The following is a 57,671-nucleotide window of genomic DNA, read 5'->3' on the forward strand; positions in this document are numbered from 1 at the left end:
TCCTTAAACAGTATGGAGTAGTCGTTCCGGAAGGTAAAGTAGCCTTCTCTGTCGATGAAGCTGTTGAAGCGGCTAAAGCGCTCGGAACACCGGTTGTCGTCGTGAAGGCTCAAATTCACGCAGGCGGCCGCGGTAAAGCGGGCGGAGTTAAAGTAGCTAAAAATTTGGACGAGGTGCGCGCATACGCTGGAGAAATTCTCGGCAAAGTGTTGGTTACGCACCAAACAGGACCGGAAGGCAAAGAAGTAAAACGTCTTCTGATCGAGCAAGGCTGCGATATTAAGAAGGAATATTATATCGGCGTCGTTTTGGACCGCGATACGGGTCGTGTCGTTATGATGGCTTCGGAAGAGGGCGGCACAGAGATCGAAGAAGTAGCCGAGCACTCCCCGGAGAAAATTTTCAAAGAGATTATTGATCCGGCTGTCGGCCTGCAGGCTTTCCAAGCTCGCAAATTGGCTTATTCGATCAACATTCCGGGCGAGCTTGTGAACAAAGCGGTGAAGTTTATGATCTCTCTTTATACGGCCTTCGTTGAGAAAGATGCTTCGATTGCAGAGATCAACCCGCTTGTCGTAACCGGCGACGGACAAGTTATCGCACTCGATGCGAAGCTGAACTTTGATTCGAATGCGTTATATCGTCAAAAGGATATCGTTGAGCTTCGCGACCTTGAGGAAGAAGATGCGAAGGAAATCGAAGCATCCAAATTCGACCTAAGCTACATCGCGCTTGACGGCAATATCGGTTGTTTGGTTAACGGCGCCGGTCTTGCTATGGCAACGATGGATATTATCAAATATTACGGCGGCGACCCTGCCAACTTCCTTGACGTAGGGGGCGGTGCTACGGCGGAGAAGGTTACGGAAGCGTTCAAAATCATTTTGTCCGACGAGAAGGTTAAAGGTATTTTCGTTAACATCTTCGGCGGCATTATGCGTTGCGACGTTATTGCTAACGGTGTTGTCGAAGCGGCTAAGCAAGTTGGACTTGACCGTCCGCTCGTGGTTCGGCTTGAAGGTACGAACGTAGACCTCGGCAAAAATATTTTGAAAGAATCGGGATTGAACATCGTGGCTGCGGATTCCATGGCGGACGGCGCGCAGAAGATTGTCGCTCTCGTGAAATAAGATAACTTGCTGTGCGGCTCGTCCGTACACGAATTCATTCAGGGGATGTGAGTTAAGAGTGAGCATTTTGGTCAATAAAGATACAAAAGTCATTACGCAAGGTATTACCGGCGCTACGGGCTTGTTCCATACAAAAGGCGCTTTGGAATACGGTACGCAAATGGTTGGCGGCGTAACACCGGGCAAAGGCGGCACGAACGTCGATGTTACTCTTGATAACGGATCGCTTGTTTCTCTTCCTGTATTCAATACAGTAGCTCAAGCTGTTGCGGCTACTGGCGCTAACGCTTCGGTTATCTATGTACCGCCTGCATTCGCAGCCGATGCGATCATGGAAGCGGTAGACGCTGAGCTTGATCTTGTTATTTGCATTACAGAAGGCATTCCAGTGCTTGATATGGTAAAAGTAAAACGTTACATGGACGGCAGCAAGACAACGTTGATCGGCCCTAACTGTCCGGGCGTTATTACGCCAGACGAATGCAAAATCGGCATCATGCCTGGTTATATTCACACCGCTGGTCACGTTGGCGTTATTTCCCGCTCAGGTACTTTGACTTATGAAGCGGTTCACCAGCTTACTACCCGCGGTATTGGACAATCCTCCGCGGTAGGCATCGGCGGCGACCCTGTTAAAGGCTCCGAGTTCATTGACATTCTAAGCAAATTCAATGACGATCCCGATACTTATGCCGTAATCATGATCGGCGAAATTGGCGGTACGGCAGAGGAAGAAGCTGCTGAATGGATTAAAGCGAACATGAAGAAGCCGGTTGTCGGCTTCATCGGCGGCGCAACGGCGCCTCCAGGAAAACGCATGGGACATGCAGGCGCCATTATTTCCGGAGGCAAAGGTACAGCTGCTGAAAAAATCGCTACGCTTGAAGCTTGCGGCATCAAAGTAGCTCCTACTCCGTCCGAAATGGGCTCGACGCTTGTTAGTGTGCTAAAAGAGCAAGGCTTGCTCGAAAAATGTATTACGCGCAAATAATCAAATAGCTCAATTTAAGGTAAGCAACCTTTCAATGACCCGAAAATGGGAGTTGGAAGGTTGCTTTTTTGTTTATTGGATTTCATTATTTTAACGGTTGACTTGCATTCTTTAGCTGTGTAACGCACAATAGATAAGAATGCAAGCCAATCCTATTAAAAAAAGGGGTTGGGCGAATTGAATAATTTTAATGACATTTGCAGAAAAATGATTATTGCTTTTCATGAAATACCCGGTATCGGTTGGCATACGATTCAAAAAGCTGTAAAGCACCAATTTTGGCAAAAGCGCTCTTGGAGCATAGAAGATTTACTTGAGATAGGTTTGCATCGCGGTCAAGCTCAGTCAGCTGCTGAGCGGTACGCCGAGCGACCATGGATATTAACTGAAGATCTCTCCGAAGCCGTTGCAAGAGCTAATGCGGTCGCAATAACGCCATTTGATGCGGATTATCCACAGAACTTGAGAGAAATCGCACAGCCGCCGTGGGTTTTGTATGCAAGAGGGAGATTGGAATTGCTGCAGCGTCCAGCAATCGCGGTAGTAGGAACCAGAGTGCCAACCGCTTATGGCAGACATTCAGCCACATCGCTTGCGCAGGAGCTGTCGGCCACGGGCATTACAGTCGTTAGCGGGTTAGCGCGAGGTATAGACAGCAAGGCGCATGAAGCCGCTTTGTTTGAAGCGGGAGGTACGATTGCCGTACTGCCTACACCTATTGACACCTGTTATCCGCCGGAGAACCTTTCTTTATTTCACAAGATTGCTCAGCACGGCTTGCTCGTATCGGAGACGCCAATTGGCACTCCGCTCCATCCCGGGCAATTTCCTCAACGGAACCGGGTTATAGCGGGCTTGTCCGTCGGCACTGTCGTGGTTGAGGGCGCAACGCGCAGCGGATCGCTGATAACGGCTCAGCATGCTTCAGACATGTCTAGAGAGATATACGCGATTCCCGGACCTATCTCATCGCCGAAGAGCGAAGGGCCGAACGAGCTTATAAAGCGAGGAGAAGCGAAGCTGATCAGCGGCGTGAAGGACATCATTGATGAGCTGAATTGGCTGCCTGCTGCCCTAGATGCCTATAAGAATACGGATAGAACCAGCGGTTATAAGCAGTCTTCTGAAAATATTGTGTTAACCGACGATGAGAACAAACTGATTGCTTTTTTACACGATCAGCCGCTATCTATTAACGAATTACACGAGCTGTCAGCGATTCCGTTTGGACATTTGAATGCACTTCTGCTAAATTTATGTATAAAACGGAAAATCGAACTGCAGCCAGGATCCATATATATGGCTTTATAGCAAGCAGTGGAGAGAGGAGGCGCCTCAAATGGCAGATTCTTTAGTTATCGTCGAATCACCAGCTAAAGCCAAAACGATCGGTAAATATTTAGGCAGCAAGTACATCGTTAAGGCATCTATGGGACATATTCGCGATTTGCCGAAAAGCCAGATCGGCGTCGAAGTTGAAAATGATTTTAATCCTAAATACATAACCATTCGCGGTAAAGGCAGCGTCCTGAAGGAATTGAAGGATGCCAGCAAAAAAGTGAAACATGTCTTTCTCGCAGCCGATCCGGATCGCGAAGGCGAGGCGATTGCTTGGCATTTGGCACATTACTTGGAGCTGGATGAAACAGACACCTGCCGCGTTGTATTTAATGAGATTACGAAGCAAGCGGTTAAGGATGCGTTCAAAACGCCGCGAAAAATAAACATGGATCTCGTAAACGCTCAGCAGGCCAGACGAATTCTGGATCGGCTAGTCGGTTATAAAATTAGTCCTTTGCTATGGAAAAAAGTGAAGAAGGGCTTGTCCGCCGGCCGCGTACAATCGGTGGCTGTAAAGCTCATAATTGACCGGGATAATGAGATTGACGCTTTCGAGCCGGAGGAATATTGGTCAATTACGGCTAAGCTTAGTCATTCCGGAATTACCTTTGATGCGAAGTATTATTCGATTAACGGGGAAAAGCGCGAATTGGGCAAGGAAGCGGAAGTGCAGGAAGTGCTCAGTGCGATGAAGGGCAGTCCATTCACCGTATCCGAGGTTAGGGAGAAGGAGCGTCTCCGTAATCCGGCGCCGCCGTTCATTACAAGCTCACTGCAGCAGGAGGCCGCTCGAAAAATAGGCTTCCGGGCCTCAAAGACGATGTCAGTCGCGCAGCAGCTGTATGAAGGCGTTGAGCTGGGCAAGGAGGGAACGGTCGGTTTAATAACCTATATGAGAACAGACTCTACCCGAATCTCGCCTGTAGCCCAGGAGGAAGCGAAGGAGTACATTACGGACAAATACGGCGCTGAATTTGTGCCGGAACAGCCGCGCGTTTACACAAAGAAAAATAGCAACGCCCAGGATGCACATGAAGCTATCCGGCCGACGTCGATTCTTCGTGATCCTGAATCCATGAAGCCGTTTCTAAGCAGAGATCAGATGCGATTATATAAGCTTGTATGGGAAAGGTTCGTATCGAGTCAGATGCAATCGGCTGTGCTTGATACAATGACGGTAGATTTACAAGCGGGCGATACGATATTTAGAGCTAATGGCTCCAAGGTGAAGTTTGCCGGTTTCATGAAGGTGTATGTAGAAGGCAATGATGACGGAACGGTTGAGGAGCATAAGTTTTTGCCGCCACTCGCTGCGGGCGATGTCATCAAAGCTGAAACCATTGATCCCAAGCAGCACTTTACGCAGCCTCCGCCGCGTTATACAGAAGCAAGGTTAGTGAAGACGCTTGAGGAGCTGGGCATAGGACGTCCGAGTACATATGCCCCAACGCTGGAGACGATTCAGAAGCGCGGCTATGTGGCGATGGAAGAGAAAAAGTTTATGCCAACGGAGCTTGGCGATCTTGTTATTCAGTTGATGGAGGAGTTTTTCCCGGAAATCCTTAATGCGGAATTTACGGCCAATATGGAAGGTAATCTCGACCATGTGGAAGAAGGTACGGAGGATTGGGTAAAAGTACTTTCGAATTTTTACGAAACCTTTGAGAAGCGTTTAGAAGTAGCCGAGGATGAAATGAAGGAAATCGAGATACAGGACGAAGTATCCGATGAACTATGCGAGAAGTGCGGCCGCCATTTAGTGTACAAAATGGGCCGTTTCGGTAAGTTTCTCGCCTGCTCGGGCTTTCCGGATTGCCGCAATACGAAGCCGATCATCAAAGACATCGGCGTTACGTGCCCGAAATGCGCGGAAGGCAAAATTATCGAGCGACGCAGTAAGAAAGGCCGGATCTTCTACGGCTGCGATCAATATCCGGGCTGCGATTACGTATCATGGGACAAACCGACAAACAAGCCTTGTCCTCAATGTGATTCGAAGCTGGTAGAGAAGCGCAAACGAAGCGGTGTAAAGCTAAACTGTCCGTCTTGCGGTTACTCCGAAGAGGTGCCTGACGAAGAAGATCAAGATATCGAGAACAGCTAATAATTTGCTTCCCGTTTAAGGTTAACCAACTGCTAACATGAGCAACCAAGTACAACCACAATATTCATGTAAAGTCTTACACCGTCCTCCCTCTAAACAGGGAGGACACCGTTGTTATACGATCATACAAAGTAACGATTAGCATTCACGACCCTTCCGTAAATAAAGGAAGGGTTTAAACATCTAAATTAAGACCGTACTCCGTACCCAAACGTAAAGCGTGTCCCTAAGGGACGAAAGCGAGCACAAAGCCAACCAATCACCAGAGCGCCTCTGCTTCGCCAACGTTACTCAGGAACAGACGGCACAGGCGTTCTAAATGGAAGCGTGTCCCTTAGGGACGAGGGCGAGCACTACCCAAACGGATCACACAACCGCCTCTGCTTCTCATACGTTACTTAGGAACGGGCGGCACAGGCGCTTAAAAAAGGAAGCGTGTCCCGCAGGGATGAAAGCGAGCACAAAGCCAACCAAACACCAGAGCGCCTCTGTTTCACCAACGTTACTCAGGAACAGGCGGCACAGGCGAGTCAAAAAGGAAGCGTGTCCCCCAGGGATGAAAGCGAGCGTTACACAATAGAAACTCACAACCGTCTCTGCTTCTCCTACGTTATTCCAATTGCGGGTGTCCAGAGGGTGCAACCCTTGGGGCCCTCCCTTGGAAGGGAGGGTTTGGGAGGGTTCGAAAGCCTTTGAAGGTTTGGATAGAAGCCTTTGAAGGTTTGGTGGAAGCCTTTGAAGGTTTGGATAGAAGCCTTTGAAGGTTTGGTAGAAGCCCTCGAGGGTTTGGGTGAATTTATACTGAAGGGATTGACTTATTATGTCACAACCGCAAAAAGTAACAGTCATCGGAGCAGGTCTTGCAGGCAGTGAGGCTGCATGGCAAATCGCATCACAAGGAGTTCCTGTTGTCCTTTATGAAATGCGGCCCGTTACGAAAACGCCGGCCCATCATACTAATCAATTTGCCGAGCTAGTATGCAGCAATAGCTTGCGCGCAAACGGCTTGACTAACGCGGTAGGCGTATTGAAAGAGGAAATGCGACAGCTGGATTCGCTTATATTAAGCTGTGCCGATAAGCATGCCGTGCCTGCGGGCGGAGCGCTTGCTGTAGACCGCGACGGGTTTTCTGGCGAGGTAACGCTGAGGCTCCAAGAGCATCCGCTGGTAGAAGTGCGTAACGAGGAAGTGACTGAAATTGCTGCCGACGGCATCGTGGTTATAGCTACGGGTCCTTTGACGGCACCGGGACTCTCTTCTCAAATCCGCGAGCTGCTTGGCGAGGAATATTTTTATTTTTACGACGCCGCTGCGCCAATCGTGGAAAAGGATTCTATAGATATGAACAAGGTTTATTTGGCTTCCAGATATGATAAGGGGGAAGCTGCCTACTTAAACTGTCCGATGACGGAGGAAGAGTTCGACATTTTCCATGAAGCGCTCACGACAGCAGAAACGGCGGAAGTGAAGGATTTTGAGAAAGAAATTTACTTCGAAGGCTGTATGCCGATTGAGGTCATGGCGAGCAGGGGAAAGCAAACGGTGCTGTTTGGACCGATGAAACCGGTAGGGCTCATTAATCCACATACGGGTAAGCTGCCACACGCCGTCATTCAGCTGCGCCAGGATAATGCCGCGGGCACGCTCTACAACCTGGTTGGCTTCCAGACTCATTTGAAATGGGGGGAGCAGAAACGCGTATTCTCGCTAATTCCAGGATTGGAAAATGCCGAATTCGTTCGATTCGGAGTGATGCACCGGAATACGTTTATCAATTCTCCGAGATTGCTAAAGCCTACCTATCAGCTAAATAATCGTGATACTCTTTTTTTCGCCGGTCAAATGACTGGCGTAGAAGGCTATGTGGAATCGGCCGCATCAGGACTAATTGCTGGTATTAATGCTGCCAGATTAGCCCGCGGTCTGGAGCTGGTAGTGTTACCGGAGCAAACGACTTTAGGAAGTATGGCTAACTATATAACAACGGCGGATTTCAAACATTTCCAACCGATGAACGCGAATTTCGGATTGTTCCCGCCGCTTGAGAAAAAGATTCGAAACAAAAAGGAAAAGAACGAAATGATTGCAAGCCGTGCTCTTGAAGGCATTGAGCAATTTAAACGGGAACATTTGCAATAAATTGCCGTAAACATCTAATATGATATTTTTATTATACAATTTTGAGGAGGTAAAGCGATGGAGATGCAATTTCACGCGACGACGATATGCGCGGTTCGGCATGAGGGAAAGGGCGCAATTGCTGGAGACGGACAGGTAACCTTCGGAAATAGCATGGTGATGAAGCATCAGGCCAAAAAAGTAAGAAGGCTGTACCGGGGGCAGGTCGTTGCAGGTTTTGCCGGATCTGTTGCCGATGCCATTACTTTGTTTGAGAAATTCGAGGCGAAGCTTGAGGAGCATCATGGCAATTTGCAGCGCGCAGCGGTTGAGCTGGCAAAGGATTGGCGCTCTGACCGAGTGCTTCGCAGACTTGAAGCGATGATGCTGGTTATGGACAAAACGGGTCTCCTGCTTATATCAGGTAACGGTGAAATCATTGAACCTGATGACGGAGTATTGGCAATCGGCTCGGGAGGAAGCTTCGCATTATCGGCGGCTAGAGCTCTCAAACGTCATGCATCTGAAATGGAAGCTAAGGATATCGCTCGGTCTGCACTCGAAATTGCAGCAGAAATCTGTGTGTTTACTAATCATAATATAATCGTAGAAGAGATTGTATAGACTGTATAGTTTGTATTAAAAGATATTTGACGTATCAAGCTTCGGAAGTCCATATGAACAAATGATATCGGAGGGATTTTAAAATGGGAAATGATGCATTGACGCCTCGACAGATCGTAGCGGAGCTCGATAAATATATTGTCGGTCAAAAGCAAGCGAAACGTTCGGTTGCTATAGCGCTTCGTAATCGTTACCGGAGAAGCATGCTTGATGAAACGCTGCGCGATGAAATCGTTCCGAAAAATATTTTGATGATTGGTCCTACCGGTGTTGGTAAAACAGAAATTGCACGCCGTTTGGCTAAGCTTGTGAAAGCGCCATTCGTTAAGCTTGAGGCAACCAAGTTCACCGAGGTAGGCTATGTTGGACGCGACGTCGAGTCGATGGTTCGTGACCTCATCGAAACCGCGATTCGAATGGTCAAGTCGGAAAAGACGGAAAATGTGAAGGACAAAGCCGAGATGCTGGCAAATGAACGAATCGTATCCTTGCTTGCACCATCCGCTGCGAAAGCAAAGACGCAAAAAAATCCATTCGAAATGCTGTTCGGCAACCAGCAGCAAACAGAGGAAACGAATGAGAATTCAGACATCGATCAAGGATTAGCTCAAAAACGTTCCATAATTAAGGAACAGCTGGCGGCCGGCAAGCTCGAAAACGAAATCATCGAGATCGAGGTTGAGGATAATTCACCGAATATGATGGATATGCTCTCGGGGCAAGGGCCGGAAGGTATGGGCATGAATATGCAAGAGCTTTTTGGCCAACTGATGCCGAAGAAGCCGAAGAAGCGAAAGCTGCCTGTCAAAGAAGCGCGTAAGGCGCTGACCCAAGAGGAAGCGAACAAACTGATCGATATGGATGATGTTATATCCGAGTCGATTATCAGGGCGGAGCAATCGGGCATTATTTTCATAGATGAGATTGATAAAATCGCAAGTCCTTCCAGGGGAACGGGACCAGATGTGTCGAGAGAAGGGGTTCAACGCGATATTTTGCCGATCGTCGAAGGCTCAACGGTAATGACAAAATACGGACCGGTCAAAACGGACTATGTGCTGTTCATTGCAGCAGGCGCTTTTCACGTATCCAAGCCTTCCGATTTAATACCTGAGCTTCAAGGACGCTTTCCGATTCGCGTAGAGCTGACAAGTCTCAGTTTGGATGATTTCGTCAGTATATTAAAGGAACCGAAAAATGCGCTAACCAAGCAATATTCAGCACTTCTGGAAACGGAAGGTATCCAAATCGAATTTTCGGACGAAGCTATTCATGAATTAGCATCGATTGCTGCGGACGTAAATCGTAATACGGAAAATATTGGAGCGCGCAGGCTGCACACGATTTTGGAGAAGCTTCTAGAGGATTTATCGTTCGAGGCGCCGGAGCTGTCTCTTGACAAAATGACGATTACGCCTGAATATGTTAGGGAAAAGCTGGGAACCATTGCGCAAAATCGTGATTTGAGTCAATATATATTGTAGTTGTTAAGAGTTTTGGGAGGCATTAGAATGACTTTACTTACAAAGACAAGGACGCTTAACCGGCTGCTGCAGCGTGCGGCAGGCAAAGCGCTTAGCTTCAGAGAAATGGCGGAGGTGCTATGCACAACCATTCAAACGAATGTGTTCGTCGTTAGCCGCAAAGGTAAAATACTTGGCTGCGCAGCCGTCGATGCTTATGATCATGATTTTATTCGTTCGCTATCCGCTGACGAGCTTCGCTTTCCTCAAGAGAGCAATGTTCGGTTTCTGGATATGCAGGAATCCATGACTAATGTGAAGCCTGATCATGGCGTATATGAAACCTTTCCTAAGCTGGGGGATCAAGAAATTATGACGGTAGTCCCTATTATTGGCGGGGGTGACCGTTTAGGTACGTTAGTGCTGACGCGATTGAACGGCACTTTTGATGATGATGATCTCGTCCTTGCCGAATATGGCTCTACGATTGTCGGTATGGAAATATTGCGGGAACGGGCGGAAGAAATTGAGCATGAGGTACGCAGCCGTGCCGTTGTTGCGGTTGCAATCGGCTCTTTATCGTTTAGTGAATTAGAAGCTGTCGAGCATATTTTTGAAGAGTTGGACGGGAGAGAAGGCTTGCTCGTTGCTTCAAAAATTGCGGATCGAGTTGGAATTACCCGATCTGTCATAGTTAACGCCCTGCGCAAGCTGGAAAGTGCTGGTGTGATCGATACAAGATCATTAGGGATGAAAGGCACTTACATTAAAATTTTGAACAACCAGTTGCTTCAGGAATTGGATAAAATGAAAGCATAACTCGGGACGTTTATACCAGTAAAGCCCTATCTTGAAACAAAGATAGGGCTTTTTTCTTATTGTAATAATTTAGTGATTTGTTGAATATTATCATGTTGGCAAAAATCGACACAGAAATCTCATTTTTTTAATTTTAGTGTCGAACGAAGCAGGAATGAAGAGTAATCTGTTGAATACATAAGAAGAAGACGTTCTATGTGAAAGTGGTGAAACTACGTGAATTTGTTGAATGGCGCAACATTTGGAAGAATGGAAGCCGCAGTTCTTGCCGCAGAAATGCGACAGCGCGTCATTTCTAACAATGTGGCTAATGCTGATACGCCGCATTTCAAACGGTCTGAAGTTTTGTTTGAACAATTGTTGGAACAAGCGATGGGTAATCAGAAGGATGGACAATTGACTGGAATACGAACGAACTCGAAACATATTGCAATTGGTAACGGTTCTTCTTCATTGCCAATACCCAAAATCATTACCGATGAAACAACCTCGATGAATAACAATGAAAATAATGTTGATATCGACCGTGAAATGTCTCTATTGGCCAAAAATCAATTAAGCTACAATCTGTATATCCAGCAAATTAACCATGAAGTGAAAATGATGCGTACAGCAATCGAAGGGAGAGCCTGATAATGAGATTGTCAACAGGATTTGATATAAGCGCATCCGCTTTAACCGCTCAGCGTCTGCGGATGGATGTAATCTCATCCAATATAGCAAATGCTGAAACGACTCGAGGAAGTTTCATTAACGGACAATTCCAGCCTTACAAACGGAAAATGGTCGTCATGGAACCTTTGCAGCAGTCGTTTTCTAATGTGCTCTCGAAGCAGCTTGGCGAAGGCACGGCTGCACAGGGTGTGAAAGTGACGAGAATTAAAGAAGACAAGTCGCCAAACAAACTCGTTTATAATCCAACACATCCTGACGCTGACGCTAACGGCTATGTAAATATGCCGAATGTCGATGTAACGAAGGAAATGGTTGATATGATAGCTGCTTCACGTTCGTACGAAGCAAACGTAACTGCGCTCAATGCTACGAAGGCGATGTTTGTGAAAGCACTCGAAATTGGAAAATAAATACATATAAGCATCATGTGATTTCATGGAGGGGTATTGATGATACAATCGTTGTCTCCCGGTCAAATGGGGCCGACTAAATTAACGGAATCCAAATCGATTCAACAATCCACGCCGGCGGAAATGACGCAATCATTCGGTCAAATGTTAGAAACGGCAATCAATAATGTGAGCGTACAAGAACAAAATGTACATAAGATGAATGACAAATATTTATTGGGACAGGTAGATGTGACTAAGGTACTAATCGCCTCTGAACAAGCACAGCTAAGCTTGCAGCTTACTTCGCAAGTCCGTAATAAAGTAGTCGAGGCCTATCAAGAAATTATGCGGATGCAAGTGTAATCGCGCTTTAGACCTAGCATAGTAATTGGGTGAGGTGACAACGTGAACGAGAGAATCGCCCAATATCGAGGAAGGCTCACTCAGTTTTGGAGCCAAATGGGCAGAAAACAAAAAATATGGCTGGGGGCATCAATTTGTGGATTGTTGTTAACGATCATATTGTTAACAATCGTATTTACAAAAACGGAATATGAAATCGCATTTCAAAATTTGGATACGACCGATGCAGCGGCCATCATGAATCATTTGGACGGCAGCGGAATTCCTTATGAGCTCAGTAACAATGGAAAGAGTATTTCAGTACCAAGCACGGATGCTTCGAGGATAAAAGTGGATGTAGGTTCACAAGGACTTGTGCGGAATGGATCTATTGGATTTGAAACTTTCAATTCCAGTTCGTCCCAATTCGGGACGACGGAAAATGAATTCAACGTCAAATATTTAAATGCTTTAAACGGTGAGGTTCAGCAGCTGCTGAATGCGATGCAGGGTGTAGAAGGCTCAAAGGTGCTGATTAATTTACCGGAGGAAAGTGTATTTTTATCGCCGGAAGATGCCGAAACCGCTTCTGCTTCGATCATGATGCAGTTCATGTCAGGCTATCGTCCTAGTCAAAAGGAAATAGATGGTTATTATAATCTGGTTAAAACGGCCGTTCCGAAATTGGCGGTCCAGCATATTACGATTTCCAGCCCTCAAGGGGAGCTTACATATTCAGAAGCAGGCGGCGTATCAGCTGGGAACACAGACGCTGTGGAATCACAATTCCAAATTAAACGTAAGTATGAAGCAGAGCTAAAAAAAAATATTCAGCAATTTCTAGGTCCGATTGTAGGGCCTGACAACTTGGTTATTCAGGTTTCAAGCAGCATGAACTTTGATAAGAAGCAGACGGAGGAAATACTGGTTAGACCGATAGAAAACAATAACAACAATGGTATTGTTGTCAGCGAAGAAATTAATAACAGTACTTCGACGGGTACTGCGGGACAAGCAGGCGGCGTCGCTGGGACGGGTGAAACCGACGTTCCCGGTTATGAAGCATCATCCGCTGGCGAGAGTTCATCGGAAACAAGCTCCCAAATTCGAAATTACGAGGTTAACCGGATTAATAACAGCATTATTTCCGGCCCATTCGTTTTAAAAGACCTTAATATTAGTATCGGCATCGAGCAATCCGAAATGAATGATGAATCAAGCAGAACCGCAATAATGACTTATTTAACGGCTCTGGTTAGAGCGCAGCTTGCTGACTCAGGTCAAGATGTGAATGACGATATATTAATGGGCAAAAAAGTAGCGTTGATAGCACGGACATTCTCAGGAAGTGATTCAGCCAATCAAACAGCCGGTCTGTCTATGCCGTGGATTATTGGTTTAGGCGTTGCGGCCCTCGCGCTTATCGGCGGTCTTGTCTATATGCTTGTACGCAAACGCAAAAAAGCGGAGGAAGAAGAGATCGAATTGGAGACACCTGTAAAAACGGAGTATCCAACGCTTGATTTGGAGAGTATCAGCAACGATAGCCAAGCTCGTAAAAATCTTGAAACACTCGCTAAACGCAAACCGGATGAGTTTGTTAATCTTCTTCGCACATGGCTTGTTGACGAATAGAGGTGGTTCAATTGTCAAAATCAATGCAAGGATTGACTGGTCGGCAGAAAGCGGCAATACTGCTCATTACGCTAGGACCGGAAGTATCTGCACAAATATTTAAACATTTGCGCGACGAGGAAATAGAGCAATTGACTTTGGAAATTGCCAATGTCCGAAAGGTCGATAGTTTAGACCGGGAAACGATATTAAGTGAATTCCATCAAATATGTATGGCGCAGGAGTATATTACGCAAGGCGGTATCACTTACGCGAAGGACATATTGGAGAAAGCGCTTGGCGAACAGAAGGCTCTTGAAGTGATTAATAGATTGACGGCTACGCTGCAGGTTAGGCCTTTTGACTTTGCGAGAAAAGCAGAGCCTACTCAAATCTTGAACTTTATCCAGAATGAGAATTCCCAGACGATTGCACTCGTGCTTTCCTATTTGCAATCCGAACAATCGTCGCATATTTTGTCTTCCCTTCCTCAAGAGAAGCAAGCCGATGTTGCCAGAAGAATTGCACTGATGGACAGTACCTCGCCTGAAGTAATCTCGCAAGTCGAACGGGTGCTCGAACAGAAGCTGTCGGCAACGGTTACGCAGGATTACACAAATGCGGGCGGTATTGATTCGATCGTACAAATTTTGAACGGCGTCGACAGGGGAACGGAACGTACGATATTGGATGCGCTCGAGATTCAAGATCCGGAGCTTGCGGAGGAAATCAAGAAGCGGATGTTCGTCTTCGAGGATATTGTCAATATCGACAACCGTTCCATTCAGCGCATTATCCGCGATATCGAGAATGCCGATCTGCAGCTTGCGCTTAAAGTGGCAAGCGAAGAGGTTCGGGAAGCGATATTCCGAAATATGTCAAAGCGCATGGCAGAGACTTTCAAGGAAGAAATGGAATTCATGGGCCCTGTGCGGCTGCGGGATGTAGAAGAAGCGCAAACACGTATCGTTGCTACGATTCGCCGATTAGAAGAGTCTGGCGAAATCATCATAGCACGCGGCGGAGGAGACGATATCATTGTCTAATTTGATTAAATCCTCGAGTGTCGTTTCTCTTGAACAGCTTAAGCATCTGCATTGGCTGCATCAACGGAATTTAGTTGTCGAGGATGAAATTGATGAGCAGATTGAAGAAGAGTCTGTACCCGATGAAGAAACGCTCTCCTTGCGAGATCAAATTTTAGGTGACGCTCAACTATTTGCAGAGGAACAACTTCGTGAAGCTGCACAAGCTAGCGAACAGCTTCTTGCGGAGACGCAGCAGCAAATTGAGGTCTGGTGGCTGCAAAAGCGTGCAGAAGATGAAGCAGCCGCGGAAGCATCCAAACAAGCCGGCTTCAAGCTTGGTTATTCCGAAGGTGCCGCCCAATCGGAAAAGGAAATGCGCGAGCAATGGGATCAGAAGCTCTCTGAAGCGGCTGCCGTTCTGAAATCCTCCTATGAGATGCGAGAGCAAATTATTAGCGAGGCAGAACCTTTCTTAGTCGAATTAAGCTGCTCGATTGCCGAGAAAATTATTGGGCTGCAGCTTACGTTAGCTCCTGAAATTATGATCGATCTTATTCGCAAATCATTGTCGAGACGCAGAGAACAAGGCGTTATTACTTTATGCGTTGCACCTGGTCAGCTGGCATTCGTGCAAGCGGCGCGTGAAGAGCTGCTATTCGCTATCGACTCTCAGGCTGAGTTGCAAATCTTGCCTGATTCGACGGTGAAGGATAGCGGCTGCGTTATACGCTCTTCATTTGGCAGTATTGACGCACGTATAGATACTCAATTGACGGAAATCAAACGCGAATTAATTCATCTGGCCCATCATAGCGGCGATGAACGAGGTCATTTTGATGATAGTGAATAATCTTGATGTATTAAAGTATATCGAACATTTGCAGCCGTTTGATCCCGTAAGAGTGAATGGCAAGGTTACCCAGGTTATTGGATTGACGGTCGAATCGGAAGGCCCTGACTCAAGTATCGGAGATGTTTGCTTCATCTACCCGTCGAAGGGCGCCAAGCCGATTAAGGCAGAGGTTGTCGGTTTCCGGGATAACAAAGTCATTTTAATGCCTCTCGGCGATCTTCATGCGATTAGTCCTGGCTGCGACGTCGTCGGTACAGGCAAGCCGTTATCTGTACAGGTCGGATCTGAGCTGCTGGGAAAGGTGCTGGACGGATTGGGCAACCCTTTGGATGGATCCTTTTTGCCAAGGCGGATGCCTCATTATTCGACTCATAATGAACCGAGCAACCCTTTAATGCGCCCTCGCGTTGTCGAACCGCTCGGAATTGGCGTTCGAGCGATTGACGGATTGTTGACGGTTGGCCGTGGCCAACGTGTAGGGATTTTTGCCGGCTCAGGCGTTGGCAAGAGTACCTTGCTTGGCATGATTGCCCGCAATACATCGGCAGATGTCAATGTAATTGCGCTTATCGGCGAGCGCGGCAGAGAAGTGCTCGAATTTATGGAAAAGGATCTTGGTCCGGAAGGGCTTGCCCGTTCAGTCGTTATTGTTGCTACATCTGATCAGCCTGCATTAATTCGTATGAAGGGCGCGTTGATTGCAACCTCCATTGCTGAATATTTTCGCGACCGCGGTCTAAACGTCATGCTGATGATGGATTCGGTAACGCGTTATGCAATGGCTCTTCGAGAGGTTGGACTAGCCATTGGCGAACCGCCTGCAACCCGCGGCTATACGCCATCCGTATTTGCAGCGCTGCCTAAGCTTCTGGAACGGGCCGGGACAGGTCCTGCCGGTTCCATAACGGCTTTCTATACCGTACTCGTCGATGGCGATGACATGAATGAGCCGATTGCCGACGCCGTTCGCGGTATTTTGGACGGTCACATTGTGTTGAGCAGACATTTGGCGCATAAGGGACATTTTCCAGCGATTGACGTATTAGCCTCCGTTAGTCGAGTCATGAAGGAAATCGTAACGGAAGAGCAGCAAGATGCGGCCAATGAATTGAAAAAACTTCTAGCTATATATAAAGATTCGGAAGACTTGATCAATATCGGGGCGTACCAACGAGGTTCAAATGCAGAAATTGATATGGCGCTGCAATCTATAGACACTATCCATGCTTATACAAAGCAGAAGACTAGTGAAAAAGTTAATCTGGAGGAAGCACAGCATCAATTAATAACGAATTTCTACAGGAGTTGAACCGTTAGATGGCATCGTTTCGATATACATTTCAAAAGGTTATTGATCTCAAGTCAAGTGAGAAGACGCAAGCGGAATGGCTGCTATCCTCCGCGATTGGCGCGCTTGCTGCCGAGGAGCAAACGTTGGAACAGCTGCGTTCGGAGCAAGAAGCATGGGAACAAAAGCTGCATGACAGTGCGCTGTCGGCTGTCCCGCTTTCTGAACTTCAGCTAATTCAGCACTATTTGGATTATTTAGTCACTTGTATTTCGAGTAAATTGACTGATGTGTTACATGCACAGAAGGCGGTTGACCAAAGCAGAGTAAAGCTTTCCGACAAAATGAAGGACGAGAAGGTATGGCTTAAAGCAAAGGAGCATGCGCGCGAGCGGTTCCAGTATGCCATGCAAATAAAAGATCAGAATGAGCTGGATGAGCTGGCAAGTGTCCGTTTCATGTTATCAACCCCATAAAGTGATGAGTGACACCGGCTAGAGGGAGTGAATGAAATTGGCTGGACCGAATTTGGAAAAGCAAGGCTACAGCGCATTAGAACGGATCATGTTTATGATGACGCCGATTTTATTTGCGATTGTATTGCTTGGAGTAATGTATACCCTCTTTAATATTGATTTTCGCAACAGAATGCTCGAAGCAGGCCAATCTTTACCTATTTTAAAAGACGTGCTTCCTGAACCAAATGTTGCAGGCGGCAATCTTGACGATCATGAGCTGAAGACAGCTAACATGTCCGCTAAAATCGCGGATCTTCAATCACAGCTCACAGCGATAGAAACAGAGCTTGCGGCCGCCAATCAGACGAAGGCAGCGCTTGAACAAGAGGTCAAGGATTTGCAGAGCGATAATTCAGAGCTCCAAACCGTGAATGAAGAGCAGCTGCTTGAGGATGAGCAATATCAAGCGAAAATTCAAGAGCTGGCGAGCACGTTTTCCAAGATTATGCCAAGCAAGGCCGCACCCATTTTGCAGAGCATGACACTCGAGGAAATGGTTCTCGTATTTTCAAGTATGCGGCCCGATGACAGAGTTCGGATTATGGAGAAGATGAATCCACAAACGGCTGCTGACGCGGCCATGATGCTGAAAGATAATGTCAAGACGAAGGATTTGCAAATAGCGGCGCTTCAAGCAAGATTGAATACGCAAAAGGCGCCTGAAACGAAGCCGGCATCCTCGGTTCTTGATCAAGAGCAGCTAAGCGCAACCTTTACGGCTATGGACGCAAAAAGCGCAGCCGAGCTGCTTATCAAAATGGTAGACGTCAGCCCTAGTAAAGTATTGCGTATTCTTAATGCTGTAAATAATGTAACGCGATCTGCGATAATTGCCGAAATGTCGGGCATTAATGAAACGGCGACGGCACAGCTTGTAACTAAACTGATGACCGGCAATTAATTTTCATAAAATCCTTCTTAGCTCTACATTAGAAAGGAGGTGAAAAAAATGGAAATGATGATTCCGCAAATCGTCGCATCCCAGCCGCAAGCACAGGCAGCAAGCAATAGTAATGCTGGCAAAGGCGCCAGCGGGGCCGGTTTTCAGAAAACGCTATTTCAACAGATCATAAGCGGTACAGCGGGCACTCCTTCAGCTGTACAGCCTGTACAACTGGTGGCCAATGTAATGAATACAGAGGTTCTCGCAGTCGATGAAAATCTGGCCGAAGCATCGCTTTCTGACATGCTTGCCATAATCGATGGACTAATCGATCAGCTTGAAGCCCCGGTAACAGAGGATAGTGAGAAAGTGCTGGAGGTTGAGGAGCAGATCAGGCAATTGGAAACAGCTCTCGAGCAAATGACAGCTCTACTTGCATTAATCGGAATGCCCGCTGCGCTTATCCAGTCTTTAGTTCCGGCAACAGATCTTAGTCAACGAGCCCAAGAGGTGAACCCGAATACAGTGCAAGCTTCAGCTCTGAAGGACAGTCTGCAGGATAGCCTGCTTCAATTGCAGGCCGTGCTTCAGCAAGGCAGCATGAAGCGTGTACAGCAGCAGGAGCCGGTTGCATTTGTAGGGCAACAGCTTCAAGCTCTAACAGCGATTTTGGAAGGCGATCCGGTGGATATGAAAAAAATGCAAACGAAATCGGACGCATTCACACAACAACTGTTCATAGCTCAAAGCGCTCCGCAAGCGGAGGTTAACACCTTATTAAAGCGTTTATCCCAACAAGCCGTGCATCCGTCTTATCTGGCATCTAACATCCAAACGAATGAGCCATCGGTACATAATGAAGCAGCAGGTTCAGCTCTAGAATCGATTAACCCATTTCAATTAGGCGCTAACAGTTCTGAGAACCTTCGGGGATTAACGCCGGTCGCGGTAAATGCAGCAGCAGCGACCTCTTTTGTAGCAGCTGATGAATTTGCTCAATCCATGACAGGATTAATCGTTCAAAAGTTTGAGCTAACCACTTTAAACGGGGTATCTGAAGCTAAGCTGATGCTGTTTCCGGAGCATTTGGGACAAGTAGACGTACGGATTACGATGCAAAATGGACTTTTAACGGCTATTTTCCAAACGGATACGGCCATGGCTAAGGATATGCTCGATAATCAAATGGCGCAATTAAGACTAGCGCTGCAAGCGCAAGGGTTAACAGTCGATAAGCTTGAAGTGTCCCAAGGACAACCGTCCGCCCAGCTATCCCATCAGCAGCATGGACAAGGCGGCAATCAACAACAAGCTTCTTCAAGATCGTCCTTTAAAGGGGAAAACGGATCTAACGAAACTCAAATTGAAGCCGACATGGTCGAACAAGCAGCCGTACAAGGTCTTGGATATGGCAGGGCGATAAACGTCAAGGCATAATGGCTGATTGGTACCGCCTGAAGGTCTGGAGGTGATCAGATATGACAGATAGCGTTTCGACACGTACGGTTTGGCCAAATTATAGTGCGGCCAACGTGCAGGCAGCAGCCGCCAAAAAAAACTCGGATACGCTGGGTAAAGACCAGTTTCTTAGTATTCTTGTTACGCAGCTTCGTAATCAGGATCCTATGCAGCCGCTGCAGGATAAGGATTTCATTGCGCAAATGGCTCAATTCACGTCGGTTGAACAGCTTATGAATATGGCAACAGAGATCACATTATTGCGTCAGAGCATTGGCTCGGCCTCCAGTCTGATCGGAAAATCGATTGAATGGAACGAGTATGACGACTCAGGTGAGGTTGTTGCCGTTAAAGGTGTCGTAGATTCCATCCTTTCGAAGGATGGCATCCTGTATGCATCGGTCGGAGGAACGGAGACAGCATTAGATTATGTAACTTCCATTTCCGAAAAAAATGATGCGGAGGATGAGCCTCGAGTTTCAAAAAATGCTTGATGCTCAAGTTCTTAAGTTTAGCCATCATGCGGAAGTTCGGATGCAGCAGCGGGGGATAAAGCTGCAACCGGAATCACTCACAAAAATTATGAACGCCGTGGAAGAAGCAGCGTCGAAAGGCGCACAGGATTCCTTAGTCGTGTTTCGGGATATTGCAATGATCGTAAACGTGCCAAGCCGCACGGTTGTGACGGCAATGGATGGCGGACAAATGAAAAGTAACATATTTACGCAAATCGATAGCGCGATTATTTTATCGTAAGGCTGGACCGAACAGGAAGCCTCATGCTGCGGACCGACGGAAGCAGCAATTAATCGTGTGTTTGTCTCTTTCAATTAGAATAGGAACTCATTTCGATCATTCGGGAGGAAAAACGTAAATGCTAAGATCGATGTATTCGGGCGTTTCCGGTATGCGCGGTTTTCAAACTAAGCTTGACGTCATTGGAAACAATATTGCGAATGTCAACACGGTCGGATTTAAGGCGGGACGTGTCATGTTTAAAGATATACTTAGCCAAACCGTTGCAGGAATTACGGCGCCTGAGGAAGGCGTTAGAGGCGGCGTAAATGCAAAGCAAATTGGTTTAGGCGTGTCTATCGGTTCTATTGATACGGTACATACGGCAGGCAGTGCAATGACGACGAATCAAGCGACAGATCTTCGAATCGACGGTGACGGTTTTTTCGTGGTAAGAGCAAATGAGGAATCCGAAATGCTCCTTACGCGTGCCGGAAACTTTACGCTTGATGCGAACAGACAGCTTGTAACAGGTGACGGTTACTTCGTCTTAACGGCAGAGGGAGAAACCATTACTCTCGATGAAGCGATCACGGCTTTCTCAATTGGACAAGATGGAACGATCATGGGCGTAACCGTTGATGGTACTGAAGCTATCGCACAGCTTGGCGTTGCTAAGGTAGTTAACCCAAGCGGTCTGGAGAAGCTTGGAGGAAATATGTACCGTGTAACGGCAAATGCTAATCCCGATGCTTCGATTGAGGATTTCTTAACCTTTGCAGGCGATCCTGAATTCGGTACTGGCGCAATCATTTCCGGGCAATTAGAAATGTCAAATGTCGATCTTACGGCTGAGTTTACGGAGATGATCGTGGCACAGCGCGGCTTCCAAGCGAATTCGCGAATTATTACGACTTCTGATGAGATTTTGCAAGAGGTCGTTAACTTAAAACGTTAGGTAAATGATAAAGAACGGGAGGCTTCAGGTCTCCCTGATAGGCGTGGGGGGGGGTAACTGATGATTACTGTAACGCGTTTAAACGGAACAAAAGTCACAATTAATGCTCTATTAATTGAAGTGATTGAGGAGTCTGCAGATACGGTTATAACGCTTACGACAGGCAAGAAGCTGGTTGTGAAGGAAAAATCAGCAGAGCTGTTGTTGCTAAATCAGCAGTATATTCGTTCAATTGGCCTCATAGCGGCGGCCCAAAAGAGTGAGCAAACGGAGGGGCCCTCAGCATGAAAAAAATGATTCCATGGTTAATCACCATACTGTTAGCCATCACGTTGATCGCAATTGTATCCATCATATTGTTTAAATCGTTTTTTACGGATCCTAAAGAGCAAGCGACTGAAACAGAAACCATCGAGGTAAAGGTATTAACTGCAGATGAACGTGTGGAAGTAACGTCCGAATTAAAAGATTTCAGAAGAAACTTAAAGGATCCGGAATATATCGTTGTCATGAGTTTTGCTTTCCAGCTTGACAGCAAGAAAACAAAGGAAGATTTCGATAAGCTGCTTGAAATTGAAGTTAGGCCGATCATTAACCGCACTTTGGCCGATATGACAGCTGATGAGCTGAAAGGCTCCCAGGGTGAAGATGCGTTTGAATCCAGGTTGCTGAACTTAATAAATCCAATCATTCCGAAAGGGAAATTAGTAAAAGTTGAAATTACTAACTTTATTATTACAGAAATTTAAATGACTACGCCGACATTCCTCGAAGGAGGTGAGATATTTGGTTGATGTTTTATCGCAAAATGAAATTGATGCGCTGCTTGCTGCTTTATCTTCCGGAGAAATGGATGCCGAGGATTTAAAAAAGGAAGAGACAACCCGCAAAGTCAGTGTGTACGATTTCAAGCGCGCCGTTCGTTTTTCGAAGGATCATATTCGAAGCTTGACCCGCATTCACGAAAACTTCGCGCGATATTTAACAACCTATTTCTCAGCGCAACTCCGCACATTTGTTCAGATCAATGTCGTGCAGGTTGAGCAATTGCCCTATGACGAATTTATTCGTTCAATTCCGAAGATGACGATTCTGAACATATTTGAGGCGGAACCGCTGGAAGGGCGAATGGTGCTTGAAGTTCATCCGAACGTAGCTTATGCCATGTTGGATAGAATGTTAGGCGGACAAGGTACAGCACCCTCGAAAATAAATAACTTAACCGAGATAGAAACCATCGTTATGGAGCGTATATTCAGTCGTACGTTTGAGAGTCTGCAGGAAGCTTGGAGAACGATCATAGATATTTCTCCAAGACTGGAGGCGTTGGAAACAAATCCGCAGTTTATGCAAATTGTATCTCCGAACGAGACGATAGCGCTTATTTCATTCAGCACTAAAATAGGTGATACGACAGGAATGATAAACCTATGTATTCCACATGTCGTCATTGAACCTATCATGTCAAGATTGTCCGTCCATCATTGGTTCGTTTCACAGAAGAAAGCCCGCGCTCCTGAAGAGGTTGAAATATTGGAGCAGCGTGTTCATAAAGCGAAGCTTCCAATCGTAGCTGAGCTCGGCGAATCTTCGATAACGATCAAAGAGTTTCTTGGATTGAATATTGGCGATGTCATTTCATTGAACAAGTCGGTAGACGAAGGACTGAAAATCAAGGTCGGCGAGAAGCTTAAATTTCTCGGCAGTCCCGGCTCTGTAAAAGATCGGCTGGCTGTACAAGTGGATGAGGTCATCAGCGAAGGAGTGGAAGAAGAACATGACGAGTAAGGATTATTTGTCGCAAGAGGAAATTGATGCATTGCTCCGTCAAACCGCCAATGAGCCTGAGCCTGTGCAATCAGCCTCGAATGCAGCTCAACTTTCAGATTATTTATCGTCTTTAGAGCAAGATGCCCTCGGTGAAATCGGTAATATTACGTTTGGCAGCGCGGCGACCGCTCTTTCCACGTTGCTTGGCAAGAAGGTGGATATAACAACGCCCCAGGTAACGTTAGTCAAAAAGGAAGAGCTTGCTGATATATTTCCTAAACCGCATGTCGCAGTGAGCGTACAATATGTCGATGGCTTCCAAGGCATTAATTCACTTGTTATCAAAACGAAGGATGCTCAAATCATTGCAGATCTTATGCTTGGCGGAGACGGTGAAATTACGTTGGAGGAGCTAAATGAAATTCATATTAGCGCCGTTCAGGAAGCAATGAACCAGATGATGGGCTCATCGGCTACATCCATGTCGACGATCTTCAATCGTTTCGTGAACATTTCGCCGCCAGGAATCGACATTTTGAATATAAATAGCGGCGATGGAATGGATCACCTGCCGCAAGTTGATTTATTTATTAAGATCTCTTTCCGTTTAACGATCGGGGATTTGATTGATTCAACGATTATGCAACTGCTTCCCATCTCCTTTGCGAAGCAAATGGTGGACATCTTGATGGGCGTAGTGGAAGAAGCGCCGGCGCAGCCAAGCGCACCGACTCCTCCGCCGGCGGCAGCGCAGCAAGCCGCTGCTATGCAGCAAGCCGTTGCTATGCAGCAGACAGCTGCCGCGCAGATGAACGCCATACCGTCGCAGATGAGTCAAATGGTGCCGCCGATGCAGGAAATGCCTTTTATGGGCTATCAATCTCCTCCGGCAGGCTATGACTATTCGATGCAGCCGCCAGGACCTCATACATATGGTCAAGCCGTTAATCGAAATGTAAATGTTCAGTCCGTGCAATTTGCAAATTTTGGAAATGCACCCTATATACAACCTGATGAAACAAACCTCAATTTACTTCTCGACATACCGCTTAAGGTCACTGTAGAATTAGGTAGGACCCAGAAGCAAATTAAGGATATTTTGGAGCTGTCGCAAGGCTCGATTATCGAGCTGGACAAGCTGGCCGGCGAGCCTGTAGACATATTGGTGAACAACAAGCTAATCGCGAAAGGCGAGGTTGTTGTCATAGATGAAAACTTTGGCGTCCGGGTAACGGATATCGTAAGTCAATGGGACCGCATTCAAAAATTACAATAGCATCCTAGGAGGATAAAAAGATGGCAAACCGCATTCTTATCGTAGACGACGCAGCATTCATGCGCATGATGATTCGAGACATTTTATCAAAGAACGGCTACGAAGTCGTCGGTGAAGCCCCTGATGGCGCTCAGGCGGTCGAAAAGTACAAGGAATTGAAGCCAGATCTAACAACAATGGATATTACGATGCCCGAAATGGACGGCATATCGGCTTTGAAAGAAATCAAAAAGCTCGATGGCAACGCGAAGGTTATTATGTGTTCGGCAATGGGTCAGCAAGCAATGGTTATTGATGCGATTCAAGCAGGCGCTAAAGATTTTATCGTAAAGCCTTTTCAAGCCGATCGCGTAATTGAAGCGATTAAGAAAACGCTCGGATAAAGATAAACCACGATGTTTAACTTACATACGCGCATTTCAATGGTGTCTGCTCTTGGAATGGCGATTTGTCCCCGCTTTGCGGCTGCTGCTGCAGCAAACGGCAGCAGCGCAAACAGTGACGAACAAATCGTGTTTTCGGGATCACAAAATGTCGCCGGGAGCTTGATCTGGGTCATTATCTCGCTCGCCATCGTTATCGTATTAATTATTTTTGTTATTAAATGGTTGTCTCAGCGCAGCCGAACATGGGGCACGAATCGTTCGCTTCGTTCGCTTGGCGGTATTGCGCTCGGACAAAACAACTCGCTGCAGGTCGTTGAAGTTGCGGGAAAAATTTATATCGTGGGCGTAGGCGAGAGCATTACGCTGATTGATAAGCTGGATGACCCCGAAGAAGTCCGTTCAGCGATCGAGGCTATAGAACGGCAACCAGAATCGGCATGGCCGCAAAATTTTCTAACGCAGCTAATCGGCAAAATGAAAAGTCGAAACGGAAAGACTGGACCTGAGCCGTCAAATGAGCAATGGAATCAAGGTTCATCCTTCCAGCATATGCTTCAAAGCAAGCTCAGTCAGCAAGCTGACCGGAAACAACAATTGGAATCATTGCTGCATGTCTCTAAATCAAATGAACGGTTGATGGATGATGAAAAATAAGTGGTGGATATCAATCGTTGCGCTGCAGTTGCTTTCTATGATTATTCATAATGAAGCTTTTGCGGAGCCTTTGCCAGACGTATCCATAAACATTGGTGACGGAAGCGGCGAAGCGCCTGGCACCAGCGCCTTGTCCATACTGCTGCTGATTACCGTATTAAGCGTAGCGCCGGCTATACTGGTGCTAATGACAAGTTTCACGCGCATTGTCATCGTACTTGGTTTTGTCAGAACGTCACTCGGCACGCAGCAAATGCCGCCGAATCAAGTGATCATTGGTCTAGCGATGTTTTTAACCTTTTTTATTATGGCGCCAACGTTCTCCCAAGTGAATGAGGCAGCGCTTCAGCCGTATTTAAAGGGAGAAATTTCACAAACCGAAGCCTTTGAGCAAGCCTCTATACCGATGAAGAAGTTTATGTTTTCCCATACGAGGGAAAAGGATTTGCTTCTGTTTATGAATTATACGAAGACCGAGAAGCCGTCTTCTTATGAAGACATTCCCTTGACGGTGTTAATTCCCGCCTATGCGATTAGTGAGCTTAAGACCGCTTTTCAAATGGGGTTCATGATCTTTATTCCTTTTTTAGTCATCGATATGATCGTAGCGAGCACCTTGATGGCGATGGGGATGATGATGCTGCCTCCGGTAATGATTTCATTGCCGTTCAAATTGCTGTTATTTGTATTGGTAGACGGCTGGTACTTAATCGTTAAGTCTTTATTGTTGAGCTTCAACACGTGATGAGAGCAAGGAGGAACGTTTCATGAGTACTGACTTCATAATCGGATTGGCTGGTGAAGCCGTCTTCGTGGTTTTGAAAGCCAGTGCGCCGATGCTCGCTCTTGCTTTAATCGTAGGTCTACTCGTCAGCATATTTCAAGCGACAACACAGATTCAGGAGCAGACGCTGGCCTTTGTTCCCAAAATAGTAGCCGTTTTCGTATCCATCATCGTTTTTGGACCGTGGATTCTAAATACGATTATCGACTTCACTTACAATCTGCTGAATAATCTTCATCAATATATCGGTTAGGTTGTGAAGCGATGAATGTGATCGTACAGGGGTTTCCTATTTTTTTATTGATCTTTTGTCGAATAACAGCGTTTTTCGTCGTGGCGCCGCTTTTCTCTTCCCGTGGCGTACCGAATACGTTCAAAATCGGACTCGGCTTTTTCATTTCGTTTATCGTTTTTCTAACGTACGGTATGAAGCAATCGATTGTACCGGATGCAGAGTACATACTTGTGTTGCTTCGCGAAATTTTAGTCGGCTTACTGATGGGCTATGCGGTTTATTTGTTTTTTACAGTCGTTCAAACCGCTGGCGCATTTATGGATTTGCAGGTAGGTTTCGCGATGGTTAACATCGTTGACCCTCATACGGGGACATCGGCGCCTTTGCTGGGCAACTTTAAATACATGCTTCTAATCGTCGTCTTTCTGATGATGAACGGTCATCATTTTCTATTAACCGGCTTGATGGACAGCTACCAATGGATGCCATTATCGAATGATCTTTTCAGCAGGCTTATGAATGGCAGCGTGACGGACTTTCTAACGAGAATGGTAGCAAATACATTTTTGTTAGCGATCCAAATTGCCGCTCCACTAGTCGTTGCTATGTTTCTAACCGATGTGGGCTTGGGTTTTTTGACGAAGACAGCGCCGCAGTTCAACGTATTTGTAATCGGCATACCGCTGAAGCTTATCATCGGCATGATTTTATTGATATTGCTAATGCCGAGCTTAGCAGGTATTTTCGAAAGACTGTTTTCGATTATGTTCGATGCTTTGGAGCAGCTATTCGGAATCGTACAAGGACCGCCGCCTGAAGGGTAATGGGAGGATGCTATCGTGCGCAATTACCGCCTGAAGCTGGATCTTCAATTATTCAGTCAGGAGAAGACTGAGAAGGCTACACCGAAGAAACAAGGCGATGCAAGAAAGAAAGGCCAAGTCGCTAGATCCGCAGATCTGCCAGGCTCATTTATCCTGCTGTTCACTTTCATGGGATTTATTATGCTGGGCGGCTATTACAAGCAGCATATAATGATGCTTTTCGGCAATCTGTTTGAGGATTGGCTGCTAATGGACCTGACAACCGGTAATGTCATGACGCTTTTCAATGATGTGACGCTTGAGCTTCTGCTGATACTCATGCCCATTTTTGCGGTAGCCGTCATTATTGGGATATTGGGGAACATCGTGCAGTTTGGTTTCCTTCTAACTGGCGAGCCTCTAAAAATGCAGCTTAGCAAGATGAATCCCATCAAAGGTTTTAAGCAGATTTTCTCTGCAAGAACTCTAGTCGAATTTTTGAAAAGCGTTTTGAAGCTGCTCATTATCGGTATATTGGTTTTTATGGCGATCACGAAGGAATGGGAACGTATTCTAGTGCTGGCCAGCTTGCCGATTCAACATATTTTCAGCTTTACAGCTGGCCTTACCGTTAAGTTGGGCATCGAAATAGGCGCGGTGCTAACGGTGCTTGCGCTGGCAGATTATTTTTATCAGCGTTACGAGCATAGCAAGAGTTTAAGAATGTCAAAGCAAGATATTAAAGATGAATATAAGAAATCTGAAGGCGATCCGCTTATTAAGGGCAAGATTCGTGAACGGCAGCGAAGAATGGCGCTTCAAAGAATGATGCAAGAGGTGCCAAAAGCCGATGTCATTATTACGAATCCGACCCACTTTGCCATTGCGTTGAAATATGACTCCTCACAGATGGAGGCGCCCAAAATTATCGCAAAGGGTATGAATCATGTCGCCTTGCGCATAAGAGAGGTTGCTAAAGAAAACGGCATTGTCATGATGGAAAATAAGCCGCTCGCGAGAGCGCTTTATGAACGGGCAGAAATTGGAGATGTAATCCCTCCGGATTTGTTCCAGGCTGTGGCCGAGGTGCTCGCATATGTATATAAAATGAAGGGTCGTGTAAAGTCGTCATAATTCAGGGGGGGAGGCAGCGTCGTGAAAGCAAGAGACTTTATTATTCTTTTCGGAGTAATCGGAATTGTACTCATGATGATAATCCCGATCCCGGTACTTCTGCTTGATGTACTAATTATACTTAATATATCGATGGGTCTGATGATTTTACTTATTGCCATGAATACACGGGAAGCGCTTGACTTCTCTATATTTCCCGCAATTCTGTTAATAACGACCTTATTTCGGCTAGCTCTTAACGTATCGACAACAAGAAATATATTGTCTCATGCCGAGGCCGGAGAAGTCGTGGCCACGTTTGGCAGCTGGGTTGGCGGCGGACAAATCGCAATCGGGTTTATCGTTTTCCTTATTCTTGTGGTCGTTCAATTTATCGTTATCACAAAAGGCTCGGAACGGGTTGCCGAGGTCGCGGCAAGATTCACGCTGGATGCGATGCCTGGTAAGCAAATGAGTATCGACGCAGATTTAAATGCCGGCTTGATTAACGAACAGCAGGCTAAAGAGCGCCGATCGAAAATCGAACGTGAAGCCGACTTTTATGGCGCCATGGACGGCGCGAGTAAATTCGTTAAAGGCGATGCGATCGCATCGATCATTATCCTAATAATCAATTTAGTAGGCGGCTTTATTATCGGGATGGCTATCCATGAATTGAGCTTTGGAGAGTCGCTCTCGACGTTCTCGATTCTTACGATTGGCGACGGATTAGTCAGCCAAATACCTGCATTGCTTATTTCCACGGCAGCCGGACTTATCGTTACGAGAGCGGCATCTGACGGCAACCTAGCTGAAGATATAACCTCACAATTGTTCAAGTATCCGAAGCTGCTCTTTGTAGCCGCGGGAACAATCGCTCTTTTGGGGCTGACGCCTATCGGTCCGCTTAGGACATGGCCGTTCGCCATTTTGCTGGCGTACGGAGGATGGTTTATGCAGAAGGCTATAAACAAGCGGCAGGAGCAAGAGGAAATGCTTGTCGAGGAGCAGCAAATCGAAGAGGTTCGCAGCCCTGAAAGCGTCATTAGCCTTTTACAGGTCGATCCAATTGAATTTGAATTCGGTTATGGTTTGATTCCGCTTGCGGATACGCAGCAGGGGGGCGATTTGCTGGACAGGATCATTATGATTCGCAGGCAATGCGCGCTTGAGCTCGGACTGGTCGTTCCCGTCATTCGTATTCGAGATAACATTCAATTAAAACCGAATGAATATGTCATCAAGATAAAAGGAAATACCGTTGCGCGCGGCGATTTGCTGCTTAATCACTATTTAGCAATGAGCCCTGGATTTGAAGACGATTCGGTTGTCGGCATTGAAACGACCGAGCCAGCCTTCGGCTTGCCGGCCATTTGGATTGATGAACAGATGAAGGAACGCGCAGAATTGTCGGGCTACACGGTAGTCGATCCTCCATCCGTCGTTGCTACTCATCTTACAGAGATTATTAAACGTCATGCACATGAGCTAATCGGACGTCAGGAAGCGAAGCTGCTTGTAGAAAATGTGAAGGAATCGTATCCGGCACTTATCGAAGAGCTCATTCCATCCATATTGACAGTAGGGGATGTGCAGAAAGTGCTTGCGAAGCTTCTTCGCGAGAAAGTATCCATTCGGGACCTGGTTACCATATTTGAAGCATTAGCCGACCATGGAAATTATACGAAGGATCCCGATATTCTTACCGAATATGTTCGTCAGGCTTTGTCGAGACAAATTACGCAGCAGTTCTCATCAGGCGGCGATACGCTCCGTGTCATTACGGTCGGGCCTCAGCTTGAGAAGAAAATCGCGGAATCCGTTCAACAGTCAGATCAAGGAAGCTATATCGCTTTGGATCCCGTTTCTACGCAGCAGATTTATCAGAAGCTTAATGAGCATGTAAACCGTCAAATTCAATCGGGACAACAGCCTGTTGTATTGGCCTCACCGACAATCCGTATGTATTTGAGACAAATTATCGAGAGAACGATGCAGGATGTGCCCGTGCTTTCTTACAGTGAGCTAGAGCCTAACATTGAAGTCCAAAGCGTCGGGGTGGTGAACCTATGAGAGTAAAGCGATATGTCGTAAATGCGCTGCCTGAAGCTGTATCCATAATACGCAGCGAGCTCGGCAAGGACGCGGTTATATTAAATACGAAGGAAATCAAGGTTGGCGGCTTTATGGGCATGTTTTGCAAGAAAAAAATGGAAGTAATCGCAGCCATCGAAACGAATAAAGCGCAAGCGCCTGTCCAGCAGTCTCCTAAATCTACGCCTAAGGTGAATGCGGCTATTGAACAAATTTTAAAAGGCGCTCAGCGAAATGCGACAGCTGTCATGGAGCCTCCTCCAGGCGCACAAGCGGAGACGCGGGATGAAAGAGCAGATCGCGAGCAATTTATCATCGATGAAATTCGCGATTTAAGACAATTAATGGTCAAGCTCTCGAAGCAGGATAGTGATCGCGCCGCGATGTCCGATCAACTGCTTGAGCTTAAAGCTCATTTAGAGGAGCAGGAGTTGGATTCGCAGTGGCTTGATCGATTGCTCCAGTCGATTGTGGACAAGCAATTTGAGGATCAGACCGAATACACGAAAGAACAGGTATGGGAGCACGCAGCCGCGCAGCTTGAAGAGTGGCTTCACCCATTCGCCGACCAGGAAATTAGTCGTGAAGCGCGCGTTATCCATTTCGTAGGTCCTACCGGAGTAGGTAAGACGACGACAATCGCGAAGCTGGCCGCTGAGCAAACGATCAAGCAAGGCCGTAAGGTTGGGTTCATTACTTCCGATACGTACCGTATTGCCGCCGTTGATCAACTTCGAACGTATGCGAATATTTTGAATGTTCCATTGGAGGTCGTTTTCTCGCAGATGGATTTACCGAAAGCCTTTAAGCAGCTTGCTGAGCGGGATTTGATTTATATGGATACGGCTGGACGCAATTTTCGGAGCGAGCTCCATGTGTCTGAAGTGAACAGTCTGCTGCAATCAAGCGAGCCAAGCGAAACGGTTTTAGTACTTAGCATGACTGGAAAAACGAAGGATATGGCTGCGGTTGCGGATCATTTTAGTAAGTATGGCGTTCGAAAGGTATTGTTTACGAAGCTTGATGAAACGGCCGTTTATGGGGCGATCTTTAACCTGATCATGAATTTCGAACTGTATCCAACGTATATGGCAAGCGGCCAAACCGTTCCCGATGATATCAATAGGTTCCAGGTCCGTTCGTACATCCAGCATTTGTTAGGGAGCGGCAGCCGATGAACGATCAAGCTGAAGCATTACGTCATTTAATTAAACAGCGAGAGCTTCAAGAAGAGGGACGTACGACTCGCGTCATCACAGTAACAAGCGGGAAAGGCGGCGTAGGTAAATCGAATTTCAGTCTGAACTTCGCCTTGACGCTGCAAAAGCTGGGCAAAAAGGTGCTCGTATTTGATGCCGATATCGGGATGGCTAATATCGATGTGCTCATGGGCATAACATCGCAGTATAATTTGTATCACCTGCTTAAACAGGAAAAGACGATTTGGGATATCGTTCAGGAGGGACCTGAAGGACTCCATTTTATTGCCGGAGGCTCAGGCTTCAAAGACCTGCTGGATTTATCTCCTGAACAATTAGATGGCTTCGCCGAAGAAATAAGCAAGCTGCATGGTAAATATGATGTCATCCTGTTTGATACAGGGGCCGGTTTATCCAAGGAAACGGTTAAGTTTATTACCGCCGCACAGGAAACGATCGTTGTAACGACGCCGGAACCTACTTCTATAACGGATGCTTACGCGCTTATTAAAATGGTAAAAGGGATGAATGCAGACGTTCAGTTCAAGCTTATTGTCAATCGGGCATCCGATTATCGAGAAGGAAAGCAAACAGCAGATAAGATCAGTTTAGTCGCAGAACGGTTTCTGAAATCGAAACTGCCATCCTTAGGAATCGTGCCGGATGATCCTAACGTTTCTAAAGCAGTAAAACGTCAGGTTCCGTTTTCCGTCGCCTTTCCGGGAAGCGAAGCAACCGCTGCCATTGAGAGGATTGCCAAGCAATATCTCGAATTACCGCAGAGCCGTGCGGATAGCGGCGGCGTCAAAGGATTTTTGCATAAAATGTTCAGGCTTTCAAGATAATCCTTTGAATGAAAGGAGGGAATAGAATGGCTCCCTATCGCGTACTTGTTGTCGATGATTCCGCTTTTATGCGAAAAATAATAAGCGATCTGATCGTGCAGGATCCTCAGTTTACAATTGTTGCTACTGCAGGCAATGGCCAAGAGGCTATTGAGGCGATTCACGTATGGAAGCCCGATGCGGTTACATTAGATTTAGAAATGCCGTTAATGAACGGCATTGAAGCTCTGCAGCAAATCATGCAGTTCAACCCGATACCTGTTATTATGCTTTCGGGAATTAGCGAAGACAACACGAGAGAGACGATTAAAGCGCTGCAATTCGGTGCGTTCGATTTTATACGCAAGCCTTCCAGTACCCTGTCGAACGACATTCATCAAGTAGGCGAGGTTTTGCTTGAAAAACTGCGGATTGCCGTTAAGGTACGGTTAGAGCCAAACCTATCAGTAAATAGGGATAATCAGCCGATAAAGCCGACGGCCGCCCCTTTACATACTACTTCTGTAGATTATAAATCTGAGCAAGCGGCGACTAGTAAAGTGAAATCGACATATGTGCCGCGGAAACCGACGGTTAAAGATGTGCAGGCGGACTCTTCGGCAACCGCTGTCGAACCTGCCGTACCGCATAAGCCAAAAGGTATTGGGCAGAGAACAGCATTCCGGCATATCGTTGCAATGGGTACCTCGACGGGCGGACCACGGGCCTTGCATGAGGTGATTACTTCCTTGCCCGAAGATTTTCCGGCTCCGGTGCTTGTGGTTCAGCATATGCCTCCTAAATTCACAAAATCACTTGCGCAGCGGCTTGATAGCTTCAGTGAGCTGAAGGTCGTTGAGGCCGAGCAAGGCGCAAAAGTGTCCGCAGGAGTCGTTTACATTGCTCCGGGCGGTTATCACATGGAGCTCATGAAGGACAGTTCAGGTTACTCGATATTACTCACGGAGCAACCGCAGCGCAATGGCCATCGTCCTTCTGTAGATGTTCTATTTGAATCCTTGACCACGTTTCGTGAGCTGAAACGACATGCGGTGATCATGACTGGAATGGGCAGCGATGGTGCCAAAGGGATGAAGCTGCTAGTGGAGAGCGGCGTCGATTCTACAATTGCAGAAGCCGAGGAAACCTGCGTGGTATATGGTATGCCGCGTTCTGCAATTGAAGCGGGGCATGTCAATACGATATTACCTTTGCAACACATTGCATCTCATTTAATACATGCAATGTTGAAATAATCAGGCTAAACCTGCTCGACATACTAACAGGAGGTGCTAGGAAATGGATATGAATGCCTATCTGTCGATGTTTATCGATGAGTCAAATGATCACCTGCAATCCTTGAATGAAAATTTACTGCGACTTGAAAGCGAGCCGGAGGAGCTTAGTATTGTTCAGACCATATTTCGTTCAGCTCATACGCTGAAAGGGATGTCTGCCACAATGGGATATGAAGATTTGGCGGCGCTGACCCACGAGATGGAAAATGTGCTTGATCTCGTTCGAAACAGCAAGCTTAAAATGGACAGCTTTATTTTTGACACCTTATTCAAAGGTTTGGATGCTCTTGAAACGATGGTGCAGGATATTGTTGGAGGAGGCACAGGAAAAGCTGATGTAACAGCAATCGTTACCTCGTTGCAGCTCATTTTGAAAAGCGATTACAGTGCGGGCAAAGCCGCTCAGCCTCCTTTGGAGGCTGCAGTAACGACGGTCGACGGATCAACAAGCGCATCTGGCGGGATGCTTCTCGATGAGTTTCAGTCCTCCATCCTGCTGCAGTCTATTGAAGCGGGACTTCATGTATATCATGTTCATGTGACCATTCGCAATAATTGCTTGCTGAAAGCGGTTCGCGCGTATATGGTATTCGAAGTGCTGGAGCGAAACGGTGAAGTTATTAAATCCGTACCGTCCGTCCAGGATATCGAGCAGGAGAAGTTTGATTTCACCTTCTCGGTATTTACGATTTCGGGTTTGACTCAAGAAGAGCTGCAAGGACAACTTTTAAATATATCGGAAATTGAAGCTATAGTTGTTACGGCGCTTGACTCAGAGACATTGGCTGTACTCAGCAACGCGCCTGCCGCGGCGGCTGCGGAAGCAGTCGAAGCAACGGTAGAGTCCTCTGCGGTGAAGCCAAAGGCTGAAATTGCCCGTGAAGCTGCTCCTAGAAAAGGACAAGCCGCACCTGCACCTGCAAACGTTTCTCGTACGATACGCGTAGATATCGAAAGACTGGATATGTTAATGAATCTGTTCAGTGAACTGCTCATAGACCGCGTTAGGCTCGAGCAGCTATCTAGTGAGATTAAACGTTCTGATTTAACGGAAACGGTTGAGCATATGACTCGCGTAAGTTCGGACTTGCAAAGCATTGTCCTTAAGCTGCGCATGGTACCGGTCGATTCGGTATTTAATCGTTTCCCTCGGATGATTCGTGATTTGGCTAAATCATTAGATAAGAAGATTGAACTTGTTATTACTGGCGCAGATACAGAGCTTGATCGAACGGTTATTGATGAGATCGGCGATCCGCTTGTTCATTTGCTTCGCAACTCTGTTGACCATGGGATTGAAACCGTTGAAGAGAGAATTGCAGCAGGCAAGCCGGAAACGGGTACCATTTATTTAAGAGCCTATCACAGCGGCAATCATGTCTTCATCGAGGTGGAGGAAGACGGTAGAGGCATTCATCATGAGCGCGTTTTGAAGACGGCCATTAAGAATGGCGTCGTTACGGAGGAGCAAGCTAAACAGCTGTCTCCAGACGAAATCAATATGCTAATCTTTGCAGCCGGATTTAGCACGGCCGATAAAATATCTGATATCTCGGGCCGCGGCGTTGGACTTGATGTCGTGAAATCGAAGATTACCTCTTTAGGCGGTAATGTAACGATTGATTCTGCTTTTGGAAGAGGGACAAAGTTCTCGGTTCAGCTGCCTTTGACCTTGTCTATTATTTCAGCCATGCTGATCAAGCTTGGTTCGGAGAAATACGCGATACCTCTTTCATCAATCGTCGAAACAGGTATATTGCGCAAAGAGCAAATTATAAATGTACATGGAAATCGAATGATAGAGTTCCGAAACGGTATTATCCCATTAATATCTTTAAGTAAAGTGCTGGATTCTCCAGATTTCAACGAAAATGACGAAGATGAAACGGAAATTGTCGTTGTCCGCAAGGGCGAAAAGTGGGCAGCCGTTATGGTTGATGAATTTATCGGACAAAGCGAAATTGTCTTAAAGTCATTAGGGAAATATTTAACCAATATCGAAACGATTTCTGGCGCAACGATACTTGGAGACGGCTATGTCGCACTTATAGTAGATCCGAATTCACTGATCAAATAGGGAGGTTTTTACGATGGGAGAAGAGTTAAAGGTTATCGTATTTGCGCTTGGCAACGAAGAGTATGGGATTGAAGTCGATAAGGTTCGAACAATTGAAAGATTGTCTCCAATTACACGCGTACCCAAAACAGCAAGCTTTATTAAAGGCGTTATTAATTTGCGCGGTGTCGTCGTTCCAGTCCTCGACCTGCGCGGACGTTTTAACCTATCGGAAACAACGGCAACCGAAAACTCCAGAATCATCGTTGTATCCGTCGCAGACATTGAGGTTGGTTTTATCGTTGATTCGGCGAACGATGTTATCGATATTGACTCCGATACGATCGATTTGCCGCCTGAAATAGTCGGAGGGATTAAAGCAAAATATTTGAGAGGCATTGCGAAGCTTGGTGAAGGTCGACTTCTCATCATGTTGAATTTGTCTGAAGTACTGAATAAAAATGAAATCATTCAACTCGAACAGCTTGAGGTATAGCTAGTGAGTCTATATAGCCGTTTTGAAGCATTTGAATTAGATGTTCTAAAAGAAGTCGGCAACATCGGTGCAGGAAATGCCGCAACGGCATTGTCCCGCTTGATAGACAAGCCTGTAGACATGGCGGTTCCTAAAGTAAGCCTGCTTCCTTTTGAGGAAGTAGCGGAACGTGTTGGCGGCTCGGAGCAAATCGTAATCGCGGTGTTCTTACGTGTAGAAGGCGAAGCCCCGGGCAACATGTTTTTTATTATAGAAGAAGCTTCTGCCAAACGGCTTCTCCGTCAACTGCTTTCGATAAAAGCAGAGGTACAAGAAGGTTACTCCGAGATGGAACTGTCGGCTTTATGTGAGATAGGAAATATTTTGGCGGGTTCGTATTTATCTTCTTTGGCGGACTTCACTCACTTGTCGATGGCACCTTCCGTTCCAGCTGTCGCGGTCGACATGGCAGGTGCAATTCTCAGCTATGGACTCATGCAATATGGCGAGATGGGCGACTCAGCCTTACTAATTGAAACGACTTTTCTGGAGGATCATCAGTCGCTTGAAGGTCATTTCTTTCTTATTCCTGATCCGGAATCGTTCGATAAAATTTTTAGAGCTTTGGGAGTCGTCGGCGAATGATACAACAAAATTTGATCAAGGTTGGCATGGCAGACTTAAATATCGCAACGGAAGGAGCCGTTCTGAAAACGACCGGATTAGGATCTTGCGTAGGGCTTACGTTGTTTGATCCGATTCGAAAGGTGGCTGGAATGGCGCATGTCATGCTGCCATCTTCAGATATTGCCCGAGAGACCAAGATGAATCTTGCAAAATATGCGGATACTGCCATACCTGAGCTGCTTGATCGAATGGTTGCAGCAGGAGCTTACATAGAGCGGATGAAAGCTAAAATGGCTGGCGGCGCACAAATGTTTGCGATGTCCGGTCATTCCGATTCCTTGAGAATTGGTCCGCGCAATGTGGAATCATGCATCGAAATGCTGCACAAGTTTAAAATACCGATTTTAGCTCAGGATACGGGCGGAAGTTTTGGACGCACGATTGAATTTGACAGCACGAATGGATTGCTTTCGATCAGAAGTGTGCAGTTTGGTATAAAGGAGATTTGATATGCTGGGAACATGGCGATGGAATGTCGTATTTGGACTGATCGGCACCGTACTTACGGTAGCTTTCTCAATCGGCAATAATCCGATTTCGGTCATGCTGCTTAGAAGTGTGTATGCTTTCATCGCTTTTTTTGTTCTTGCGTATGGCGTACGCGTAGTGTTGGCCTTCATCCTTCAGCCTCCGTCCCTGGTCGGAGAGCATTCGGAGCAGGATGTTGGTAAAGGAAACCAGTTTGACATGCAGACGCCTGATGAGACGTATGATCTGAATCAATTGCTTAAATCGCAGCTGCAGGATGGGGCGATACCGCCGTCCGTTGAAACTCCATCCAATGAGGCAGCAGACTTTCGGCCTTTAAATCCTCCTCAATTGTTATCTGCAAAAAATACTCAGCCTGAGGAATTGGTTAAAGCCATTCGTCACCTGACAGGAGAGTGAGTCGATGATTGAGCAGAAGACGCTTCATTTGACAAACTTCCATTTGTGGCAAGCCTGGAAGGAACAAAGCGATTTGGAAGCAAAGAAGCAGCTAATCGAACAATACTTGCCGCTCGTAGATTATGTTACAAACCGTATGGCAATCGGACTTCCGAAAAATGTGATTAAAGACGATCTAGCCAGCAACGGCGTTATGGGGCTGATCGACGCGATTGAGAAGTTCGATTATTGCCGGGGCTTGCAATTTGAAACCTATGCTTCATGGCGCATTCGCGGAGCAATAATTGACGGCTTAAGGCAAGGGGATTGGGTTCCGCGTTCGGTACGTGAAAAGGCGAAAAAAGTAGAAGAGGCGTATCAGTACTTGGAGCAGCATTATCTGCGTTCGGTAACCGATGCCGAGATTAGCGAGTACTTGCAAGTATCGGAAAAGGAATTTATAAGTATGCTCCAGGATATCGCGGTAACAACCGTATTTTCTTTAGAGGATCCGATACGCGATGAGGAATCAGAAACAAGAATGTCGCTGCTTGTCGATGACAAGGCAAAAAACCCGGACTATAAAGTGCATGAATTTTATTTGAAGGAATCGTTGATAAATGGGATTGAACGATTGACCGAAAAGGAACGTACCGTCGTTTCTCTGTTCTATTATGAGGAACTGTCACTAAGTGAGATTGCTGAGGTTATGTCACTGTCACCTTCGAGAATTTCCCAGCTCCATTCGAAAGCCATCTTGCGGCTTCGCGGAGCGTTGGCTAAAAATAAAGATCAACTCATGCAGCATTAGAGAGGGGGGGAGTAAGGTGGACAATCAACAATTGGAATCATACCTGCGTATTCAAACATCAGTCGATAAGCTGTCTGCCTTTTTAACATTTAACCGAATGACAGATGAGTTTGCCTGTAACGCAGAAGAGCTTGAGCGTTTCTTGCACAGCAAAGGTATTATCCATGGACTCCGAGCTGAAGTGCTGAGTCAAATTGGAACTAACCCGCTTGCTTACTGCAAGGAACAAACGCTCATTGCCCAGGGTGATCCGCCCGTTCCGGGGAATGACGGATTCGTAAAGCTAGTTTATGATATGGAGAAAAAGTACAATCGTCCTGCTGAGCTCGAAGATGGAAAGGTAGATTTCAAGGAAGTCGTCCAGCTTAAAAACGTAAAGCGAGGACAATTGATTGCAGAGCGATTCGAACCTCAGCCTGGACCGGCAGGCAAGACAGTAACGGGGGAGTTGATACCTCCTAAGCTTGGCAAGCAGGCCAGGTTCAAGGTGGGTAAAAACGTCGTAGTCAATGTTGATCAGACCGCTATGTATGCCGCTATTGACGGTTTAATAACGATGACTGACAAAGAGAAAATAAATGTTTTTCCGGTATATGAAGTAAACGGCGATGTGGATTACAGCATTGGAAACATTGATTTTGTCGGAACCGTCGTCATTCGCGGTAATGTGCTCAGCGGTTTTCGCATCCGGGCTTCGGGCGATATTAGAGTAATTGGCGGAGTAGAAGGTGCAGAAATTGAATCGGAAGGCTCTGTTGAAATAACGGGCGGAATCTTAGCTGGTAATAAAGGTTATGTGAAAGCAGGACGGAATGTCCGCTGCTCCTTTATTCAGGATGGGAACGTAATCGCCGGCGAAGACGTGCTCGTGTCGCAAAGCATCATGCATTCACATGTGAAGGCTGGCAAAAGCGTCATTTGCTCAGGCGCTAAAGGGTTAATCGTAGGGGGGAGCATACAGGCAGGAGATCTCGTTAGTGCGAGAACTATCGGAAATTCCATGTCAACCGCAACCTCAATCGAGGTAGGGGTGAAACCCGAATATCGGACCGAGCTGCTTGAATTAAGGATGAATATCAAGCAACATGCAGATAATTTGGACAAAACGGATAAAGCGCTGGCGATACTCGACCAATTAGCGGCTTCAGGTCTTATAACGCAAGATAAACTCGCATTGAGGATTAAGCTAACGGCTACGAAGCGACAAACGGTTCTGGAGAACGATCAAGCAAAAGAACGGATTCTCGAAATTGAAAGAACGCTTGAGGACAGCGACAGTTCCAAGGTTGACGTAACTAACACTGTATTTGGCGGCACGAAAATCGTAATCGGCAGATATACCAAGTTTGTAAAGGATTCTGCTCAGCGTGTTTCGTTCCGTTACTCGGAGGGGGATATTGTGCTGATGCCGTATTCTACTTGAATAACCCGAATGCGCCGCAAAAAAGGAGTGAATGATTATGACTTTCGAAAGGCAGGTATGAAGCGATGCAACCTTACTTACCATATCTATTATTGCTCGGTGCGGTTGTCTTTGTTGGCGCTATGGTGATGCCGCGCAAGAAACAGAACGTTATGCTACCAGATCAGACCGTGCAAAACATGGAAAACGCACTTGAGCAGTTTATGGAAAACATGGAGAAGGATAATCAGGAACTCGTTCAACTTGTAACGAATGCGCAGCAGGCTGCTAAAAAGGATGCTGATCACAAGGAGAAGCGTATAGTTGAACTTGAACGCATTTGCGAATCGCTAACAGAACAGCTTAAGTTAACGAATGAAAGGCCTGTTGTCCAGCTTCTTTCAGAAACTCCGAAGAAGCAGCTCACAGAAGCAGTAATAATGGAGCCTGTCTCTATCCCTACCATCCATGCTCGTTATTCAGAGCTTTTTCTACTATATGATCAAGGAAAATCGATTGAATCGATTTCCAAAAAACTAGGGATGAATAAAGGAGAGGTTCAGCTCATTATTCAGCTTGCGAAGCAGGAGGCGGCTGCTCATGCTTAAAAACCGAATATTTTTAATGGGCTTCGGCGCAGGTATTATTTTAGGCGCATTACTATTTCAACTCATGCTGCTCGGAGAGCAAAGCAACCAGAATCTGAAGCAAATTAATAACGACACGAGTGAGAAGCTATTTACGCAGGCTGAAGTGGATGCACTGCTGAAGGCAGAGCGTGACTCTGCCAAAATAGACGAGCAAACGAAGAAAGAAGCAGAGGTTGAAATCGAGCCGCCTGCTACTACGAAACAGCCCGCTGAAAGCAGTAAAGAAGCAGCCGAGAATGATGATCAATTTGCTGCGATAGAAGAAAAAGCCATGACGAAGCCGGCGGTCAGGCATGTCATTCATATTGAAGCGGGCTCCAGTCTGACCGTAACGGCGGATTTGCTTGCGAAGCACAACGTTATTCAGAGCAATACCGCATTCGTAAATCAAATGAAAAAGTCGAAAAAACTGGTCCGCGCCGGTTATTTTTTATTTCATGAAGGTATATCCGTCGACGAAGCGATTACAATCGTGACTGGTCAGCCATTAACAAAGCAACAAGCGGATTCACTCACGGATGAGACTTCAACGGACTAGCTTGTGTTTTTGTAAACGAATGTTGCGCAAGGAATGTATATATGGTATATTAATTGACGGTGTTAAAAACGCACGCAGGTCAATTTTGTCAAATGGTGCTTTCGCCCGGCGGAAGTTTTGACAAAAGATGCGACTAGCGGAGGAGCACTAAAAAACCATTACAGGAGGTGTTGAAGAAATGGCGGTTATTTCCATGAAACAGCTATTAGAAGCTGGGGTACACTTCGGTCATCAGACTCGTCGTTGGAACCCGAAGATGGATCGTTATATCTTCACAGAAAGAAACGGAATCTACATTATCGATTTGCAAAAAACGGTTAAGAAAGTTGACGAAGCTTACAACTTTGTTAAATCGATTGCAGCGGACGGCGGCACTATGTTGTTCGTTGGTACGAAGAAACAAGCTCAAGATTCCGTGAAAGAAGAAGCAGAACGTTGCGGCAACTTCTACATTAACCAACGTTGGTTAGGCGGAACTTTGACAAACTTCCAAACGATTCAAAAGCGTATCGACCGTTTGAAGCAGCTAGAGAAATGGGAAGAGGACGGCACTTTCGAGGTTCTGCCTAAGAAAGAAGTAATCATTCTTCGCAAAGAAAAAGACCGTTTGGAGAAATTCCTTGGCGGCATTAAAGGGATGAAAGGATTGCCAAGCGCGTTGTTCATTATCGATCCGCGCAAAGAGCGTATTGCAGTTGCAGAAGCTCGTAAACTTGGTATTCCAATCGTTGGTATCGTCGATACGAACTGTGATCCAGACGAAATCGATTATGTAATTCCTGGTAACGATGATGCGATTCGTGCCGTTAAATTGTTGACGTCGAAAATGGCTGATGCAATCGTTGAAGCTAATCAAGGCGAGCAAACAACGGCTTAAATTAGAGATGTTTAGCTAGTCAGCAAAGGGTGGTCAGATGGTGATAAACCTCTCACTGCCCTTTTTTTGAACGCAATTCAACAGTGAAAATTGGTAAAAGATCCAACAAGTACATCATTACGAAGCAAAGTCAGCTTCGTGAAACCTATAGGAGGGCTTATAATGGCAGTTAGTGCTAGCGCGGTAAAGGAACTACGGGAAAGAACAGGAGCAGGTATGCTCGATTGCAAGAAAGCTTTGGATGAAACAAACAACGATATCGATAAAGCGATTGCTTTGCTTCGTGAGAAAGGTTTGGCAGCAGCAGCTAACAAAGCTGGACGTATTGCGACAGAAGGCGTAGTTGAGTCATACATCCATGCTGGCGGACGTATTGGTGTAATCGTTGAAGTTAACTGCGAAACGGACTTCGTTGCTAAGACGGATCAATTCCGTGAATTCGCTAGAGACGTTGCGATGCAAATCGCTGCAGCTAATCCGAAATTCGTTCGTCGTGAAGAGGTTCCTGGCGATGAGCTTGAAAAAGAACGCGAAATTTTGAAGGCTCAAGCACTTAATGAAGGTAAGCCTGAGAAAATCGTTGAGAAAATGGTTGAAGGCCGTATTTCAAAATACTATGAAGAGTATTGCTTGCTTGAGCAATCCTTCATTAAAGATCCAGATAAAACGATCTCGACTTTGCTGAATGAAAAAATTAGCGCTATTGGCGAGAATATATCGATCCGTCGCTTTGTTCGTTACGAACTCGGTGAAGGCCTTGAGAAAAAAGTAGACAACTTCGTAGAAGAAGTAATGGCTCAAGCGAAACTTTAATCCGAACGCATAGGCGGGGCGGGGCGTCCGCCCCGCCTGCTTGTATGATTAGAACATATTTGAAGGACCTCAGCAGCTGAGGTGCGTGATGGAGGTATAAATGTTGGAACATCCTGTGTATAAACGTATCGTTTTGAAAGTAAGCGGTGAATCATTATCCGGACAGGAAGGCTATGGTATAGAAGCGTCTGTCATTTCTTCTATTGCTGATCAAGTGAAAGAGGTTGTTGCGCTTGGCGTAGAAGTAGCCATCGTTGTCGGCGGCGGTAACATATGGCGTGGCATCGCAGGTTCGGCGAAGGGGATTGACCGTGCCACGGCTGATTACATGGGCATGCTGGCCACTTTGATGAACTCGCTTGCTCTTCAGGATGCATTGGAACAAATTGATGTCCCAACCCGTGTTCAAACTTCGATTGCTATGCAGCAAATTGCCGAGCCTTATATTAGACGTCGTGCAATTCGTCATTTGGAAAAAGGCCGCGTCGTTATTTTCGCTGCTGGAACGGGTAATCCGTTTTTCTCAACGGATACGACGGCAGCTCTTCGTGCGGCTGAAATTGAAGCTGAAGTCATATTAATGGCAAAAAATAAAGTGGACGGTGTTTATTCAGCTGATCCATTCAAAGATAGTACAGCTGAGAAGTTCGAGGAGCTGACTTATCTTGATATGCTCAATCGCAATTTAGGTGTTATGGATTCGACAGCATCCTCACTATGCATGGACAATAATATTCCGCTAATCGTTTTTGCGATCACTGAGAAAGGGAATATTAAACGCGTCGTGCTCGGTGAGAAAATCGGAACGATAGTGAAAGGAAGTGCGAAATAATGCCTCAGGATATCAAAAAAAATGCAGAAGAGCGCATGGAAAAAGCCATTGCGGCAATGAAGCGCGATTTATCGTCGCTGCGCGCAGGCAAAGCGAATCCAGCATTACTTGATCGTATACAAGTCGAGTATTACGGTGCAATGACGCCCCTTAATCAGCTGGCTAATATTAATACGCCTGATTCCCGCACGCTGTTCATACAGCCTTGGGATAAATCGTCCATGAGCGCAATAGAGAAAGCGATCATGAAATCGGATTTAGGCCTTAATCCTTCAAATGACGGTGTGTCGATTCGTATTTCTATCCCGCCGCTTACGGAAGAACGTCGCGCGGAGCTGGTGAAGACATCGAAGAAGTTCGGCGAGGAAGCAAAGGTAGCGATCCGTAACATCCGACGTGACGCTAATGACGCGATTAAGAAGCTGGAAAAAACAGCGATTTCCGAAGATGAATCCCGCGGCCATCAAGAAGATATTCAAAAGGCAACGGATAAATTCATAGCTGAAGTAGATAAAGTGCTATCAGCCAAAGAGAAAGAAATTATGGAAGTATAATGAAACTCTGGGCCCCTCCGACAGGTGGGGTTTGGTTTTGATTTCGGTTGGGGGGAGTAAGATGATCGAGCGACTTTGGGCCAAATTTGGCAAATCATCCCTACAGCCGAATGAACCTGGGGCCATTGAGAATGTGCCTGAGCATGTTGCCATTATAATGGACGGGAACGGCCGCTGGGCTAAAGATCGTGGATTGCCACGAATGGCAGGTCATCATTCCGGCATGAAAGCGGTCAAACGTATTACAATTGAAGCAGATCGGCTTGGCGTCAAATATTTGACGTTGTATGCATTTTCAACTGAAAATTGGAAACGCCCGAAAGCTGAAGTGGATTTTCTTATGAAATTGCCCCAACAGTTTTTGGAAATTGAATTAGAAGAACTAATTGCGAATAACGTACAGGTTCGAATGATGGGACAAAAAAAGGATTTGCCATCGTTTACGATAAGCGCAGTGGATGAGGCAATCGTCAAAACGGCAAATAATACCGGACTTGTACTTAATTTCGCTTTAAATTACGGAAGCCGCAAAGAAATGCTGGAAGCCGTGAAAGATATCGCTGCTGATGTACAGCAAGGACGTATAGCTATAGAGGATATTGACGATAAAGTTATGGCAGATCGATTGCTGACAAGCGGCATGCCGGACCCAGATTTGCTTATCCGTACGAGCGGTGAACTACGTCTTAGCAATTTTATGATGTGGCAGTTAGCGTATAGCGAATTATGGTTTACCGATGTGTATTGGCCCGAATTTACGGAAAAGCATTTTCAGCAGGCTATTTTGGAATATCAGCGCCGTGCACGTCGATATGGTGGATTGTAGCTTCAAGTAACGGAGTGTGACTTTTCATTGAAACAACGAATTATTACGGGCGTTATAGCAGGGGCTCTGTTCATTAGCATAGCCATATTCGGAGGGTGGTTATATACCGGATTATTGGTTCTGCTGGCGATCATCGGTTTTACAGAATATGTGCGAATGAATGGAGTAGCATGGTCGGATCCGTCTTCATTGCTCGGATATGCGAGCGTGCTTCTGTTCGTGCTGCCATGGGCCGAGTGGGGAATCAAAATGCCTTCGGATTTAACGATTCTTTGGATGCTGGCGTTCCTATTGCTTGCGGTAACTGTCATTACAAAAAACAGAACGACCCTTGACGGCGCCGCGCTCATGTTGCTTGGCGCTTTATATGTAGGTTACGGCTTTGTTGCTATGATTGAGATTAGACAAATGGAGCAGAATGGACTGTTTTGGACATTCCTTACCTTTTTCTGCATCTGGGCATCGGATATCGGCGCTTATTTTTTTGGCCGCGCATTCGGTAAAACGAAGCTTTGGCCGTCTATTAGTCCAAATAAGACCATTGAAGGAGCTTTAGGCGGTGTATTATTATCGCTTGCAGTATCCGCTGTGTTCGCTTTGACGGCTTCTGAGCTTATTGAATGGCCAAAAGCATTGCTTATTGGATTAATAGCAGCCGTAGCGGGTCAGTTCGGAGATTTAATTCAATCGGCCTACAAGCGTGTCAGAAATATTAAGGATACAGGTTCGCTGTTACCGGGACATGGCGGTGTCCTTGACCGTTGTGACAGTTGGCTTATCGTATTTCCGTTGTTATGGCTAACGGAGCTTCTCCCCGTTTAACTCAGGAGGGTTTTATATGAAAAAAATAAGCATATTGGGCTCGACGGGCTCTGTCGGAACCCAAACGCTGGATATTATTGCACATGACCCGGAACGGTATAAGGTTGTAGCGCTTTCCGCAGGTTCTAACGTGGATTTGATCATAGAACAAGCGAAGCAATTCAAACCTGCTATCGTGAGCCTTGCGTCTAAAATGGACGCAGATGCCGTTAAACCTCATTTGCCTGCAGGTACAAGAGTCGTTTACGGCGAAGAGGGGCTGATAGAGGTAGCCGCCGGTACTGAAGCAGATATCGTCGTGACAGCTATCGTTGGAAGCCGAGGGCTGCCGGCTACATTGGCGGCTATTCATGCAGGGAAGACGATTGGCTTGGCAAACAAAGAAACGTTAGTTACGGCTGGGCATATCGTTATGGAGCGGGCGAAGCAACGTAATGTAAAGATACTGCCGATAGACAGCGAACACTCAGCCATCTTTCAATGTTTGAACGGGGAAAATCGCCAAGCCGTGAAGCAAATTACGCTTACAGCATCAGGCGGCTCCTTTCGTGACCGCAGCAGGGAACAGCTGGAGGGCGTAACGGTCGCCGAAGCGTTGAATCATCCGAATTGGTCAATGGGCGCAAAAATTACGATCGATTCCGCAACGATGGTCAATAAAGGCTTGGAAGTCATCGAGGCAAGATGGCTGTTTGATGTTACATATGAGCAAATAGATGTCATTATTCATCCGGAAAGCATTATTCATTCTTATGTGGAGTTTTCTGATCACAGCATTATTGCTCAGCTTGGATTGCCGGACATGCGTATTCCGATTCAATATGCTTTATCCCATCCGGAACGTAATGCGACTCCGACAAACAGGCTCCAATTAGCCGAAATCGGCAAGCTGCATTTTAGAGAGATGGATTTTGCCAGATATCCCTGCTTAAGGTTGGCCTTTGAATGTGGCCGAATGGGACAATCAGCACCTACCGTCTTTAATGCAGCGAACGAAGTAGCAGTCGCCCGCTTTTTAAAGGGTGAAATCGCATTTCTTGATATCGAACGAATTTTGGAGACGGTACTCGGTAAGCATGAAGTTTCCGATTTGAATGATTTGCAGATGATAGCAGAAGTGGATGCATGGGCTCGAAGGTTGGCAGAATCCGTGTAATTGAGCATGAAAAAACGGTTCTCTTGTATCGGACGGGAGAATAATGATAATCTATGTACAGGCCGTAACGAACAGGAGGCTTAAGCTTAATGCATATGATTCAAGTCGTCTTTTTGACTATACTCGTTTTTTTCGTTATCGTAACGATTCATGAATGGGGTCATTACTTTTTCGCGAAACGCGCAGGTATATTAGTTCGTGAGTTTGCCATAGGTTTCGGGCCTAAGCTGTTTTCCATCAAACGGGGAGAGACGAGATATACGCTAAGACTTATTCCGGCAGGCGGTTTCGTTCGCATGGCGGGTGAAGATCCGGAGATCGTCGATGTACAGGCAGGCCAAACGATTGCCATGCGAGTGAAGGAAAACTTGGTTACGAGACTTTATTTAGATCGACTTGATGAACGGAGCGGCGTTATTCGCGGCGAAGTTGTTCATATTGATTTGGAACGCAAGCTTTCCGTTACCTTGAATGTAGAAGGTGATAACGAGACTTACTCGGTGCATCCTCAAGCATTAATGATAACCAAAGGAAAAGAAACGCAGATTGCTCCCGTTGACAGGCAGTTTGGAAGCAAGACGGTCGGGCAACGCGCGCTCGCTATATTTGCCGGTCCGTTAATGAACTTTGTTCTTGCCTTCGTATTGTTCGCCGCATACATTCAAATGGCGGGTATTCCGGTTGAATCGCCGGATAAGCTATTCGTTAATGAAATTACAGACGGTATGCCCGCGGACAAAGCGAATTTGCGTAAGGGAGACGTTATTGATGCGGTTAACGGAGTTAAAATCGGTGCCGATTTTGATAAAATGATCGATATAATCGGTAAATCACCTAATGTCCCTGTTAAAATGGATATTATTCGTGACGGCAAAGCTCAGCAAATCGAGATTACCCCTCAGCCTAACGAAGAGGGAGTGGGCAAGGTGGGAATCACCGCGGCATTGCCGACTCGTGCCGCTACGTTCTCAGAAACGTTTACAGGTGCGGCTAAGCTCATGAAAAATATGACGATCAGCATATTTGAAGGCTTCAAAAAGCTAATTTTTGGTGAATTCAAGTTGGATGATTTGGGCGGGCCTGTGCGAACTGCGGAAGTCACGAGTCAAATTGCACAGCAGGGCATTGCACAGCTTACGTCTTGGACAGCATTACTCAGTCTGTATTTAGGGATATTTAATTTGCTTCCTATACCGGCGCTTGACGGAAGCCGTCTGATTTTCCTCGGGATTGAAGCGATTCGACGTCGTCCCATTGATCCTAACCGGGAGAGCATGGTCCATTTCGTAGGCTTTGCGCTCATCATGCTGTTGATGCTGGTTGTAACCTATAATGATATTTTACGATTGGTAAGAGGGGAGTAGTCAGTTGCTTATGTCTAAAGATAAACAGTTTGTAACGGAAATCACGCCGCAAAGTGAGGATTTCTCCAGATGGTATTTAGATGTTATTAAAAAAGCAGAGCTTATGGATTACTCGCCGGTACGCGGCTGTATCGTATTCCGTCCGGAGGGCTATGAGCTTTGGGAAAATATCCAACGTGATCTCGATCGTAGATTTAAGGAAACCGGTCACCGGAATGCCTATTTTCCATTATTTATTCCGGAGAGCTTCTTCCAGAAAGAGAAGGAGCATGTCGAAGGCTTCAACCCTGAGCTGCCTTGGGTAACTGAAGCTGCAGGCGAGAAGCTGGAGGAGCGGCTCGCTATCCGTCCGACCTCGGAAACGATGTTCGGGCATATGTATTCGAAATGGATTCAATCGTATCGCGATTTGCCATTGCTGATCAATCAGTGGGCAAACGTGGTACGTTGGGAGAAGCGGACGATGCCTTTCTTGCGGACAAGCGAATTTCTGTGGCAGGAAGGCCACACCGCTCATGAAACGGAAGAGGACGCTCGTCAAGAAACGATGCAAATGCTGGAAGTTTACACGCAATTCGTAGAGGAATTCCTTGCGATACCGGTCATAAAAGGCGAGAAAACGCCATCGGAGAGATTTGCGGGCGCGGTTGATACGTATTCAATCGAGGCGATGATGAAGGACGGAAAGGCCGTGCAAGCGGGCACCTCGCATTATTTGGGCACGAAGTTTGCTGTCGCTTTCGACATTAAGTTTCTGGACCGTGAAAATACGCTTCAATTTGCTCATACCACATCTTGGGGAGTAAGCACGCGTCTTATCGGTGCGCTTATTATGGTTCATGGCGATGATCGCGGTCTTGCATTGCCGCCGAAGGTAGCTCCGACGCAAGTTATCATGATTCCGATTGGACCTGCGAAAATGCGCGAGCAGGTTGTTGGCCGCGTTGATGAGCTTTACGCCGAACTGAAAAAAGCAGGCGTGCGTGTTCGCGTTGACGACCGCGCTGACGTTAGTCCGGGTTGGAAATTCAATGAATATGAAATGCGCGGCGTACCGCTGCGTCTTGAGCTCGGACCTCGCGATATGGAAAATGGACAAGTTGTCCTTGTTTCACGCATAACTGGTGAGAAACGTATCGTGCAGCAATCGATTCTAGTAGCCGAAGTCGAGGCTTTCTTAGCAGAAACTCATGACGAAATGTTCAATCGGGCTAAACAATTCCGTATCGATAATTCGCGTTCAGTAGATACTTTGGATGAAATGAGAAGCTTCCTCGAGGAGCAGCGCGGTTTTGTAGAAGCCGGATGGTGCGGCTCCGCAGCATGCGAGAAGCAGGTAAAAGAAGAAACGGGCGCGACAAGTCGTAATATTCCTTTTGCGCCGACCGTTCAGAAGAAAACATGTTTGGTGTGCGGAGATGGTGCTCAGCATACTGTCGTATTTGCACGTGCTTATTAAGGACTGAAGCTAGTTCGGTTCGGATCTTAAGGAGTGGAGTTTTATGAGCCAAACCGCAGCCAAGAGGCAGCGCTTTGAACTGCTATTACAGCAGTCAGAGCTGCCGCAGGAACTTATTCTTACTTATTTTCAAGATGGTTATATGGATCAAGTTATCGTTAGCAACAGCAACAGGGAATGGACGTTTTGCATCGGCAAAACGTCCATGGTTCCTTTACAGGCCTATAACGGCTTTTGTCAAGCGGTAAGAATGAAATTCGAGCATATCGCCAAGGTTTCATTTGTGTTCGTCTATGATCCGATTGTGGAAACCGAGTCAATCGTTCAGCAATATTGGGGATTGTTTATGGAATGGGCGCAGCGAGAAATAGCTTCCGCTAACGGCTGGCTGCAAAAAGCGAGTATCGAGGTCCAGGGCGATGTATTGACGTTATCTCTTCTCGATAACACCGGTCTCGAAATGGCCCGCAAAAAACGTCTGGACGATGAAATTATCCGTTTTTACAGTCATTATTTTCAACGCTCATGCAAAGTGAAAATGATTGTAAGTGAAACAAGGCAAGAAATCATTGATGAGTACGCCCTTCGTATTATGCAAGAAGAACGTGAGTATGTGCAGCAGCTAATGGCCAGTTCGCAATCGGAATCGGAATCGGATCCCGTGGATGAGGGAGAGGTTCGTCTCGCAGTCGGCTATGATATTAAAGAAGAGCCTGTCCCGCTGATGAACATTATGGAGGAAGAGAAGAAAATAACGGTTCAGGGTGCCGTGTTTGGCCTTGATGTGAAAGAGCTGCGCAACGGCAGCACACTATTTACCTTTAACGTAACGGATTTCTCGGATTCCATCGCGATGAAAATGTTTGCAAAGACGAAGGACGACGTTAAAATTTTAAATCAGCTTGCTAACGGAAAATGGGTCAAGGCGCGCGGACGTATCGAGTATGACCGCTTTATGCAGGAGCCCGAGCTTGTGATGATGCCAAACGACCTGCATGAGGTTAAGTCGCCTCCAGACCGAATGGATAAAGCGGAGGAGAAGAGAGTGGAATTTCACCTCCATACGACAATGAGCGCGATGGACGCCGTTACCCCCGTAGATGTATATGTGAAAACAGCGGCAAAATGGGGGCATAAGGCCATTGCCATAACCGATCACAGCAACGTGCAATGTTATCCGGATGCGAATAAAGCGGCGAAAAAAAACGGCATAAAAGTACTCTTCGGGCTAGAAGCAAATGTCGTGAATGATGCGGTTCCAATGGTGCTGGAGTCTAGGCCTGAGCCGCTGGCTTCGGCAACGTATGTCGTATTCGATATAGAGACGACCGGTTTATCGGTCATTAATAATAAGATTATTGAGCTCGCCGGCGTTAAAATGCGTGAAGGCAAAGAAATCGACCGATTTTCGACTCTGATCGATCCGCATGAGAAAATACCTTATCACATCACTCAGTTAACGAATATTACCGACGATATGGTCAAAGGCCAGCCTGAGCTGGAGCCAAAGCTGCGTGAATTCGTTGAATTTATCGGTGATGACGTACTTGTCGCGCATAATGCGCGCTTCGATATCGGCTTCATGCAAGCTAATTGCAAAGCGCTCGGAATGCCCGAGCTTAAAAATCCTGTTCTGGATACACTGGAGCTTGCACGCTTTATCCATCCTTCTCTAAAAAACCACCGTCTTAATACGCTTGCCGACAAATACAAGATCAGCCTTGAAAATCATCACCGCGCGGTCGATGACTCACTAGCATTAGGCGGTATTTTGTACGGTCTGATCGCCGATGCAGCTGAACGAAACATTACGAATCTGCATCAATTAAACGATTATGTGGGCATGGACTTATCGAATTCACGCCCTTTCCATTGCAATATTTACGCTTTGAATGCGGCAGGAAAGAAAAATCTGTTTAAACTCATTTCGCTTTCGCACACGGAATTTTTCAAAAGGGTGGCTACCATACCGAAAAGCAAGCTTGTTGAATTGCGTGAAGGTATACTCGTTATTTCCGGCTGCGAGAAAGGCGAGTTTTTTGAAACGGTACTGAATAAGTCGTATGAGGAAGCCGTTGAGGTAGCGCGTTTCTACGATGTGCTCGAGATTCAGCCGATTGATTTTTATATGCATCTAGTGGAAAAGGGCTTAGTCGGAAGCAGAGCCGAAATTGAACAAGCGCATCGGCGTATATGCCAAATTGGTGATGAGCTTGGAAAACCTGTCATCGCGACTGGCAATGTCCATTACTTGAATCCGCGCGACAAGATGTACCGTGATATTACAATTCACGGCATTACAGGCTTCAGCCCGCTCAAGAGTATACGGAAACCTGATGCTCATTTCCGGACAACGGAAGAAATGCTGGAAGAATTCGCTTTCTTAGGAGAGGCGAGAGCGCGTGAAGTCGTCGTGACGAATACGGTCGAGCTTGCGGACCGTTTTGAACCCTACGATATGTTCCCAACCGGACTTTTCGCGCCAAACATTGAAGGTGCCGACGAGGAAATTCGAAACACATGCTACGATACGGCAAAGTCGATGTATGGAGAGAATCTTCCGCAAGTCGTTATCGATCGTTTGGAGAAAGAGCTTATTCCTATCATTAAATTTAAATTTTCGGCCAATTACCTCATTTCGGAAAAGCTCGTGAAAAAATCGAATGCGGACGGATATCTCGTAGGCTCTAGGGGCTCAGTCGGTTCATCGGTCGTAGCTACTTTTCTCGGTATTTCCGAGGTTAATCCGCTGCCCGCCCACTATTTGTGTAAAAACTCAGAATGCCGTCACAGCGAATGGTTCTTGGATGGCAGCATACCAAGCGGATTCGATTTACCTGACAAGCTATGCCCGAATTGCGGTAAACCGATGAAGGGGGAAGGTCAGGACATTCCGTTTGAAACGTTCCTTGGCTTTAAAGGCGATAAGGTCCCCGATATCGATCTTAACTTTTCCGGTGACTACCAGCCGATAGCGCATAACTATACGAAAGTACTGTTTGGCGAGAAAAGCGTATTCCGTGCGGGTACGATCGGAACAGTCGCTGAGAAAACGGCATACGGCTTTGCGAAAAAATATGAAGAAGAGCATAACAAAAAATGGCGCGGGGCTGAGCTTTCAAGACTTGCAAGCGGCTGTACGGGAGTTAAGCGCAGTACGGGCCAGCATCCAGGCGGTATCGTTGTTGTTCCGGATTACATTGAAGTTGAAGATATCACGCCGGTCCAGTTTCCTGCAGACGATGTAAATGCAGAATGGAAAACGACCCATTTTGATTACCATGCTTTCGATGAGAATCTGCTCAAGCTCGATATTCTCGGGCACGATGATCCAACCATGATGCGGATGCTGCAGGACTTAACGGGCATTGATCCAACGACGATTCCCATGAACGATCCCAAGGTAATGAGCATGTTTAACTCAACGGCAGCACTTAAAGTGCCAGGCGAAAAGATACGTTCATCGGTAGCTACTTACGGCGTTCCCGAGATGGGAACCAAATTCGTTCGTCAGATGCTTCAGGAAACGCAGCCTTCTTCGTTTGCGGATTTACTGCAAATTTCCGGACTGTCGCATGGCACTGGAGTTTGGCTGGGCAACGCTCAGGAGCTTATCAAAAACGGCACATGTAACATTAAGACAGTAATCGGCTGTCGTGATGATATTATGCTTTATTTAATATATAAGGCAGGCATGGACGCAGGTCTCGCATTCAAAATAACGGAAAGCGTACGTAAAGGTAAAGGTCTTACACCGGAGTGGATCGAAGAAATGAAGCGCTGCAAGGTGCCTCAATGGTATATTGATTCTTGTTTGCGCATTGAGTATATGTTCCCGAAGGCCCATGCGGCAGCATACGTCATTTCGGCTGTTCGAACCGCATATTTCAAGCTGTATCACCCCATCGAATATTATGCGACGTACTTCACGGTACGTGCCGATGATTTTGATCTGGAACTGCTTTGCCAAGGCTATGATGCGATCCTGCGCAAGTTGATCGAAATAGAAGCGAAAGGCTTTAACGCGCTGCCGAAAGAGAAAAATATGGTCTCGCAATTGGAGATGTCGCTGGAAATGACAGCGCGGGGTTTCTCCTTTAAACCGATCGACCTGTACCGGTCAGATGCAACGAAATTTCTTGTTGACGGAGATTCGCTCATTCCGCCGTTTGCTGCAATTGCCGGAATCGGTGATAATGCAGCCCGTAATATCGCTGCTTCCAGAGCGGAAGGCGAGTACCTGTCAATTGAGGATTTCCAAATGAAATCCAAGGCGACTAAAACGATTATTGAGGTGCTCGGGAGTATGGGATGCTTCCGCGGATTGCCGGAATCGAATCAGCTTTCGTTGTTTTGACGAAGAGCCGACTAGAAAAGATTTCTTGTCACCCTTATGCGGTTATGTTATAATTTTTCTGGCAATGATGATGATAAAGACTTTGATGCAGAAGAGTGGGGAAACCCACTCTTTACGTTTTGTATTTGGCAAAATGGCATAGTGCGTATAAACAGGAGGTCAACCCAATTTGAGTACACCCAAAATCAAAACCGCCGTTGAGGAAATGGTTGGGCCCTATCTCAACAGTAATGGATTTGAACTGGTTGATATTGAATATGTAAAAGAAGGAAGCCATTTCTTCTTACGGATATTCGTGGATAAAGAAGGCGGCATCGATATCGATGATTGCGGCCGTATTAGTGAATTCGTAAGCGAACAATTGGATAAGAACGATCCGATTACAGACGCTTATTTTCTAGAGGTTTCTTCGCCCGGGGCAGAGAGACCGCTCAAGAAACAAGAAGATGTGACGAAAGCAATCGGTAAGCACGTTTACATAACGACATATGAACCGATTAGCGGCGCTAAAGAATTTGAAGGGCTGCTGCTTTCATTTGACGGTGAAGATGTGATTATTCGCGTCGGCAAGAAGGACCATACGATTCCCTATACGAAGGTTGCAAGCGCAAGATTAGCAATCGTTTTCTAAGATTATCCGGCAAGCAATCGTTTTATATATTGAAAGGGGGAACTCCATTCCGATGAGCATGGATTTTATTGAAGCATTGCAGGAAATCGAAAGAGATAAGGGGATTACCAAAGACGTTCTCCTGGAGGCGATCGAGGCTGCGCTTATCTCAAGCTACAAACGAAACTTTAATACGGCGCAAAACGTTCGTGTCGATATCAATCGCCATACTGGCGTAATAAAAGTATATGCGCGCAAAACGGTCGTTGACGAGGTGCTTGATCCGCGTCTGGAAATTACAGTGGAGGCGTCACGCGAAATTAATCCTCATTATCAGCTCGATGATGTTGCGGAAATCGAGGTTACACCGCGTGATTTCGGAAGAATTGCTGCCCAAACGGCAAAGCAGGTCGTCACGCAGCGCATTCGCGAAGCAGAGCGGGGGCTTATTTACAACGCGTTTATCGACAAAGAAGAAGATATCGTGAATGGGATCGTTCAGCGTCAGGATGTACGTAATTTATTTGTGGATTTAGGCAAGGTTGAAGCCGTGATGCCGCTGACTGAGCTTATGCCGACTGACAAGTTTAAGCATGGCGATCGCGTCAAATCGTATATTACGAAGGTTGAGAATACGACCAAAGGCCCTCAAATCATTTTATCTCGTACGCATCCAGGCCTCTTAAAACGACTTTTCGAGCTTGAAGTTCCAGAAATTTATGACGGCGTCGTTGAAATCCGTTCAGTTGCCCGGGAAGCCGGCTTCCGTTCCAAGATTGCTGTCCATACGCGTAATTCCGAGGTTGATCCTGTCGGTTCTTGCGTCGGACAAAAAGGGTTGCGCGTTCAAACGATCGTAAATGAACTCAAAGGCGAGAAAATCGATATCGTACGCTGGTCTGAAAATGTGGACGAATATGTTGCGAATGCGCTTAGCCCCTCCAAGGTTCTTGAGGTAATTGTATTCGAGCAGGAGAAGATGGCTAGAGTAATCGTTCCGGATTATCAGCTGTCGCTTGCGATCGGAATCAAAGGACAGAACGCAAGGCTTGCCGCTAAGCTTACCGGCTGGAAAATTGATATTAAGAGCGAGACGCAGGCGGAGCAAGAATACGGCCGTCCAAAATCGTTGACAACGATTATGCATCAAGACTCGGTTTCCATCGATTAATAGATTGGAAAACGTCAATTAAGCTGCAGAGGAGGGGTGTACGGTGAGACCGAGAAAAGTACCGCTTCGCAAGTGCGTCGCTTGTCAGGAGATGATGCCGAAGAAGGAACTCATCCGGATTGTGCGGACACCGGCCGACGAGGTGCAAATTGACCTGTCTGGCAAGAAGGCGGGACGCGGCGCTTATTTATGCGGCAAAGTGAATTGCTTCAAGCTGGCCAAAAAGTCGAAGGCGCTTGATCGAGCGCTTAAGCATCATGTAGGAGATCATATTTATGATCAGCTGGAGCAGGATTTTGTTGCGGTAGAGGAGCAGTTTATCGCGGGCAAGGAGCTGGTAAGCGATGAACCCGAATAAGAGCTTATCAACACTCGGCATGGCCATGCGCGCCGGTAAATTGATCACAGGCGATGAACTTGTTCTCAAAGCCGTTCGGAGCAAGCAAGCGCATCTCGTTATTATTGCTGGAGATGCTTCGTCTAATACGAAAAAAAAATTTCGTGATAAATGCAGCACCTACGGGATACAACTCGCCGAAGCATTCGACCGTGAGCAACTAGGAAAGGCGATAGGTAAGCCAGAACGCGTTGTGCTTGCGGTAACCGATGCGAATTTCGGAAAAATGATTGCGAGTCATCTGAGCCATAATACGGAGGTGGATCATATTGGACAATAAACAAGACAGCAAGGAAAGTAAAGATAAGCTGCGCGTTTACGAGTACGCCAAATCACTCAATATGAGCAGCAAAGAAATTATTACGATTCTTAAACGGCTGGACCTGCCCGTAAATAACCATATGAGTGTGATGGAGAACGAAATGGTGAGCAAGGTCGAGGGATTTTTCCGGAATATTAAGCAGAATGCTGCCGCCAAACGGGCTCAGGATTCGACAAGCGTAGCCGTATCCTCAACACAACCGACTGCAAGCAGGCCGCAATCGCAGCAGCCGCCGCAGCAAACGGGACGGGATAACAAAAATTCAAATCAAGATAGACAGGGGCCTATGAATTCTATTAATACAAAAACACAAACCAACCAACCGCAGAGTGAAACAAGAGCAGCAGGCAATCAAAACAGTCGTCCGTCACATCAATCAAGTAATAACCGACCTTCCCAAGGGAACTCGAATAGCGCTCGTCCGAACCAAGGACAAGGCGGTCAAGGTAATCGTCAGGGGCAAACGGGCAGCAGCCCGAATCGTCCCGCACAAGGCGCGGGCGGGCAAAATAACCGCCCTGCTCCATCCGGTCAGAACCGCAGCACGCAAGGCGGACAAGGGACTTCAAGCAGTCGTCCGGGCGCGCCTCGCCAAGATGCCGGAAGTCGTCCAGCACCGCAAGGTCAGAGCCGTTCTTTCGACTCCAGACCTGCGCAAGGACAAGGACGCAGCAGTGACGATGCTAAGAAAAATACAAGACCGGGCCAAAAGCGGTTTGACGATGGAAAACCAAACGGATATAGAGGGAATAACCGTGGACCGAAGGGGCGCGGAGGAAAGTTCCAACAACAGCCGCCGCGTGAAAAAATCGATAATACGCCTAAGAAAATTATCGTTCGCGGTACTATGACCG

The 57,671-nt window shown here is 46.5% G+C and carries 59 protein-coding genes (2 of these 59 running past the window's edge); all 59 read left to right on the plus strand.

The features are described from left to right. Positions 1 to 1,130, plus strand: the 3' portion of a protein-coding gene (gene sucC, locus L1N85_RS00925; RefSeq protein WP_235233811.1) for an ADP-forming succinate--CoA ligase subunit beta. 31 nt of this gene lie to the left of the window's left edge; the window shows 1,130 of its 1,161 coding nt (coding positions 32-1,161); the start codon falls outside the window, past its left edge; it ends in the stop codon at positions 1,128 to 1,130. Positions 1,131 to 1,188: 58 nt separating this feature from the next. Beyond that, a complete protein-coding gene (gene sucD / locus L1N85_RS00930) occupies positions 1,189 to 2,121 on the plus strand; it encodes a succinate--CoA ligase subunit alpha (RefSeq protein WP_235233813.1) in 933 nt (310 codons plus the stop codon). A gap of 177 nt (positions 2,122 to 2,298) precedes the next feature. Next, positions 2,299 to 3,432, plus strand: coding sequence for a DNA-processing protein DprA (dprA, locus tag L1N85_RS00935; protein WP_235233817.1), 1,134 nt, complete (start codon positions 2,299 to 2,301; stop codon positions 3,430 to 3,432). 28 nt (positions 3,433 to 3,460) lie between these two features. Then, a complete protein-coding gene (gene topA, locus L1N85_RS00940) occupies positions 3,461 to 5,566 on the plus strand; it encodes a type I DNA topoisomerase (RefSeq protein ID WP_235233818.1) in 2,106 nt (701 codons plus the stop codon). An 820-nt stretch (positions 5,567 to 6,386) separates the two neighbouring features. Then, positions 6,387 to 7,706, plus strand: a complete 1,320-nt coding sequence (trmFO, locus tag L1N85_RS00945; protein ID WP_235233823.1) for an FADH(2)-oxidizing methylenetetrahydrofolate--tRNA-(uracil(54)-C(5))-methyltransferase TrmFO — start codon at positions 6,387 to 6,389, stop codon at positions 7,704 to 7,706. 57 nt (positions 7,707 to 7,763) lie between these two features. Continuing rightward, positions 7,764 to 8,309: an ATP-dependent protease subunit HslV gene (gene hslV / locus L1N85_RS00950; RefSeq protein ID WP_235233824.1), complete on the plus strand. Its 546-nt coding sequence runs from the start codon at positions 7,764 to 7,766 to the stop codon at positions 8,307 to 8,309. An 83-nt stretch (positions 8,310 to 8,392) separates the two neighbouring features. After that, on the plus strand, positions 8,393 to 9,793 hold the full coding sequence (gene hslU / locus L1N85_RS00955; protein ID WP_235233825.1) for an ATP-dependent protease ATPase subunit HslU: 1,401 nt from the start codon (positions 8,393 to 8,395) through the stop codon (positions 9,791 to 9,793). 27 nt (positions 9,794 to 9,820) lie between these two features. Then, positions 9,821 to 10,591, plus strand: a complete 771-nt coding sequence (gene codY, locus L1N85_RS00960) for a GTP-sensing pleiotropic transcriptional regulator CodY (RefSeq protein ID WP_235233830.1) — start codon at positions 9,821 to 9,823, stop codon at positions 10,589 to 10,591. A 216-nt stretch (positions 10,592 to 10,807) separates the two neighbouring features. Then, entirely contained in the window at positions 10,808 to 11,224 is a 417-nt protein-coding gene (flgB, locus tag L1N85_RS00965; protein WP_235233838.1) for a flagellar basal body rod protein FlgB, read from the plus strand. Positions 11,225 to 11,226: 2 nt separating this feature from the next. Further along, on the plus strand, positions 11,227 to 11,676 hold the full coding sequence (gene flgC / locus L1N85_RS00970; protein ID WP_235233840.1) for a flagellar basal body rod protein FlgC: 450 nt from the start codon (positions 11,227 to 11,229) through the stop codon (positions 11,674 to 11,676). Between the two features lie 39 nt (positions 11,677 to 11,715). Then, the gene (gene fliE, locus L1N85_RS00975; protein WP_235233842.1) at positions 11,716 to 12,021 is read left to right on the plus strand and encodes a flagellar hook-basal body complex protein FliE; all 306 of its coding nucleotides are present in this window, start codon (positions 11,716 to 11,718) and stop codon (positions 12,019 to 12,021) included. Between the two features lie 42 nt (positions 12,022 to 12,063). Further along, positions 12,064 to 13,635, plus strand: a complete 1,572-nt coding sequence (fliF, locus tag L1N85_RS00980; RefSeq protein ID WP_235233843.1) for a flagellar basal-body MS-ring/collar protein FliF — start codon at positions 12,064 to 12,066, stop codon at positions 13,633 to 13,635. 23 nt (positions 13,636 to 13,658) lie between these two features. Next, entirely contained in the window at positions 13,659 to 14,660 is a 1,002-nt protein-coding gene (gene fliG, locus L1N85_RS00985) for a flagellar motor switch protein FliG (protein ID WP_235234335.1), read from the plus strand. Continuing rightward, the gene (locus L1N85_RS00990; protein ID WP_235233845.1) at positions 14,653 to 15,492 is read left to right on the plus strand and encodes a FliH/SctL family protein; all 840 of its coding nucleotides are present in this window, start codon (positions 14,653 to 14,655) and stop codon (positions 15,490 to 15,492) included. Before fliG ends, L1N85_RS00990 begins: the two co-directional genes overlap by 8 nt. Continuing rightward, positions 15,479 to 16,804, plus strand: a complete 1,326-nt coding sequence (gene fliI, locus L1N85_RS00995; protein ID WP_235233847.1) for a flagellar protein export ATPase FliI — start codon at positions 15,479 to 15,481, stop codon at positions 16,802 to 16,804. The genes L1N85_RS00990 and fliI overlap by 14 nt, the downstream gene beginning before the upstream one ends. 8 nt (positions 16,805 to 16,812) lie before the next feature. Next, positions 16,813 to 17,259 carry a flagellar export protein FliJ gene (gene fliJ / locus L1N85_RS01000; protein WP_235233856.1) on the plus strand — a complete coding sequence of 149 codons (447 nt, stop codon included), beginning with the start codon at positions 16,813 to 16,815 and terminating at the stop codon, positions 17,257 to 17,259. 37 nt (positions 17,260 to 17,296) lie between these two features. Then, positions 17,297 to 18,202 (plus strand): MotE family protein, encoded by a 906-nt coding sequence (locus L1N85_RS01005; RefSeq protein WP_407946298.1) that lies wholly within the window; start codon positions 17,297 to 17,299, stop codon positions 18,200 to 18,202. A gap of 48 nt (positions 18,203 to 18,250) precedes the next feature. Then, positions 18,251 to 19,621: a flagellar hook-length control protein FliK gene (locus L1N85_RS01010; protein WP_235233860.1), complete on the plus strand. Its 1,371-nt coding sequence runs from the start codon at positions 18,251 to 18,253 to the stop codon at positions 19,619 to 19,621. Between the two features lie 41 nt (positions 19,622 to 19,662). Further along, positions 19,663 to 20,136: a flagellar hook capping FlgD N-terminal domain-containing protein gene (locus L1N85_RS01015; RefSeq protein ID WP_235233862.1), complete on the plus strand. Its 474-nt coding sequence runs from the start codon at positions 19,663 to 19,665 to the stop codon at positions 20,134 to 20,136. Then, complete coding sequence (locus L1N85_RS01020) at positions 20,108 to 20,398, plus strand: TIGR02530 family flagellar biosynthesis protein (RefSeq protein WP_235233864.1); 291 nt, start codon at positions 20,108 to 20,110, stop codon at positions 20,396 to 20,398. The genes L1N85_RS01015 and L1N85_RS01020 overlap by 29 nt, the downstream gene beginning before the upstream one ends. Before the next feature lie 118 nt (positions 20,399 to 20,516). Beyond that, on the plus strand, positions 20,517 to 21,335 hold the full coding sequence (gene flgG / locus L1N85_RS01025; RefSeq protein WP_235233866.1) for a flagellar basal body rod protein FlgG: 819 nt from the start codon (positions 20,517 to 20,519) through the stop codon (positions 21,333 to 21,335). Positions 21,336 to 21,395: 60 nt separating this feature from the next. Beyond that, positions 21,396 to 21,623 carry a flagellar FlbD family protein gene (locus L1N85_RS01030; RefSeq protein ID WP_235233868.1) on the plus strand — a complete coding sequence of 76 codons (228 nt, stop codon included), beginning with the start codon at positions 21,396 to 21,398 and terminating at the stop codon, positions 21,621 to 21,623. Next, on the plus strand, positions 21,620 to 22,084 hold the full coding sequence (locus L1N85_RS01035) for a flagellar basal body-associated FliL family protein (protein ID WP_235233876.1): 465 nt from the start codon (positions 21,620 to 21,622) through the stop codon (positions 22,082 to 22,084). The genes L1N85_RS01030 and L1N85_RS01035 overlap by 4 nt, the downstream gene beginning before the upstream one ends. A 37-nt stretch (positions 22,085 to 22,121) precedes the next feature. Next, positions 22,122 to 23,123, plus strand: a complete 1,002-nt coding sequence (gene fliM, locus L1N85_RS01040; protein WP_235233878.1) for a flagellar motor switch protein FliM — start codon at positions 22,122 to 22,124, stop codon at positions 23,121 to 23,123. Continuing rightward, positions 23,113 to 24,381, plus strand: coding sequence for a flagellar motor switch phosphatase FliY (gene fliY, locus L1N85_RS01045; RefSeq protein WP_235233879.1), 1,269 nt, complete (start codon positions 23,113 to 23,115; stop codon positions 24,379 to 24,381). Before fliM ends, fliY begins: the two co-directional genes overlap by 11 nt. Before the next feature lie 20 nt (positions 24,382 to 24,401). Further along, positions 24,402 to 24,764, plus strand: a complete 363-nt coding sequence (locus L1N85_RS01050; RefSeq protein WP_235233882.1) for a response regulator — start codon at positions 24,402 to 24,404, stop codon at positions 24,762 to 24,764. Between the two features lie 12 nt (positions 24,765 to 24,776). Next, positions 24,777 to 25,421 carry a flagellar biosynthetic protein FliO gene (locus tag L1N85_RS01055; protein ID WP_235233891.1) on the plus strand — a complete coding sequence of 215 codons (645 nt, stop codon included), beginning with the start codon at positions 24,777 to 24,779 and terminating at the stop codon, positions 25,419 to 25,421. A gap of 37 nt (positions 25,422 to 25,458) precedes the next feature. Continuing rightward, positions 25,459 to 26,166: a flagellar type III secretion system pore protein FliP gene (gene fliP, locus L1N85_RS01060; RefSeq protein ID WP_407946299.1), complete on the plus strand. Its 708-nt coding sequence runs from the start codon at positions 25,459 to 25,461 to the stop codon at positions 26,164 to 26,166. Positions 26,167 to 26,188: 22 nt separating this feature from the next. Further along, complete coding sequence (gene fliQ / locus L1N85_RS01065) at positions 26,189 to 26,458, plus strand: flagellar biosynthesis protein FliQ (RefSeq protein WP_235233892.1); 270 nt, start codon at positions 26,189 to 26,191, stop codon at positions 26,456 to 26,458. Positions 26,459 to 26,469: 11 nt separating this feature from the next. Beyond that, a complete protein-coding gene (fliR, locus tag L1N85_RS01070; RefSeq protein WP_235233893.1) occupies positions 26,470 to 27,264 on the plus strand; it encodes a flagellar biosynthetic protein FliR in 795 nt (264 codons plus the stop codon). Between the two features lie 15 nt (positions 27,265 to 27,279). Further along, positions 27,280 to 28,377, plus strand: coding sequence for a flagellar biosynthesis protein FlhB (gene flhB, locus L1N85_RS01075; RefSeq protein ID WP_235233898.1), 1,098 nt, complete (start codon positions 27,280 to 27,282; stop codon positions 28,375 to 28,377). A 72-nt stretch (positions 28,378 to 28,449) separates the two neighbouring features. Then, positions 28,450 to 30,429, plus strand: coding sequence for a flagellar biosynthesis protein FlhA (flhA, locus tag L1N85_RS01080; protein ID WP_407946300.1), 1,980 nt, complete (start codon positions 28,450 to 28,452; stop codon positions 30,427 to 30,429). Next, entirely contained in the window at positions 30,426 to 31,628 is a 1,203-nt protein-coding gene (gene flhF, locus L1N85_RS01085) for a flagellar biosynthesis protein FlhF (RefSeq protein WP_235233902.1), read from the plus strand. The genes flhA and flhF overlap by 4 nt, the downstream gene beginning before the upstream one ends. Beyond that, positions 31,625 to 32,494: a MinD/ParA family protein gene (locus L1N85_RS01090; protein ID WP_235233904.1), complete on the plus strand. Its 870-nt coding sequence runs from the start codon at positions 31,625 to 31,627 to the stop codon at positions 32,492 to 32,494. The genes flhF and L1N85_RS01090 overlap by 4 nt, the downstream gene beginning before the upstream one ends. 26 nt (positions 32,495 to 32,520) lie before the next feature. Next, positions 32,521 to 33,729, plus strand: a complete 1,209-nt coding sequence (locus tag L1N85_RS01095) for a protein-glutamate methylesterase/protein-glutamine glutaminase (RefSeq protein ID WP_235233905.1) — start codon at positions 32,521 to 32,523, stop codon at positions 33,727 to 33,729. A 43-nt stretch (positions 33,730 to 33,772) separates the two neighbouring features. Further along, positions 33,773 to 35,848 (plus strand): chemotaxis protein CheA, encoded by a 2,076-nt coding sequence (locus L1N85_RS01100; protein WP_235233907.1) that lies wholly within the window; start codon positions 33,773 to 33,775, stop codon positions 35,846 to 35,848. Positions 35,849 to 35,861: 13 nt separating this feature from the next. Further along, on the plus strand, positions 35,862 to 36,323 hold the full coding sequence (locus L1N85_RS01105; protein ID WP_235233909.1) for a chemotaxis protein CheW: 462 nt from the start codon (positions 35,862 to 35,864) through the stop codon (positions 36,321 to 36,323). Between the two features lie 3 nt (positions 36,324 to 36,326). After that, positions 36,327 to 36,947: a chemotaxis protein CheC gene (locus tag L1N85_RS01110; RefSeq protein ID WP_235233911.1), complete on the plus strand. Its 621-nt coding sequence runs from the start codon at positions 36,327 to 36,329 to the stop codon at positions 36,945 to 36,947. Then, positions 36,944 to 37,438 carry a chemotaxis protein CheD gene (locus L1N85_RS01115; protein ID WP_235233913.1) on the plus strand — a complete coding sequence of 165 codons (495 nt, stop codon included), beginning with the start codon at positions 36,944 to 36,946 and terminating at the stop codon, positions 37,436 to 37,438. The genes L1N85_RS01110 and L1N85_RS01115 overlap by 4 nt, the downstream gene beginning before the upstream one ends. 1 nt (position 37,439) lies before the next feature. Then, on the plus strand, positions 37,440 to 37,877 hold the full coding sequence (locus L1N85_RS01120; protein ID WP_235233915.1) for a hypothetical protein: 438 nt from the start codon (positions 37,440 to 37,442) through the stop codon (positions 37,875 to 37,877). A 4-nt stretch (positions 37,878 to 37,881) separates the two neighbouring features. Continuing rightward, positions 37,882 to 38,667 (plus strand): FliA/WhiG family RNA polymerase sigma factor, encoded by a 786-nt coding sequence (locus L1N85_RS01125; RefSeq protein ID WP_235233917.1) that lies wholly within the window; start codon positions 37,882 to 37,884, stop codon positions 38,665 to 38,667. 16 nt (positions 38,668 to 38,683) lie between these two features. Next, positions 38,684 to 40,090 (plus strand): DUF342 domain-containing protein, encoded by a 1,407-nt coding sequence (locus L1N85_RS01130; RefSeq protein ID WP_235233919.1) that lies wholly within the window; start codon positions 38,684 to 38,686, stop codon positions 40,088 to 40,090. Between the two features lie 65 nt (positions 40,091 to 40,155). Next, entirely contained in the window at positions 40,156 to 40,677 is a 522-nt protein-coding gene (locus tag L1N85_RS01135) for a DUF6115 domain-containing protein (RefSeq protein WP_235233925.1), read from the plus strand. Further along, positions 40,670 to 41,257 carry a hypothetical protein gene (locus L1N85_RS01140; RefSeq protein WP_235233927.1) on the plus strand — a complete coding sequence of 196 codons (588 nt, stop codon included), beginning with the start codon at positions 40,670 to 40,672 and terminating at the stop codon, positions 41,255 to 41,257. Before L1N85_RS01135 ends, L1N85_RS01140 begins: the two co-directional genes overlap by 8 nt. A gap of 178 nt (positions 41,258 to 41,435) precedes the next feature. Continuing rightward, on the plus strand, positions 41,436 to 42,134 hold the full coding sequence (gene rpsB / locus L1N85_RS01145) for a 30S ribosomal protein S2 (RefSeq protein ID WP_053375748.1): 699 nt from the start codon (positions 41,436 to 41,438) through the stop codon (positions 42,132 to 42,134). 162 nt (positions 42,135 to 42,296) lie between these two features. Then, on the plus strand, positions 42,297 to 42,947 hold the full coding sequence (tsf, locus tag L1N85_RS01150; protein ID WP_137183990.1) for a translation elongation factor Ts: 651 nt from the start codon (positions 42,297 to 42,299) through the stop codon (positions 42,945 to 42,947). Positions 42,948 to 43,050: 103 nt separating this feature from the next. Then, entirely contained in the window at positions 43,051 to 43,779 is a 729-nt protein-coding gene (pyrH, locus tag L1N85_RS01155; RefSeq protein ID WP_235234341.1) for a UMP kinase, read from the plus strand. Next, a complete protein-coding gene (gene frr / locus L1N85_RS01160; RefSeq protein WP_235233931.1) occupies positions 43,779 to 44,333 on the plus strand; it encodes a ribosome recycling factor in 555 nt (184 codons plus the stop codon). Before pyrH ends, frr begins: the two co-directional genes overlap by 1 nt. Positions 44,334 to 44,394: 61 nt before the next feature. Continuing rightward, entirely contained in the window at positions 44,395 to 45,159 is a 765-nt protein-coding gene (locus L1N85_RS01165) for an isoprenyl transferase (protein ID WP_235233936.1), read from the plus strand. Between the two features lie 27 nt (positions 45,160 to 45,186). After that, positions 45,187 to 45,981: a phosphatidate cytidylyltransferase gene (locus L1N85_RS01170; protein WP_235233938.1), complete on the plus strand. Its 795-nt coding sequence runs from the start codon at positions 45,187 to 45,189 to the stop codon at positions 45,979 to 45,981. A gap of 16 nt (positions 45,982 to 45,997) precedes the next feature. Then, positions 45,998 to 47,137 carry a 1-deoxy-D-xylulose-5-phosphate reductoisomerase gene (locus tag L1N85_RS01175; protein WP_235233941.1) on the plus strand — a complete coding sequence of 380 codons (1,140 nt, stop codon included), beginning with the start codon at positions 45,998 to 46,000 and terminating at the stop codon, positions 47,135 to 47,137. A gap of 89 nt (positions 47,138 to 47,226) precedes the next feature. Continuing rightward, positions 47,227 to 48,501, plus strand: coding sequence for an RIP metalloprotease RseP (gene rseP, locus L1N85_RS01180; protein ID WP_235233948.1), 1,275 nt, complete (start codon positions 47,227 to 47,229; stop codon positions 48,499 to 48,501). Positions 48,502 to 48,511: 10 nt separating this feature from the next. Beyond that, a complete protein-coding gene (gene proS, locus L1N85_RS01185) occupies positions 48,512 to 49,960 on the plus strand; it encodes a proline--tRNA ligase (RefSeq protein ID WP_235233951.1) in 1,449 nt (482 codons plus the stop codon). Positions 49,961 to 50,003: 43 nt separating this feature from the next. Next, positions 50,004 to 54,317 carry a PolC-type DNA polymerase III gene (locus tag L1N85_RS01190; protein ID WP_235233955.1) on the plus strand — a complete coding sequence of 1,438 codons (4,314 nt, stop codon included), beginning with the start codon at positions 50,004 to 50,006 and terminating at the stop codon, positions 54,315 to 54,317. Between the two features lie 169 nt (positions 54,318 to 54,486). Continuing rightward, complete coding sequence (gene rimP / locus L1N85_RS01195; protein WP_235233958.1) at positions 54,487 to 54,948, plus strand: ribosome maturation factor RimP; 462 nt, start codon at positions 54,487 to 54,489, stop codon at positions 54,946 to 54,948. 52 nt (positions 54,949 to 55,000) lie between these two features. Then, positions 55,001 to 56,098: a transcription termination factor NusA gene (nusA, locus tag L1N85_RS01200; protein ID WP_235233966.1), complete on the plus strand. Its 1,098-nt coding sequence runs from the start codon at positions 55,001 to 55,003 to the stop codon at positions 56,096 to 56,098. 43 nt (positions 56,099 to 56,141) lie between these two features. Continuing rightward, positions 56,142 to 56,456 (plus strand): RNase P modulator RnpM, encoded by a 315-nt coding sequence (gene rnpM, locus L1N85_RS01205; protein ID WP_328285126.1) that lies wholly within the window; start codon positions 56,142 to 56,144, stop codon positions 56,454 to 56,456. Further along, a complete protein-coding gene (locus tag L1N85_RS01210) occupies positions 56,443 to 56,775 on the plus strand; it encodes a L7Ae/L30e/S12e/Gadd45 family ribosomal protein (RefSeq protein WP_235233968.1) in 333 nt (110 codons plus the stop codon). Before rnpM ends, L1N85_RS01210 begins: the two co-directional genes overlap by 14 nt. 61 nt (positions 56,776 to 56,836) lie before the next feature. Then, positions 56,837 to 57,671, plus strand: partial view of a translation initiation factor IF-2 gene (gene infB / locus L1N85_RS01215; RefSeq protein WP_235234343.1) — the beginning only. It continues 1,715 nt past the right edge of the window; only the first 835 of its 2,550 coding nucleotides appear in the window; the start codon lies at positions 56,837 to 56,839; the stop codon falls past the right edge of the window.

This window comes from Paenibacillus alkaliterrae (assembly GCF_021532375.1).
Lineage (GTDB): Bacteria > Bacillota > Bacilli > Paenibacillales > Paenibacillaceae > Pristimantibacillus > Pristimantibacillus alkaliterrae.

Excerpts from the sequence above, each read along its gene's own strand:
- frr (WP_235233931.1), top strand. The coding sequence starts at position 43,779 with ATGCCTCAGGATATCAAAAAAAATGCAGAAGAGCGCATGGAAAAAGCC.
- nusA (WP_235233966.1), top strand. The coding sequence starts at position 55,001 with ATGAGCATGGATTTTATTGAAGCATTGCAGGAAATCGAAAGAGATAAG.
- L1N85_RS01210 (WP_235233968.1), top strand. The coding sequence starts at position 56,443 with ATGAACCCGAATAAGAGCTTATCAACACTCGGCATGGCCATGCGCGCC.
- L1N85_RS01050 (WP_235233882.1), top strand. The coding sequence starts at position 24,402 with ATGGCAAACCGCATTCTTATCGTAGACGACGCAGCATTCATGCGCATG.
- L1N85_RS01010 (WP_235233860.1), top strand. The coding sequence starts at position 18,251 with ATGGAAATGATGATTCCGCAAATCGTCGCATCCCAGCCGCAAGCACAG.
- L1N85_RS01035 (WP_235233876.1), top strand. The coding sequence starts at position 21,620 with ATGAAAAAAATGATTCCATGGTTAATCACCATACTGTTAGCCATCACG.
- hslU (WP_235233825.1), top strand. The coding sequence starts at position 8,393 with ATGGGAAATGATGCATTGACGCCTCGACAGATCGTAGCGGAGCTCGAT.
- fliP (WP_407946299.1), top strand. The coding sequence starts at position 25,459 with ATGATTATTCATAATGAAGCTTTTGCGGAGCCTTTGCCAGACGTATCC.
- fliE (WP_235233842.1), top strand. The coding sequence starts at position 11,716 with ATGATACAATCGTTGTCTCCCGGTCAAATGGGGCCGACTAAATTAACG.
- fliR (WP_235233893.1), top strand. The coding sequence starts at position 26,470 with ATGAATGTGATCGTACAGGGGTTTCCTATTTTTTTATTGATCTTTTGT.
- topA (WP_235233818.1), top strand. The coding sequence starts at position 3,461 with ATGGCAGATTCTTTAGTTATCGTCGAATCACCAGCTAAAGCCAAAACG.
- L1N85_RS01175 (WP_235233941.1), top strand. The coding sequence starts at position 45,998 with ATGAAAAAAATAAGCATATTGGGCTCGACGGGCTCTGTCGGAACCCAA.
- L1N85_RS01095 (WP_235233905.1), top strand. The coding sequence starts at position 32,521 with ATGGCTCCCTATCGCGTACTTGTTGTCGATGATTCCGCTTTTATGCGA.
- L1N85_RS01140 (WP_235233927.1), top strand. The coding sequence starts at position 40,670 with ATGCTTAAAAACCGAATATTTTTAATGGGCTTCGGCGCAGGTATTATT.
- L1N85_RS01030 (WP_235233868.1), top strand. The coding sequence starts at position 21,396 with ATGATTACTGTAACGCGTTTAAACGGAACAAAAGTCACAATTAATGCT.
- flhA (WP_407946300.1), top strand. The coding sequence starts at position 28,450 with ATGATGATAATCCCGATCCCGGTACTTCTGCTTGATGTACTAATTATA.
- tsf (WP_137183990.1), top strand. The coding sequence starts at position 42,297 with ATGGCAGTTAGTGCTAGCGCGGTAAAGGAACTACGGGAAAGAACAGGA.
- fliG (WP_235234335.1), top strand. The coding sequence starts at position 13,659 with ATGCAAGGATTGACTGGTCGGCAGAAAGCGGCAATACTGCTCATTACG.
- hslV (WP_235233824.1), top strand. The coding sequence starts at position 7,764 with ATGGAGATGCAATTTCACGCGACGACGATATGCGCGGTTCGGCATGAG.
- trmFO (WP_235233823.1), top strand. The coding sequence starts at position 6,387 with ATGTCACAACCGCAAAAAGTAACAGTCATCGGAGCAGGTCTTGCAGGC.
- fliY (WP_235233879.1), top strand. The coding sequence starts at position 23,113 with ATGACGAGTAAGGATTATTTGTCGCAAGAGGAAATTGATGCATTGCTC.
- flhF (WP_235233902.1), top strand. The coding sequence starts at position 30,426 with ATGAGAGTAAAGCGATATGTCGTAAATGCGCTGCCTGAAGCTGTATCC.
- codY (WP_235233830.1), top strand. The coding sequence starts at position 9,821 with ATGACTTTACTTACAAAGACAAGGACGCTTAACCGGCTGCTGCAGCGT.
- L1N85_RS01020 (WP_235233864.1), top strand. The coding sequence starts at position 20,108 with ATGAGCCTCGAGTTTCAAAAAATGCTTGATGCTCAAGTTCTTAAGTTT.
- L1N85_RS01115 (WP_235233913.1), top strand. The coding sequence starts at position 36,944 with ATGATACAACAAAATTTGATCAAGGTTGGCATGGCAGACTTAAATATC.
- L1N85_RS01055 (WP_235233891.1), top strand. The coding sequence starts at position 24,777 with ATGTTTAACTTACATACGCGCATTTCAATGGTGTCTGCTCTTGGAATG.
- L1N85_RS01090 (WP_235233904.1), top strand. The coding sequence starts at position 31,625 with ATGAACGATCAAGCTGAAGCATTACGTCATTTAATTAAACAGCGAGAG.
- L1N85_RS01165 (WP_235233936.1), top strand. The coding sequence starts at position 44,395 with ATGATCGAGCGACTTTGGGCCAAATTTGGCAAATCATCCCTACAGCCG.
- proS (WP_235233951.1), top strand. The coding sequence starts at position 48,512 with ATGTCTAAAGATAAACAGTTTGTAACGGAAATCACGCCGCAAAGTGAG.
- L1N85_RS01015 (WP_235233862.1), top strand. The coding sequence starts at position 19,663 with ATGACAGATAGCGTTTCGACACGTACGGTTTGGCCAAATTATAGTGCG.
- L1N85_RS01100 (WP_235233907.1), top strand. The coding sequence starts at position 33,773 with ATGGATATGAATGCCTATCTGTCGATGTTTATCGATGAGTCAAATGAT.
- L1N85_RS01120 (WP_235233915.1), top strand. The coding sequence starts at position 37,440 with ATGCTGGGAACATGGCGATGGAATGTCGTATTTGGACTGATCGGCACC.
- fliJ (WP_235233856.1), top strand. The coding sequence starts at position 16,813 with ATGGCATCGTTTCGATATACATTTCAAAAGGTTATTGATCTCAAGTCA.
- L1N85_RS01125 (WP_235233917.1), top strand. The coding sequence starts at position 37,882 with ATGATTGAGCAGAAGACGCTTCATTTGACAAACTTCCATTTGTGGCAA.
- rpsB (WP_053375748.1), top strand. The coding sequence starts at position 41,436 with ATGGCGGTTATTTCCATGAAACAGCTATTAGAAGCTGGGGTACACTTC.
- L1N85_RS01105 (WP_235233909.1), top strand. The coding sequence starts at position 35,862 with ATGGGAGAAGAGTTAAAGGTTATCGTATTTGCGCTTGGCAACGAAGAG.
- L1N85_RS01190 (WP_235233955.1), top strand. The coding sequence starts at position 50,004 with ATGAGCCAAACCGCAGCCAAGAGGCAGCGCTTTGAACTGCTATTACAG.
- fliI (WP_235233847.1), top strand. The coding sequence starts at position 15,479 with ATGATAGTGAATAATCTTGATGTATTAAAGTATATCGAACATTTGCAG.
- flgG (WP_235233866.1), top strand. The coding sequence starts at position 20,517 with ATGCTAAGATCGATGTATTCGGGCGTTTCCGGTATGCGCGGTTTTCAA.
- flgC (WP_235233840.1), top strand. The coding sequence starts at position 11,227 with ATGAGATTGTCAACAGGATTTGATATAAGCGCATCCGCTTTAACCGCT.
- fliQ (WP_235233892.1), top strand. The coding sequence starts at position 26,189 with ATGAGTACTGACTTCATAATCGGATTGGCTGGTGAAGCCGTCTTCGTG.
- rseP (WP_235233948.1), top strand. The coding sequence starts at position 47,227 with ATGCATATGATTCAAGTCGTCTTTTTGACTATACTCGTTTTTTTCGTT.
- L1N85_RS01135 (WP_235233925.1), top strand. The coding sequence starts at position 40,156 with ATGCAACCTTACTTACCATATCTATTATTGCTCGGTGCGGTTGTCTTT.